At 74.1% G+C, this 54,522-nt stretch carries 56 protein-coding genes and 1 riboswitch; of the genes, 24 read left to right on the forward strand and 32 right to left on the reverse strand.

Annotated elements, in window-relative coordinates; all coding sequences use genetic code 11:
• Positions 1–153 precede the first annotated feature (153 nt).
• Positions 154–1,023: a DNA-formamidopyrimidine glycosylase family protein gene (locus tag AB0R04_RS09700; RefSeq protein WP_363369627.1), complete on the reverse strand. Its 870-nt coding sequence runs from the start codon at positions 1,021–1,023 to the stop codon at positions 154–156.
• A gap of 134 nt (positions 1,024–1,157) precedes the next feature.
• On the opposite strand from AB0R04_RS09700, the gene AB0R04_RS09705 reads away from it, so the two are divergent.
• The 4 genes from AB0R04_RS09705 (at position 1,158) to AB0R04_RS09720 (ending at position 3,924) form a co-directional block, all read left to right on the forward strand.
• Entirely contained in the window at positions 1,158–1,610 is a 453-nt protein-coding gene (locus AB0R04_RS09705; RefSeq protein WP_363369629.1) for an SRPBCC family protein, read from the forward strand.
• Positions 1,611–1,736: 126 nt separating this feature from the next.
• Positions 1,737–2,414 (forward strand): hypothetical protein, encoded by a 678-nt coding sequence (locus AB0R04_RS09710; RefSeq protein ID WP_063346431.1) that lies wholly within the window; start codon positions 1,737–1,739, stop codon positions 2,412–2,414.
• A 98-nt stretch (positions 2,415–2,512) separates the two neighbouring features.
• Entirely contained in the window at positions 2,513–3,310 is a 798-nt protein-coding gene (locus AB0R04_RS09715; RefSeq protein ID WP_363369631.1) for a thioredoxin domain-containing protein, read from the forward strand.
• Positions 3,307–3,924 (forward strand): vitamin K epoxide reductase family protein, encoded by a 618-nt coding sequence (locus tag AB0R04_RS09720; protein ID WP_363369633.1) that lies wholly within the window; start codon positions 3,307–3,309, stop codon positions 3,922–3,924. The genes AB0R04_RS09715 and AB0R04_RS09720 overlap by 4 nt, the downstream gene beginning before the upstream one ends.
• Before the next feature lie 99 nt (positions 3,925–4,023).
• Here the strand turns inward: AB0R04_RS09720 and AB0R04_RS09725 are convergent, their stop codons facing one another.
• Positions 4,024–5,007: an adenosine deaminase gene (locus AB0R04_RS09725; protein WP_363369635.1), complete on the reverse strand. Its 984-nt coding sequence runs from the start codon at positions 5,005–5,007 to the stop codon at positions 4,024–4,026.
• Between the two features lie 173 nt (positions 5,008–5,180).
• Here AB0R04_RS09725 and AB0R04_RS09730 point away from each other — a divergent pair, with 173 nt between their 5' ends.
• Together AB0R04_RS09730 and AB0R04_RS09735 are read left to right on the forward strand one after the other, a co-directional pair.
• Positions 5,181–5,462, forward strand: coding sequence for a DUF6158 family protein (locus AB0R04_RS09730; protein ID WP_350883625.1), 282 nt, complete (start codon positions 5,181–5,183; stop codon positions 5,460–5,462).
• A 123-nt stretch (positions 5,463–5,585) separates the two neighbouring features.
• Complete coding sequence (locus tag AB0R04_RS09735; protein WP_363369637.1) at positions 5,586–6,974, forward strand: NADP-dependent succinic semialdehyde dehydrogenase; 1,389 nt, start codon at positions 5,586–5,588, stop codon at positions 6,972–6,974.
• 51 nt (positions 6,975–7,025) lie between these two features.
• Here AB0R04_RS09735 and AB0R04_RS09740 read toward each other — a convergent pair whose 3' ends face one another.
• Together AB0R04_RS09740 and AB0R04_RS09745 are read right to left on the reverse strand one after the other, a co-directional pair.
• The gene (locus AB0R04_RS09740; RefSeq protein ID WP_363369639.1) at positions 7,026–7,316 is read right to left on the reverse strand and encodes a hypothetical protein; all 291 of its coding nucleotides are present in this window, start codon (positions 7,314–7,316) and stop codon (positions 7,026–7,028) included.
• A 44-nt stretch (positions 7,317–7,360) separates the two neighbouring features.
• Positions 7,361–8,383 (reverse strand): Ku protein, encoded by a 1,023-nt coding sequence (locus tag AB0R04_RS09745; protein ID WP_363369641.1) that lies wholly within the window; start codon positions 8,381–8,383, stop codon positions 7,361–7,363.
• 101 nt (positions 8,384–8,484) lie between these two features.
• Here AB0R04_RS09745 and AB0R04_RS09750 point away from each other — a divergent pair, with 101 nt between their 5' ends.
• The 3 genes from AB0R04_RS09750 (at position 8,485) to AB0R04_RS09760 (ending at position 11,761) form a co-directional block, all read left to right on the forward strand.
• Positions 8,485–8,709, forward strand: a complete 225-nt coding sequence (locus AB0R04_RS09750; RefSeq protein ID WP_363369643.1) for a hypothetical protein — start codon at positions 8,485–8,487, stop codon at positions 8,707–8,709.
• A 256-nt stretch (positions 8,710–8,965) separates the two neighbouring features.
• The gene (locus tag AB0R04_RS09755; RefSeq protein ID WP_363369645.1) at positions 8,966–10,405 is read left to right on the forward strand and encodes an amino acid permease; all 1,440 of its coding nucleotides are present in this window, start codon (positions 8,966–8,968) and stop codon (positions 10,403–10,405) included.
• 165 nt (positions 10,406–10,570) lie between these two features.
• Positions 10,571–11,761 (forward strand): helix-turn-helix transcriptional regulator, encoded by a 1,191-nt coding sequence (locus AB0R04_RS09760; protein ID WP_363369647.1) that lies wholly within the window; start codon positions 10,571–10,573, stop codon positions 11,759–11,761.
• A gap of 203 nt (positions 11,762–11,964) precedes the next feature.
• On the opposite strand, the gene AB0R04_RS09765 is transcribed toward AB0R04_RS09760, so the two are convergent.
• Positions 11,965–12,762: a serine protease gene (locus AB0R04_RS09765; protein WP_363369649.1), complete on the reverse strand. Its 798-nt coding sequence runs from the start codon at positions 12,760–12,762 to the stop codon at positions 11,965–11,967.
• Positions 12,763–12,962: 200 nt separating this feature from the next.
• Here AB0R04_RS09765 and AB0R04_RS09770 point away from each other — a divergent pair, with 200 nt between their 5' ends.
• From AB0R04_RS09770 to AB0R04_RS09785, 4 genes are all read left to right on the forward strand, one after another.
• Complete coding sequence (locus AB0R04_RS09770; protein WP_363369650.1) at positions 12,963–13,802, forward strand: EI24 domain-containing protein; 840 nt, start codon at positions 12,963–12,965, stop codon at positions 13,800–13,802.
• 539 nt (positions 13,803–14,341) lie between these two features.
• Entirely contained in the window at positions 14,342–15,016 is a 675-nt protein-coding gene (locus AB0R04_RS09775; RefSeq protein WP_363369651.1) for a lytic transglycosylase domain-containing protein, read from the forward strand.
• Positions 15,017–15,218: 202 nt separating this feature from the next.
• Complete coding sequence (locus AB0R04_RS09780) at positions 15,219–16,223, forward strand: glycosyltransferase family 2 protein (protein WP_363369653.1); 1,005 nt, start codon at positions 15,219–15,221, stop codon at positions 16,221–16,223.
• Between the two features lie 174 nt (positions 16,224–16,397).
• Positions 16,398–19,319, forward strand: a complete 2,922-nt coding sequence (locus AB0R04_RS09785) for an FAD-binding and (Fe-S)-binding domain-containing protein (protein ID WP_363369655.1) — start codon at positions 16,398–16,400, stop codon at positions 19,317–19,319.
• Here the strand turns inward: AB0R04_RS09785 and AB0R04_RS09790 are convergent.
• The 4 genes from AB0R04_RS09790 to AB0R04_RS09805 all read right to left on the reverse strand — a co-directional run bounded on the left by AB0R04_RS09790 (position 19,316) and on the right by AB0R04_RS09805 (position 22,695).
• Positions 19,316–19,822 carry a hypothetical protein gene (locus AB0R04_RS09790; protein ID WP_363369657.1) on the reverse strand — a complete coding sequence of 169 codons (507 nt, stop codon included), beginning with the start codon at positions 19,820–19,822 and terminating at the stop codon, positions 19,316–19,318. The genes AB0R04_RS09785 and AB0R04_RS09790 overlap by 4 nt on opposite strands.
• Positions 19,823–19,889: 67 nt before the next feature.
• On the reverse strand, positions 19,890–20,348 hold the full coding sequence (locus AB0R04_RS09795) for a CBS domain-containing protein (RefSeq protein ID WP_363369659.1): 459 nt from the start codon (positions 20,346–20,348) through the stop codon (positions 19,890–19,892).
• 78 nt (positions 20,349–20,426) lie between these two features.
• Positions 20,427–21,398 (reverse strand): slipin family protein, encoded by a 972-nt coding sequence (locus AB0R04_RS09800; protein ID WP_363369661.1) that lies wholly within the window; start codon positions 21,396–21,398, stop codon positions 20,427–20,429.
• 379 nt (positions 21,399–21,777) lie between these two features.
• Positions 21,778–22,695, reverse strand: a complete 918-nt coding sequence (locus tag AB0R04_RS09805; protein WP_363369663.1) for a PIG-L family deacetylase — start codon at positions 22,693–22,695, stop codon at positions 21,778–21,780.
• 150 nt (positions 22,696–22,845) lie between these two features.
• Here AB0R04_RS09805 and AB0R04_RS09810 point away from each other — a divergent pair, with 150 nt between their 5' ends.
• A complete protein-coding gene (locus AB0R04_RS09810; protein ID WP_363369665.1) occupies positions 22,846–23,625 on the forward strand; it encodes a uracil-DNA glycosylase in 780 nt (259 codons plus the stop codon).
• 78 nt (positions 23,626–23,703) lie between these two features.
• Here the strand turns inward: AB0R04_RS09810 and AB0R04_RS09815 are convergent, their stop codons facing one another.
• Positions 23,704–24,477 carry an SDR family oxidoreductase gene (locus AB0R04_RS09815; RefSeq protein WP_363369667.1) on the reverse strand — a complete coding sequence of 258 codons (774 nt, stop codon included), beginning with the start codon at positions 24,475–24,477 and terminating at the stop codon, positions 23,704–23,706.
• Between the two features lie 147 nt (positions 24,478–24,624).
• Here AB0R04_RS09815 and AB0R04_RS09820 point away from each other — a divergent pair, with 147 nt between their 5' ends.
• The gene (locus tag AB0R04_RS09820) at positions 24,625–25,476 is read left to right on the forward strand and encodes a helix-turn-helix transcriptional regulator (RefSeq protein ID WP_363369669.1); all 852 of its coding nucleotides are present in this window, start codon (positions 24,625–24,627) and stop codon (positions 25,474–25,476) included.
• A gap of 7 nt (positions 25,477–25,483) precedes the next feature.
• Here AB0R04_RS09820 and AB0R04_RS09825 read toward each other — a convergent pair whose 3' ends face one another.
• Positions 25,484–26,371 carry a CHAD domain-containing protein gene (locus AB0R04_RS09825; protein WP_363369671.1) on the reverse strand — a complete coding sequence of 296 codons (888 nt, stop codon included), beginning with the start codon at positions 26,369–26,371 and terminating at the stop codon, positions 25,484–25,486.
• A 286-nt stretch (positions 26,372–26,657) separates the two neighbouring features.
• Between AB0R04_RS09825 and AB0R04_RS09830 the strand changes: the two genes are divergently transcribed.
• From AB0R04_RS09830 to AB0R04_RS09840, 3 genes are all read left to right on the forward strand, one after another.
• Positions 26,658–27,332 carry a hypothetical protein gene (locus tag AB0R04_RS09830; RefSeq protein WP_363369673.1) on the forward strand — a complete coding sequence of 225 codons (675 nt, stop codon included), beginning with the start codon at positions 26,658–26,660 and terminating at the stop codon, positions 27,330–27,332.
• A gap of 137 nt (positions 27,333–27,469) precedes the next feature.
• On the forward strand, positions 27,470–28,291 hold the full coding sequence (locus AB0R04_RS09835) for a thioredoxin domain-containing protein (protein WP_063346454.1): 822 nt from the start codon (positions 27,470–27,472) through the stop codon (positions 28,289–28,291).
• Between the two features lie 68 nt (positions 28,292–28,359).
• Positions 28,360–29,010 carry a vitamin K epoxide reductase family protein gene (locus AB0R04_RS09840; RefSeq protein WP_363369676.1) on the forward strand — a complete coding sequence of 217 codons (651 nt, stop codon included), beginning with the start codon at positions 28,360–28,362 and terminating at the stop codon, positions 29,008–29,010.
• Between the two features lie 33 nt (positions 29,011–29,043).
• Here AB0R04_RS09840 and AB0R04_RS09845 read toward each other — a convergent pair whose 3' ends face one another.
• From AB0R04_RS09845 to AB0R04_RS09860, 4 genes are all read right to left on the reverse strand, one after another.
• Positions 29,044–29,541, reverse strand: a complete 498-nt coding sequence (locus AB0R04_RS09845) for an NUDIX hydrolase (protein WP_363369678.1) — start codon at positions 29,539–29,541, stop codon at positions 29,044–29,046.
• 113 nt (positions 29,542–29,654) lie between these two features.
• Positions 29,655–30,728 (reverse strand): serine hydrolase domain-containing protein, encoded by a 1,074-nt coding sequence (locus tag AB0R04_RS09850; RefSeq protein ID WP_363369679.1) that lies wholly within the window; start codon positions 30,726–30,728, stop codon positions 29,655–29,657.
• A gap of 46 nt (positions 30,729–30,774) precedes the next feature.
• The gene (locus tag AB0R04_RS09855) at positions 30,775–31,287 is read right to left on the reverse strand and encodes a GNAT family N-acetyltransferase (protein ID WP_363369681.1); all 513 of its coding nucleotides are present in this window, start codon (positions 31,285–31,287) and stop codon (positions 30,775–30,777) included.
• A gap of 23 nt (positions 31,288–31,310) precedes the next feature.
• Positions 31,311–31,736 (reverse strand): ankyrin repeat domain-containing protein, encoded by a 426-nt coding sequence (locus AB0R04_RS09860; RefSeq protein ID WP_363369683.1) that lies wholly within the window; start codon positions 31,734–31,736, stop codon positions 31,311–31,313.
• Positions 31,737–32,153: 417 nt separating this feature from the next.
• Here AB0R04_RS09860 and AB0R04_RS09865 point away from each other — a divergent pair, with 417 nt between their 5' ends.
• The 3 genes from AB0R04_RS09865 to AB0R04_RS09875 all read left to right on the forward strand — a co-directional run bounded on the left by AB0R04_RS09865 (position 32,154) and on the right by AB0R04_RS09875 (position 34,742).
• On the forward strand, positions 32,154–32,348 hold the full coding sequence (locus tag AB0R04_RS09865; RefSeq protein WP_063346460.1) for a hypothetical protein: 195 nt from the start codon (positions 32,154–32,156) through the stop codon (positions 32,346–32,348).
• Between the two features lie 127 nt (positions 32,349–32,475).
• Positions 32,476–34,092: a hypothetical protein gene (locus tag AB0R04_RS09870; protein WP_363369685.1), complete on the forward strand. Its 1,617-nt coding sequence runs from the start codon at positions 32,476–32,478 to the stop codon at positions 34,090–34,092.
• 275 nt (positions 34,093–34,367) lie between these two features.
• The gene (locus tag AB0R04_RS09875) at positions 34,368–34,742 is read left to right on the forward strand and encodes an RNA polymerase-binding protein RbpA (RefSeq protein ID WP_030306127.1); all 375 of its coding nucleotides are present in this window, start codon (positions 34,368–34,370) and stop codon (positions 34,740–34,742) included.
• A gap of 111 nt (positions 34,743–34,853) precedes the next feature.
• Here AB0R04_RS09875 and fxsA read toward each other — a convergent pair whose 3' ends face one another.
• The 5 genes from fxsA to AB0R04_RS09900 form a co-directional block, all read right to left on the reverse strand.
• Complete coding sequence (fxsA, locus tag AB0R04_RS09880; protein WP_063346461.1) at positions 34,854–35,432, reverse strand: FxsA family membrane protein; 579 nt, start codon at positions 35,430–35,432, stop codon at positions 34,854–34,856.
• 55 nt (positions 35,433–35,487) lie between these two features.
• Positions 35,488–37,128: an apolipoprotein N-acyltransferase gene (lnt, locus tag AB0R04_RS09885; RefSeq protein WP_363369687.1), complete on the reverse strand. Its 1,641-nt coding sequence runs from the start codon at positions 37,126–37,128 to the stop codon at positions 35,488–35,490.
• A gap of 101 nt (positions 37,129–37,229) precedes the next feature.
• Positions 37,230–37,379 carry a hypothetical protein gene (locus AB0R04_RS09890; RefSeq protein ID WP_159398347.1) on the reverse strand — a complete coding sequence of 50 codons (150 nt, stop codon included), beginning with the start codon at positions 37,377–37,379 and terminating at the stop codon, positions 37,230–37,232.
• 48 nt (positions 37,380–37,427) lie between these two features.
• On the reverse strand, positions 37,428–39,041 hold the full coding sequence (locus tag AB0R04_RS09895) for an amidohydrolase (protein WP_363369689.1): 1,614 nt from the start codon (positions 39,039–39,041) through the stop codon (positions 37,428–37,430).
• Positions 39,042–39,072: 31 nt separating this feature from the next.
• The gene (locus tag AB0R04_RS09900; protein WP_045694655.1) at positions 39,073–39,513 is read right to left on the reverse strand and encodes an Lrp/AsnC family transcriptional regulator; all 441 of its coding nucleotides are present in this window, start codon (positions 39,511–39,513) and stop codon (positions 39,073–39,075) included.
• A 229-nt stretch (positions 39,514–39,742) separates the two neighbouring features.
• Here AB0R04_RS09900 and AB0R04_RS09905 point away from each other — a divergent pair, with 229 nt between their 5' ends.
• Positions 39,743–40,198, forward strand: coding sequence for a hypothetical protein (locus AB0R04_RS09905; RefSeq protein ID WP_363369691.1), 456 nt, complete (start codon positions 39,743–39,745; stop codon positions 40,196–40,198).
• 119 nt (positions 40,199–40,317) lie between these two features.
• On the opposite strand, the gene AB0R04_RS09910 is transcribed toward AB0R04_RS09905, so the two are convergent.
• Positions 40,318–41,481, reverse strand: a complete 1,164-nt coding sequence (locus AB0R04_RS09910) for an acyl-CoA dehydrogenase family protein (protein WP_363369693.1) — start codon at positions 41,479–41,481, stop codon at positions 40,318–40,320.
• A gap of 263 nt (positions 41,482–41,744) precedes the next feature.
• Between AB0R04_RS09910 and AB0R04_RS09915 the strand changes: the two genes are divergently transcribed.
• Both AB0R04_RS09915 and AB0R04_RS09920 read left to right on the forward strand, forming a co-directional pair.
• Positions 41,745–42,323 (forward strand): hypothetical protein, encoded by a 579-nt coding sequence (locus AB0R04_RS09915; RefSeq protein WP_363369767.1) that lies wholly within the window; start codon positions 41,745–41,747, stop codon positions 42,321–42,323.
• 407 nt (positions 42,324–42,730) lie between these two features.
• Positions 42,731–44,689, forward strand: a complete 1,959-nt coding sequence (locus tag AB0R04_RS09920) for an AAA family ATPase (protein WP_363369769.1) — start codon at positions 42,731–42,733, stop codon at positions 44,687–44,689.
• Between the two features lie 38 nt (positions 44,690–44,727).
• Here the strand turns inward: AB0R04_RS09920 and AB0R04_RS09925 are convergent, their stop codons facing one another.
• From AB0R04_RS09925 to AB0R04_RS09975, 11 genes are all read right to left on the reverse strand, one after another.
• The gene (locus AB0R04_RS09925) at positions 44,728–45,714 is read right to left on the reverse strand and encodes an NAD-dependent epimerase/dehydratase family protein (RefSeq protein ID WP_363369695.1); all 987 of its coding nucleotides are present in this window, start codon (positions 45,712–45,714) and stop codon (positions 44,728–44,730) included.
• Positions 45,715–45,812: 98 nt separating this feature from the next.
• Positions 45,813–46,859, reverse strand: a complete 1,047-nt coding sequence (locus tag AB0R04_RS09930) for a hemolysin family protein (protein WP_063346468.1) — start codon at positions 46,857–46,859, stop codon at positions 45,813–45,815.
• Complete coding sequence (locus AB0R04_RS09935) at positions 46,856–48,199, reverse strand: hemolysin family protein (RefSeq protein WP_363369697.1); 1,344 nt, start codon at positions 48,197–48,199, stop codon at positions 46,856–46,858. Before AB0R04_RS09935 ends, AB0R04_RS09930 begins: the two co-directional genes overlap by 4 nt.
• A 303-nt stretch (positions 48,200–48,502) precedes the next feature.
• On the reverse strand, positions 48,503–48,943 hold the full coding sequence (locus tag AB0R04_RS09940; protein WP_063346470.1) for a PH domain-containing protein: 441 nt from the start codon (positions 48,941–48,943) through the stop codon (positions 48,503–48,505).
• Between the two features lie 194 nt (positions 48,944–49,137).
• A complete protein-coding gene (hisG, locus tag AB0R04_RS09945) occupies positions 49,138–49,986 on the reverse strand; it encodes an ATP phosphoribosyltransferase (protein ID WP_363369700.1) in 849 nt (282 codons plus the stop codon).
• 45 nt (positions 49,987–50,031) lie between these two features.
• Positions 50,032–50,304, reverse strand: a complete 273-nt coding sequence (locus AB0R04_RS09950) for a phosphoribosyl-ATP diphosphatase (RefSeq protein WP_063346472.1) — start codon at positions 50,302–50,304, stop codon at positions 50,032–50,034.
• 100 nt (positions 50,305–50,404) lie between these two features.
• Positions 50,405–50,878 (reverse strand): 6,7-dimethyl-8-ribityllumazine synthase, encoded by a 474-nt coding sequence (gene ribH / locus AB0R04_RS09955; protein WP_363369703.1) that lies wholly within the window; start codon positions 50,876–50,878, stop codon positions 50,405–50,407.
• Positions 50,879–50,954: 76 nt separating this feature from the next.
• Positions 50,955–52,232, reverse strand: a complete 1,278-nt coding sequence (locus AB0R04_RS09960; RefSeq protein WP_363369705.1) for a bifunctional 3,4-dihydroxy-2-butanone-4-phosphate synthase/GTP cyclohydrolase II — start codon at positions 52,230–52,232, stop codon at positions 50,955–50,957.
• Positions 52,229–52,816 (reverse strand): nicotinamide mononucleotide transporter family protein, encoded by a 588-nt coding sequence (locus AB0R04_RS09965; RefSeq protein WP_079136192.1) that lies wholly within the window; start codon positions 52,814–52,816, stop codon positions 52,229–52,231. Before AB0R04_RS09965 ends, AB0R04_RS09960 begins: the two co-directional genes overlap by 4 nt.
• Positions 52,817–52,872: 56 nt before the next feature.
• Positions 52,873–53,535 (reverse strand): riboflavin synthase, encoded by a 663-nt coding sequence (locus tag AB0R04_RS09970; protein ID WP_363369707.1) that lies wholly within the window; start codon positions 53,533–53,535, stop codon positions 52,873–52,875.
• A 207-nt stretch (positions 53,536–53,742) separates the two neighbouring features.
• Positions 53,743–53,870: riboswitch (FMN riboswitch) on the reverse strand.
• A 197-nt stretch (positions 53,871–54,067) separates the two neighbouring features.
• Positions 54,068–54,382, reverse strand: a complete 315-nt coding sequence (locus AB0R04_RS09975; protein WP_363369709.1) for an antibiotic biosynthesis monooxygenase — start codon at positions 54,380–54,382, stop codon at positions 54,068–54,070.
• Positions 54,383–54,522: the final 140 nt, after the last annotated feature.

Genomic DNA, 54,522 nt, shown 5'->3' on the forward strand with positions numbered 1-54,522 from the left:
ACCCCAGCAGCCCCGCCCCACCCGCGCCCTCACCCCAGCAGCCCCGCCCCACCCGCGCCCTCACCCCAGCAGCCCCGCCCCACCCGCGCCCTCACTTCAGCAGCCCCGCCCCACCCGCGCCCTCACTTCAGCAGCCCTGCCCCACCCGCGCCCTCACTTCAGCAGCCGCGACAGCCGCCGGTCCGCCAGCGACTTCCCCCCGGTCTGGCAGGTCGGGCAGTACTGCAGCGAGGAGTCCGCGAAGGACACCTCGCGCACGGTGTCCCCGCAGACCGGGCAGGGCAGGCCGGTCCGGCCGTGCACCCGCAGCCCCAGCTTCTTCTCCGCCTTGAGCTCCCCCGCCGCCAGCCCCCGCGAGCGCTCCACCGCGCCGCGCAGCGTGGTGCCGAGCGCTTCGTAGAGCCGCGCCGTCTCCTCCTCGGTCAGGCTGGACGCCGGCTTGTACGGGGACATCCGGGCCGCGTGCAGCACCTCGTCCGAGTAGGCGTTGCCCACCCCGGCCAGCACGCCCTGGTCCCGCAGCACGCCCTTGAGTCGACGCCGGTCGCCGCTCAGCAGGGCGGCGAAGTCCGCCAGGGTGAACGCCGGGTCCAGCGGGTCGGGGCCGAGCCGGGCCACCCCGGGCACCTCGGCCGGGTCCTTCACCACGTAGACCGCGAGGCCCTTCTTCGTCCCCGCCTCGGTCAGGTCGAAGCCGTCGCCGGCCTCCCCGGCCAGGCGCAGCCGCAGCGCCAGTGGGTTCCTCGGGCTCGGGCGCGGCGGTTCGGCGGGCAGGCCGTCCTTCCAGCGCAGCCAGCCGGCCCGGGCCAGGTGGATCACCAGGTGCAGGCCGCCGGCCTCGATGTCGAGGAACTTGCCGCGCCGGGTCACCGGGCCGACGGTCCGCCCCTCCAGCGCGGTGACCGGCGGGTCGTACGTCTTCAGCGCGCTGATCGCGACCGGCTGCACCCGGGCGATGACGCGCCCGGTCAGCCGCTCGGACAGGAAGTCGCTCAGCGCCTCGACCTCGGGCAGCTCCGGCATGCGCCCAGTCTCCCGCAGCCTCGCGGCGGCCGCCCGCCCGGGGGCGCGCCTTTGCCCGGCCCCCGCGCGGGGCGCAGGCTGGAACTGCGCGCCGTACCCAGCGCCCCCCTGCGCCCCCGCCACGGAGCACCGTGATGAGCATCCTTGAGGAACAGATCGACCTCGCCGTCCCCGTCCTCGTCGCCTGGGAGCAGCTGCACCGGGTGCACGAGTACCCGCAGTTCGTCGACGGCGTCCGCAGCGCCCACCCGCACGGGCGGAACCTGGCGCACCTCGGGGTGGAGGTCGACGGCGCCGAGCGGGCGGTGGACACCGAGATCACCGACCGCGGCCGGGGCCGGGTGATGTCCTGGCGGACGCTCGACGAACCGCGCCTGCACGGCGCGTTCGCGCTGCTGCCGCTGGACGCCCGACACACCCGGTTGCAGATCCGGGTGGAGTACGACCCGGAGGCGATGCACGAGGCGTTCGGCGGGCCGCGCGGCTTCGCCCTGGCCGGGGCGATCGAGCGGACCGTACGGGACGATCTGGAGCACTTCCGGGAACTGGTCGAGGAACGGGTCGGCGCGGCGGTCAGACGCGGGTGAGCACGGCCGGCAGGCCCAGGTGAGCCCGGCGGGCAGGCCCCCATAAGGGCCGCATAAGCCCAGCTCAGCGCCGGTGGTGAGGCTCTTCACAGCGGACCACCGGCCCGACCGTTTCACTTTCAACCTGTGGCAGACTCGGATGCCATGGACATCGGCCCGGTCACCAGGACGCTCCGCGCGGCGGTTTTCGCCGCGCTGGTCGTGCTGCTCGCCGGGCTCGGCCAGGTGCTGGTCACCGGCCGCGCGCTGCCGGCCGGCCCGATGGCCCTGGCCTGCGTCGCCGTGTTCGCGGTGGCGTACGCGCTGGCCGGCCGCGAGCGCGGCTACCCGGCGGTCGCGGCGGTGTTCCTGCCGCTGGAGCTGGGCGTCAGCGCACTGTTCGACTTCGCGCAGACCGCCTGCCCGTCCCTGCCGCCCGGCTCCGCGCGCGGCTTCCAGCCGCTGCTGTGCGGCGGCGGTTCGCTGGGCGGGTTCCTGCTCGGCCACGGCGTCTCCCAGCAGATCGGTGTCCTGCTGCTCCTGCTGCTGCACGCCGCGATCGCGCTGGCCGGCGCGTTCTGGCTGCGCCGCGCGGACGCCGCGCTGGCCGGCCTCGCCCGCACCGTCCGGATGCTGGGCGACTTCCTGCACCGGCACCTGCCGGCCGCCGCCCGCTGGCTGCGGCTGCTCGCCGCGCCCGTCCCGGCCCGTCCGGTGGCGCGGGTGCCGTTCCCCCGGGCCAGCCGGGCCCTGGTCCCGGCCGAGGACGTCGTCGTCCGCCCGACCGTCCGGCGCGGTCCGCCGGCGCTCGCCCTGGCCTGCTGACAGGCGCGCGCCGCTCGGCGCCGCTCCCGGCCGGTCCTCTCGCCGCGCGCCCCGCGCGCCCGCACCCCCGCACGCCCGAGAGCACAGGACGACACCTCATGAGCAACACCCGCAAGGCCGCCGCCAAGACCAACGCCACCGACCGCATGCACGCCGCCCGCGCCCAGGCCGAGCGTTCCGACCGGATCCGCCGCCGGGTCGTGGTCGGCGGCGCCTCCGCCGCCGTGCTCGCCCTCGTGGCGGGCGTGGCCTTCGCCGTCGGCGGCTCCTCCGGCTCCGGTTCCGCCGACGCGGCCGCGAGCGGCCCGCTGACCGTCCCCGCCAACACGGGCGGCCAGGACGGCACCGTGATCACCTACGGCAAGGCCGACGCCCCGCACACCCTGGAGATCTACGAGGACTTCCGCTGCCCGTTCTGCGAGCAGTTGGAGACCACCACCGGCAAGGCCATCCAGCAGCTCGCCGACGACGGCACGTACAAGATCGAGTACCACCTGGCGACGTTCCTGGACAAGAACCTCGGCGGCAAGGGCTCGCGCACCGCACTCGCCGCCGCCGGCGCCGCGCTCAACGAGGGCGTGGACAAGTTCAAGCAGTTCCACGACGTGCTCTACGCCAACCAGCCCGACGAGCGCACCGACGGCTTCGGCGACGTCAACCACCTCCTCGACCTGGCCGGCCAGGTGCCCGGGCTGAAGACCGACGGCTTCGTCAAGGCCGTCCAGGACGGCACCTACGCGCCGTGGGCGGCCAAGGTCAACGAGGAGTTCAACAAGAGCGACGTCACCGGCACCCCGACCGTCAAGCTGGACGGCAAGAAGCTGGACGTCCTCACCGGCGGCAAGGCCGCCACGCCCGAGCAGTTCACGGCGATGGTCAAGCAGGTGACCGGATGACGGCCGCCGCCCCCACCGCGCGGACGTACGGCGCGAGCCGTCCGTTCGCCTGGCTGCTGCTGATCGGCGGCGCGGTCGGCCTGTTCGCCTCCTCGGTCCTCACCCTGGACAAGATCCGGCTGCTGAAGGACCCGTCGTACGTCCCCTCCTGCAACATCAACCCGATCATCAGCTGCGGCTCGATCATGCGCAGCGACCAGGCCGAGGCCTTCGGCTTCCCCAACTCGCTGCTCGGCCTGGTCGGCTTCGGGGTCGTCATCGCGATCGGCGCCGGGCTGCTCGCCGGGGCGGCGTACCGGCGCTGGTTCTGGCTCGGCCTCCAGGCCGGGACGGTCTTCGGCATCGGCTTCGTGACCTGGCTGATGTACCAGGCGCTCTACCGGATCGGCGCGCTCTGCCCGTACTGCATGGTGGTCTGGGCCGCGATGATCCCGCTGTTCTGGTACACCACCCTGCACAACCTGCGCTCCGGGATCATCCCCACCGGCCGCGCCCTGCGCCCGGTCGTCCGCGAGGCGGCGCGCTACCACTGGGTCGTCCCGGCGCTCTGGTACGCGGTGATCGCCCTGCTGGTCCTCAACCGGTTCTGGTACTACTGGAGCACCCTGCTCTGACCCCGTTCGGCCGACCGTTCGGCAGACCCGTCCGCCCGGCCCCGGGCCCTACGCTCCGGGGCCGGGCGGCTGGCCGTCAGACGCCGCCCAGGACAGTGCCTAGAAGCGGAACTCCTCGACCTCGGCCAGCAGTTCGGCCCGGCGCTCGTCGTCGATGAAGGAGGCCCGGAAGGAGTTGGCGGCCAGCCGGCGCAGGGTCTCCTCGTCGAGCGCGAGGGCCTGCTGCACGGCACGGAAGTTGTCGTCGACGTAGCCGCCGAAGTACGCCGGGTCGTCCGAGTTGACGGTGACCAGCAGGCCGGCCTCCAGCATCTCGCGCAGCGGGTGGTCGGCGAGGGTGTCGATGCACCGCAGGCGGACGTTGGAGAGCGGGCAGAGCGTCAACGGGACCTGCTCGCGGACCAGCCGCGCGACCAGCTCGCCGTCCTCCAGGCAGCGCAGACCGTGGTCGATCCGCTCGACGCCGAGCACGTCCAGCGCCTCGGTGATGTAGGACGCCGGGCCCTCCTCGCCCGCGTGCGCGACGCGGCGCAGCCCGGCCTCGGCGGCCCGCCGGTAGACCTCGCGGAACTTGGCCGGCGGGTGGCCGACCTCGGCCGAGTCGAGGCCGATGCCCGCGATCCGGTCGAAGTACGGGCGGGCGGCCTCGAAGGTCTCCAGCGCGGATTCGGCGGACTCGTCCCGCAGGAAGCACATGATCAGCCGGGTGCTGATCCCGTGCCGCTCCTCGCTGCGCGCCAGCGCCCGGGTCAGGCCGTCGACCACCACGCCGAGCGGCACGCCGCGCGCGGTGTGCGCCTGCGGGTCGAAGAAGATCTCCGCGTGCCGCACCCCCGCCTCGGCCGCCCGGGTGAGGTAGGCGTCGGCGAGGTCGGCGAAGTCCTCCTCGGTGCGCAGCACGGCCATCAGCGCGTAGTACAGGTCCAGGAAGGACTGCAGGTCGCTGAAGGAGTACGCCTTCCGCAGCGCCTCGGTGTCGGCGTAGGGCAGCGTGACCGCGTTGCGGGCGGCGAGGGCGAAGGCGAGTTCGGGCTCCAGGGTGCCTTCGATGTGGAGGTGGAGTTCGGCCTTGGGGAGCGGCATGGGGGATCTGTCCGAGCTGTAGGGGGCGGGAGCGAAGAGTCCAGAAGCATTCATCCTACGATCCGTTCGATCACGACCGGCCTGACGGGCGCGCCCCCCGCCACTCGAACTGGTGCACCGGCCGGGGGCAGCGGGCACCCTGGAGGAGGGGGCTTCCGCCGAGGAGGTACCAGATGCGGCACGTCGAGGATCCGCACATCCGGCCTGCGGGCGTCTCCCCGCACGCCCTGGGCAACGACACGCTCCTGCACGAGCTGGAACAGCTGCACCGCACGCGCCACGAGACCTTTCTGTACGGCTCGGAGGAAGCCCTCAAGCGGCACACCCTGCGCACCGGGCAACTGGAGGCCGAGTACCTGCACCGCTTTCCCAGCCGGCTGGTGACGGCCGGACGGACCAGGGCCGGCGCCCGGGCCCGCGAGGCGGCGGCCCGGGTGGAGTCGCTGCCCGAGTAGACGTGCCCGCGCCACCACCGCCCGGCGGGACACGCCGGGCGGTGGTGGCGTGCCCCCGGGCGGGCCGTCGGGGAGGGTGAGAGGCGCAGACGCACCGGACCCCGACCCCCCTGGGAGCCCCGCATGCCCATCGCCAGCGTCAACCCCGCGACCGGCGAGATCCTGGAGACCTTCGAACCGCTCGACGCGGCCGGCATCGAGCAGCGGCTGGCCCGCGCCGAGGCCGCGTTCCACGGCTACCGCACCACCCCCTTCGCCGCCCGCGCCGACCTGCTGCGCCGGGCCGCCGACCTGCTGGACCAGGACCGGGAGGCGATCGCCCGCACGATGACCGAGGAGATGGGCAAGCCGCTCACCGCCTCCCGAGCCGAGGCCGCCAAGTGCGCCACGGCGATGCGCTGGTACGCCGACCGCGCCGAGGAACTGCTCGCCGACGAGCACCCGGCCCCGGCCGACGTCGCCGACTCCGGCGCCACCCGCGCCTACGTCCGCTACCGCCCGCTCGGGGCGGTGCTGGCCGTGATGCCGTGGAACTTCCCGTTCTGGCAGGTGGTCCGGTTCGCCGCGCCGGCCCTGATGGCGGGCAACGTCGGCCTGCTCAAGCACGCCTCCAACGTGCCCCGGACGGCACTGGCGCTGGAGGAGCTGTTCCGCCGGGCCGGCTTCCCGGAGGGCTGCTTCCAGACCCTGCTGATCGGCTCGGGCGCGGTCGAGGGCGTGATCCGGGACCGCCGGGTGGCCGCGGTCACGCTCACCGGCAGCGAGCCCGCCGGGCGGGCGGTCGCCGCCGCCGCCGCCGACGAGGTGAAGAAGGCCGTCCTGGAACTGGGCGGCAGCGACCCCTTCGTGGTGCTGCCCAGCGCCGACCTGGACGCGGCGGTGCGCACCGCCGTCCGGGCCCGGGCGCAGAACAACGGGCAGTCCTGCATCGCCGCCAAGCGCTTCATCGTGCACACCGACGTGTACGACCGCTTCACCGCCGCCTTCACCGAGGCGATGCGGGCACTGCGCGTCGGCGACCCGATGGAGGAGGCGACCGACGTCGGCCCGCTGGCCAGCCGCCAGGGCCGGGACGACCTGGAGGAGCTGGTCGAGGACGCCCGCACCCACGGCGCCCGGGTCGAGTGCGGCGGCGGGCGCCCGGAGGGCTGGGACACCGGCTACTTCTACGAGCCGACGGTGCTGACCGGCATCACCCCGGCCATGCGGATCCACCAGGAGGAGACCTTCGGCCCGGTCGCCACGGTCTACCGGGTCGCCGACCTGGACGAGGCGGTGGCGCTCGCCAACAACACGCCGTTCGGGCTCAGTTCCAACGTCTGGACCCGGGACGAGGGCGAGCAGGAGCGCTTCGTCCGCGACATCCAGGCCGGCGGGGTGTTCTTCAACGGGATGACCGCCTCCCACCCGGCGCTGCCGTTCGGCGGCGTCAAGCGCTCCGGGTTCGGCCGGGAGCTGTCCGGGCACGGGATCCGGGAGTTCTGCAACATCACCACGGTGTGGATCGGCTGAGCACCCCCGGATCCGCAGGCACGAACCGAGCCCGGCTCGGACCCGGCCGGGTCAGGACGCCACCCGGTGCCTGCCCCGGCCGGGCGTCATCCAGCGGGCGACCACGCCGACCAGGGCGAGGACGGTCGCTCCCCAGACGATGGCCATCAGCACCAGCATCGGCAGCCAGCTCACCTGGGCAGCGACCATGCCCAGGCCGAGCGAGAGCGCGACCATGACCACCACGGCGGTCGGGTTGAGGCTCAGCAGCCAGTGCCAGGCCCGCTGCGCCGGGCTCCGGCGCTGCGGCGGGGCCTCGGGGTCGGTTTCGGTGTCGAGTTCCTTGTAGGTCAGCAGGTCCATCGGGATCGCCTCCGGTTCTCGGGGGGCTGCCGGATCCGCGGGTCTCAGGAGGCCTTGCGCGGAGCCGTGGACTTTCCGGTCGCGGTCCTTCCCGCCGCGGCCTCTCCGGTCGCGGACTTTGCGGTCGCGGTCTTCTTCCCCGGGGCAGCCTTCTTGGCCGGGGCGGCCTTCCCGGCAGCGGCCGCCGACCCGGCGGGCTTCTTCGCCGGGGCGCGCTTGCGGGGCGCGGGCTTCTCCTCCGCCGGTTCGTCCGCGTCGGGCCCGGCGTCGGGCCCGGCGGCGTGCCCCCGCCCGCCCTTGGCCCGCTTGAGGCTGCTGCGCAGCGCCTCCATCAGGTCGATCACGTTGTCGGGCGCCTCGCCCGGCTCCTCCTCGTGCGGGAGCTCGACGCCCTCCAACCGGGCCGTGATCACCTGCTGGAGCGCCTGCTGGTAGTCGTCGTGCAACTGGGCGAGGTCGAAGTCCTCGGAGAGGGTGTCCATCAGCGACCGCGCCATCTTCAGCTCCTGCGGCCGGACGGTGACGTCCCCCTCGGGCGCGATGCCGGCCGCGGGGCGGACCTCGTCGGGCCAGATGCAGGTCTGGAGCACCAGCGTGCCGTCGTGCACCCGCAGCACCGCCGGGGATTCCCGGGTGCGCAGCGCGATCTTGGTGACGGCGATCTGCCCGGACGCGGTGAGCGCGTCGCGCAGCAGGGCGTACGGCTTGGCGGCGGCCTGGTCGGCGACGCCCACGTAGTAGGCCTTGGAGAACATCAGCGGGTCGATCTCGCCGGCGTCCACGAAGGCCAGCACGTCGATGATCTTCTTGCTGGGCAGCGGCAGGTCGGCGAGGTCCTCGTCGGTGAGCGTGACGGTCCGGCCGTCGGGGGACTCGTAGCCCTTGGCGATCTCCGCGTACGGGACCTCCTTCTCCTCCCGCTCGCAGTACCGCTTCATCCGCACCCGTCCGCCGTCCTTGGCGTGCACCTGGTGCAGCGGGACGTCGTGCTCCTGGGTGGCCGAGTAGAGGTGGACGGGGATGCTGACCAGCCCGAAGCTGATCGTCCCCTTCCAGGTGGTCTGCATGGGGGTCGCTCCTTCCCGGAGCGTGCCGAGAATCCCACTGTGCCTGGGTTTGCCCCGATCGGCCACACCGGGCCGACAATGAGCCGAGGAGGTCGATGCCGATGACCGTCCGGAGCCGTGGGCAGGGCGCACCGCCGCCGCCGGAGCGGACCGTGTACCGGGTGGTGTACGCGGTGCGGGGCGAGGCCGGCGTGCGGCGGGCCGAGGTCGAGGTGGTTCCCGGGTACTCGCAGGAGGGCGACATCCCCCGGATCCTGGCGGCGCGGCTGACCGGCCGGCCCGCGGACGCGGCGCGGATCACCGTGCTGGACCTGCGCGGGCCGTGAGCCGCGACAGGGCTCCGACCGGGCCCCGAGCGCCGCCGACGCATTGGCGGTGCGTCAGATTTGAGCTTTTCGCACCCCTTTTCCACCCGCTCTGACCTGGCTTTTTGTGTCCGGTTACCGAACATTTACGGATGCTCTGTTCCGATACTCGGCCGTAGAAGTTAGGTTGCACCGCAATGCGCGGGTCCGTCCCCCACCCTCCGGCGCAACGAGCCGAGGGTCGCGCCGCGCGCTGGAAAGGCACAGGGCTCATCTGATGAGTGCGGACACCACCAGGCCTGCGGCAGCCGCCCAGGTCCCCCAGCAGGCCGGGCCGCCCGGGCACGGCGGCGAGGGCCACCTGAAGGCGGGGCTCAAGAACCGCCACCTGTCGATGATCGCCATCGGCGGGGTGATCGGCGCCGGCCTGTTCGTCGGCTCCGGCGCGGGCATCGCCTCCACCGGGCCGGGTATCCTGCTCTCCTACACGCTGGCCGGTGTGCTGGTCGTGCTGGTGATGCGGATGCTCGGCGAGATGGCGGCGGCCGACCCGCAGAGCGGCTCGTTCTCGGCGTACGCGGACCGCGCGCTCGGCCGCTGGGCCGGGTTCACCATCGGCTGGCTCTACTGGTTCTTCTGGGTCGTGGTGCTCGCGGTGGAGGCCACCGCCGGCGCGAAGATCCTCAACGCCTGGATGCCCGGCGTGCCGCAGTGGGCGTTCGCGCTGCTCGTGATGGCGGTGCTGACCGCCACCAACCTGTTCTCGGTCGCCTCCTACGGCGAGTTCGAGTTCTGGTTCGCCGGGATCAAGGTGGTGGCGATCGCCGCATTCCTGGTGATCGCCACGCTCGCCGTCTTCGGCGTGCTGCCCGGCACCCACGCGGTCGGCACCAGCAATCTGACCGGCCACGGCGGCTTCCTGCCGCACGGCGTGGGCGCGGTGTTCACCGGCATGCTCACGGTGGTCTTCGCCTTCATGGGCAGCGAGATCGTCACCCTGGCCGCGGGCGAGTCGGAGGACCCGGAGCGCGCGATCAACAAGGCCACCAACAGCGTGATCTGGCGCATCGGGATCTTCTACCTGGGCTCGATCCTGCTCGTGGTCACCCTGCTGCCGTGGGACTCGGACGCCGTCAAGGGCAGCCCGTACGTGGCGGTGCTGGAGCACGTGGGCATCCCGGGCGCCGGCCAGGTGATGAACGTGATCGTGCTGACGGCCGTGCTGTCCTGCCTCAACTCCGGGATGTACACGGCCTCCCGGATGGCCTTCTCGCTCGGCCAGCGCGGGGACGCGCCCAAGGCCTTCGCGACCGTGACCAAGCGGGGCGTGCCGCGGGTGGCCATCCTGTCCTCGGTGGTCTTCGGCTTCGTCGCGGTGTTCTTCAACTACACCTCGCCGGACACGGTGTTCGCGTTCCTGCTCAACTCCTCCGGCGCGGTTGCGCTGTTCGTCTGGCTGGTGATCTGCTTCTCCCAGCTGCGGATGCGCCGGATCATCGAGCGGGAGGCTCCCGAGCGGCTGACCGTCCGCATGTGGCTGTACCCCTACCTGACCTGGACGGCCATCGGCATGATCGGGTTCGTGGTGGCGTACATGTTCACCGACGCCGACGGGCGCAAGCAGATGTACCTGTCGCTGGTCGCCGCGGCGATCGTGCTCGCGGCCTCGGCCGTGGTGGGCCGACGGCGGCGGGCCGCGGTGGCGGCGGGGTCCTGACCCGTCCGCGCCGCGCGACAGTGCCGGGCCCGGGAGCCGTTGCGGAGGCTCCCGGGCCCGGTGCCGTGCGCTGGACACGAACCACAGTTTGACAATGGCACGTCAAGGGGGATACCTGGGCATGGCGCTCCCCCACGAGCGCTCCCCCACCCCCCGGGAGACCCCTTGCCACCCCTCCCCGCCCCCGCGTCCGCGCGCCTGCGCTTCGGCCACCGGCTGCGCCACTGGCGCGAGGCCCGCGGACTCAGCCAGGCCGAACTCGGCCGCCTGCTCGGCTACCACAACTCACTGATCAGCCGAGTGGAGAACGCCCGCCGCTGGCCACCGCCGGGGCTCCCCGCCCGGGCCGACGAACTCCTGCTCACCGGAGGCGAGTTGGCCGCCCTGTGGCAGCCCGTCCGGCAGGAGCGGGAGCACCTCGGCGAACTCGCCGCCCCCGCCCTGCCGCCCCTCGGCGAGAGCGGCACCGGGCCCCCGACGAGCCGACCGGACGCCGCCACCTTCGCCGTGCTCGGCCACCTGCTCGACGTCTACCGCGCGGCCGCCGCCCACACCGGCGGCGAACAGCTGGCCACCGTCCTCGAACACCACGCCCGCACCCTGGCCGCCTGGCAGCACGCCGCCCCGCGCGAAACCGCCCCCGCCGTCCGCTCGCTCGCCGCCCGCTACGCCGAACTCGCGGGCTGGGCCCACTTCGAGGGGGACCGCCGCACCCGCGCGCTCGGCTGGTACGCGGCCGGACTGGAATGGGCCCGCGCCGCCGACGACCAGCCGACCGCGGCCGCCCTGCTCGCCCGGCAGAGCACCCTGCACTGGTGGAGCGGCGACCCGGCCACCGCGCTCGCCCTGGCCGAGGCCGCCCACGCCACCGCCCGCACCCTGCCCGGCCTGCGGGCCTGGGCCGCCCTCGCCCAGGCGCACGCCCACGCGCTGGCCGGCGCGGCGCCCGAGACGTGGCGGGCGATGGCGGACGCCGAACGGCTGACCGAGGCCGCCCTGCGGGCCGGCGAGCCGGTGCCCGGGGCCGCCCGAGCGGCCCTGGTGCTGGGCGTCGCCCACGGCACCTGCCACCGGGACCTCGCCGTCCGCACCGGCCGCACCGCCCACGCGCACGCGGCGGTGGCCCACCTGGGCGCCGCCCTGGGGCGCCTGGACCAGGCCGCCCACCCGCACGACCACGCCCTGGTCGCCGGCCGCCTCGCCGGGGCGTACGCCCGGGCCGGGCGCCACGAGGCCGCGGCCGCCGTCCTCTCCCGGCTGCCGCCGGACGCCACCGGCCGGATCGCCTACGAGCGGCGCCGGGCCCGGGCCTGGCTGGGCGGCTCGACGGCGCACCGGCCCCCGGCGGACGGCTGACGGCTGACGGCTGACGGCTGACGGCTGACGGCTGACGGCAGACGCGCCGGAGCGCCCGGTGGGGATTCTCCGGGCGCTCCGGCTCTTCGACTCTTCGGCGCTTCGGCTCTCCGGCTCTCCGGCTCTTCGACTCTTCGGCGCTTCGGCTCTCCGGCTCTCCGGCTCTTCGGCGCTTCGGCTCTCCGGCTCTCCGGCGGTCGGCGTCAGAGCCCGGCCGCCGCCGAGGCGATGTCGGCCGCGTAGGTGCTGACCTTGGTGTAGACGCCCGGGTAGCCGGGCCGGGCGCAGCCGTTGCCCCAGCTGACGATGCCGACCTGGACCCAGCGGCCGGCCGCGTCCCGGTGGACCATCGGCCCGCCGGAGTCGCCCTGGCAGGTGTCGACGCCGCCCTGGTCGACGTAGCCCGCGCAGAGTGAGGCCGCGCTGTTCAGGCCCGGGTAGGCGTTGGCGCAGGCGGCGTCGTCGACGAACGGCACGGTGGCCTTGAGCAGGTAGCGCTGCTGCGCGCCGCCCTCGGTCGCGGCGCCCCAGCCCATGATGGTGAAGGTGCCGCTGTCGTAGGCGGTGGAGTCGGTGGTCGGCAGCGTGCTCACCTGGCTGCCGCCGACCGGCGCGGCCAGCTTGATCAGCGCCCAGTCGTCGCCGCTCTCCGCACCGGAGAAGCCGGGCGCCTGGTACACGTACGTCGAGCGGACCTTGACCGCGCTGCCGCTGCGCAGGTCGACCGCGCCGGCGGTCGCGGTGATGCTGGTGTCGGCGCCGGTGCCGTTGACGCAGTGGGCGGCGGTGAGCACGATCTGCGGGGTGTAGAGCGCGCCGCCGCAGCCCATCGAGAGCCGCACCACGAACGGGAACTCGCCCTGCGCCGCCCGCGTGCCGCCGACCACGCCCGGCGACGGCGCCGAGGGTGCGGGCGAGGCGGCGGCGGGCAGCACGAGCGCGCCGGCGCCGAGCACCAGGGCGGCCAACAACACGATGAATCTTCCGAATTGACGCTTCATCAGACTCCTCCACTGACAGGTCGGGGAGCACCGAGGGTGGCCCCACAGGCGTCGCGACAGGAGGGGCCCGACCCTGCCGGTCGAAACTGGCAGGAACACGGCAATGCGGGGTTCCGGACGGGGAAGCCAGGGCATGTCTGACAATTCGCGTCGGATCACGCCCGGCGGGAATTGTCAGACATGCCCTAAGGTGATCGCCCATGCGAGATCTTGTGGCGGGGATGAAGTACCTGGTCGGGGGCCAGAAGTGGGTGGGCCGGCACGGCCGCTGGTGGGGCTTCGGCATGCTGCCCGCGTTGCTCACCCTGGCCGGGTACGCCGTCGCGCTCGTCTTCCTCGGCGGCTGGTCGAAGGACCTCGCCGACTGGGCCACCCCGTTCGCCGACCACTGGAGCTCGCCCTGGCAGGGCCTGCTGCGCGACGCGCTCGCCGCGATCGCCTTCGGCGGCGGCCTGTTGCTCTCGCTGCTCACCTTCACCGCCGTCACGCTGCTGGTCGGGCAGCCCTTCTACGAGGCGTTGTCCGCGAAGGTCGACGAGACCGAGGGTGGTGCGCCCACCCCGCCGGAGTCGCCGCTGTGGCGCGAACTGGTGATCGCGGTACGGGACAGCGCCTCTGTCCTGGTGCGGGTGGCCGCGTTCGGCGTGGTGCTGTTCGCCTGCGGCTTCATCCCGGTGATCGGGCAGACGGTGGTGCCGGCGCTTGGCTTCCTGGTGTCCGGCTTCTTCCTGACCGTCGAGCTCGTCGCCGTCGCCCTCCAGCGGCGCGGGGTGCCGCAGCGTGAGCGGATCCGGCTGCTGCGCGCCCGGCTCGGGCTGGCGCTGGGCTTCGGCACGCCGCTGATCCTGGCCTTCCTGGTTCCGCTGGTGACGGTGCTCGCCATGCCGGGGGCCGTCGCGGGCGCCACCCTGCTGGCCCGGGACCTGGCCCTCGACCCGGTCCGCGACGCGGCCCCGGCGGACGAGCAGGAGCAGGAGCAGGAATCGGCGACGGAGCCGGGCTCCCGGCCCGCCGCCGGAAACTCGCACACGACCCCCTGAAGCGGTGACCGGCCGGTCACCCTGCGCCGATCCCGGTCGGCCGGAGGTGTGAGGCCGCCCACACGGGGTTCGCCGTCTACTGCCCCCGATAGTGGACGGCTACGGCCCGGGCGCCGGCCGACCCCCCGGCACGGGCTCCCGTCCCGCGTCGGGCTGCCCGGAATGCCTCGAAGAACGCAGGCCACCGCACCTCACACCCACGCATTCCGCTCGCGCCACCGACCTTCGACCTACAAATACGCAAGTCGGACAAATTCTCCCAAACCCATCACCGTGTCTCGCCGCAGCCACCCTGCGGCTACTACCCGCCGTAGTGGCACCTGCCTTTGCCACCCGTCCCCGGCCCTGCGAAGAATGGCCCGTCGCCAGGCAGCGCAGCCGGCCCCGTCCGCCGCGCAGCCGACCCGCCCCGCCGCTTCCGCCGGGGCGCCACGGCCGTCCCGGACGGCCGCGCGGGCTCCGCTCACCCGGGCGCCCGTGCGATGCCCCGCACCCGGTGCCACCGGCACGGCCCCCGACGGAAAAGGATTGTCCGCTTCATGCAGCTCAGCCATGCCCGCCGCAACTCCCTGATCACCGGCATCGCCACCCTCGTCGTCGCGAGCGCCGCCACCGCCGCCCTCGCCCTCCCGCAGGCCGGGAACACCACCGAGGCCGCCGCCCCCGCGGCCGCCGTCACGGTGGACGACAAGGCGGCCGCCGACCAGGCCCAGGCTGACACCGCTGCCGCTGCCGCCGCCGACCAGGCCGCTCAGGACGCCCAGGCCCAGGCCCAGGCGCAGGCCCAGGCCGAGGCGGAGTCCGCCGCCCAGGCGCAGGCCGAGGCCGACGCGAAGGCCCAGGCGGACGCCAAGGCCAAGGCCGACGCGGACGCCGCCGCCTCCCGCTCCCAGGCGCGCCAGGACCTCACCAGCGCCCCGGCCCTCACCGGCAGCCCGCAGCAGATCGCCGCGCAGCTCGTCCCGGCCGGCCAGCTCCAGTGCTTCAGCAACATCGTGTCCCGCGAGAGCAGCTGGAACCACCTCGCCGTCAACGCCTCCTCCGGCGCGTACGGCCTGGTCCAGGCGCTGCCCGGCAGCAAGATGGCCTCGGCCGGCTCCGACTGGCGCACCAACCCGGCCACCCAGATCAAGTGGGGCCTGGACTACATGAACTCCCGCTACGGCAGCCCCTGCGCCGCCTGGTCGTTCTGGCAGAACCACCACTGGTACTAAACCGAAGCTGCCAAGCCTCGGCGCACCCCGGGCCCGCGACGCACCACGCGTCGCGGGCCCCGCGCGTTCCGGCTGTCGTGGACGCGTCCGGCAGGCCGCGTGAAGATATGGCGTACGGTCGTACGATTTGGCGGGGATTGCTCGGTATTACGCACCGTCAGGGCTTTGCCACGGTCAGCGCGTCCTCTTACGCTCCGGCGTCATGCCCTCACCCCTCATCAGCGTCGTGCTCCCCGCCTACGACCAGCACAAACAGCTCGCGGACTGCCTGGACTCGCTGTTCGCACAGTCCCTCCAGGACGTCGAGGTGATCATGGTCGCCGACCGCTCCCCCGACGCCGCGGGCGAGCTCGCCGACGCGTACGCGGCCCGGCACCCGCGGCTGTCGGTCCTGCACCTCAACGCGGCGGTCGGGGTCGGGGTGAGCCGGAACGCGGGGGCGGCGCGGGCCGCCGGCGAGTACCTGCTGTTCCTGGACGCCGACCACCAGCTGCCCCAGGACGCGCTGCAGACCCTCGCCGACCGGCTCGGGCAGACCGGCCCGGTGGACCTGCTGCTGTTCGGCCACTCCCGCCGGCACAACGACCGGGACTGGCCGGGCGGGGCGGAGGCACTGCTCGCCGAGGCCGGCCCCGAGGTGTTCGAGCCCTTCGACCAGCCCGCCCTGTTCGGCGCGCCGCCGCTGGTCTGGGACCGGCTGATCCGCCGCGGCCACTGGGAGGAGCTGCGGCTGGCCTTCCCCGACGGCCGGTACGAGGAGATCCCGGTGGTGCACGCGGCGCTGCTCGGCGCCCGCCGGGTCGCCGTGCTGGCGCGCGAGTGCGTGCAGCTGCGCCGCCGGGAGACCGTCCACCCCACCGCCTCCCCGGGCAGCGGCGTGTTCGACCTCTTCGACCAGTACGAGCGCAGCTTCGCGCTGCTGGAGGACCAGCCGCACCTGTACGCGGTGCGGGACGCGCTGTTCGTCCGGATGATCCGGCACTACCTGTTCGTCTTCGACCTGGCCGGGTGCGTCACCCGCGCCGAGCGGCCGCAATTCTTCCACCGGGCCGCCGAGCACCACCGGCGCTTCCAGCCGCCCGGCCACCGCCGGCCCGGCGGCCGCGAGGGGATCAAGTTCTCGCTGCTGGCCGGCGGCGCCTACCCGGCGTTCGAGATGGCCAAGCTCTCCCACATCGCCCGCGGCACGCTCACCGGGCGGCGGTGACCGGACTCCGCACGTGCGCGGCCCCGCCTCCGCAGGCGGCGGGGCCGAGGTCCTGTCCGGTCGGCCGCCGGCCGACACCCCATCGGCGGTACCCCGGTCGTGGCCGGTACCCCTGCGGGCGCGCGGCTGCCATGATCGGCCGGAGCCGTCGCCGCACCCGCCCGGAGGTCCCTGGTGAGCCGTCCGTCCGCAGCCCCCGGGGCCGAGCTGGCCCGCGAACTGGCCGCCGTACTGCGCGGGGAGGTCCGCTTCGGCACCGCCGAGCGGACCGTCTACAGCCACGACGCGTCCAACTACCGGCAGCTGCCGCTCGGCGTGGTCAAACCCGCCGACCTCGACGACGTCCGCACCGCCGTCGCGCTCTGCCGTCAGTACGGCGTGCCGGTGGTGCCGCGCGGGGCGGGCACCAGCATCGGCGGGCAGGCGATCGGCCCGGGCGCGGTGGTGCTGGACTTCCGCCGCCACCTCGGCGCCGTCCTGGACGTCGACCCGCAGGCCCGCACCGCCCGGGTCCAGCCGGGCACCGTGCTGGACGACCTCCAGCGCGCCGCCCGGCCGTACGGGCTGCGCTTCGGCCCCGACCCGTCCACGCACAGCCGCTGCACCCTCGGCGGCATGATCGGCAACGACTCCTGCGGCTCGCACTCGCTCGCCTGGGGACGCACCTCGGACAACGTCGAGCGGCTGGACCTGCTGCTCGCGGACGGCACCGAGCTGACCGTGGGCGGCCGGCTCACCCCGCAGGATCGCGCCGCGCTCCGCGCCCTGCCCGGGCGGCCCGGCGAACTCCACCGGCAGCTCCAGGAGTTCACCGACCGCAACCTCGCCACCATCCGCCAGGGCCTGCCCGCGCTGCCCCGCCGCACCTCCGGCTACCCGCTGGACGCCCTGCTGCCCGAGCACGGCCACGACCTGGCCCGCGCGCTCACCGGCACCGAGGGCACCTGCGCGCTACTGCTCGGCGCGACCGTCCGGCTGGTCGAGGAGCCGCCCGCGCGCGCCCTGGTGGTGGCCGGCTACCCCGACGAGGGCGCCGCCGCCGACGCCGTCCCCGCGCTGCTGCCGCTGGGGCCGCTCACCGCCGAGGGCATGTCCGCCGACCTGATCGCCGCACTGCTCGCCGCCGGCCCCCGCCCGCCCGCGCTGGACCGGCTGCCCGCGGGCGAGTGCTGGCTCTTCCTGGAGACCGGCGGCGCCACCCCGGTCGAGGCCTACCAGGCGGCCCGCCGGCTCGCCGACGCGGTGCGCCGCGAGCGCTCCGCCTCCGTCGCCCTCGTCACCGACCCGGCCGAGCAGCGCCAGCTCTGGGCCGTCCGGGAGTCGGGCGCCGGCATCGTCACCCGGCTGCCCGGCGGCGGCGAGGCCTGGCCCGGCTGGGAGGACTCCGCCGTCCCGCCCGAGCGCCTCGGCGACTACCTGCGGGACCTGCGCGCCCTGCTGCGCCGGCACAGCCTGCGCGGCGTGCCGTACGGGCACTTCGGCGACGGCTGCGTGCACCTGCGGATCGACTTCCCGCTGGACGAGCCCGCCGGGGTGCTGGTCTTCCGGGAGTTCCTGGAGCAGGCCGCCGACCTGGTGGTCTCCTACGGCGGGTCGCTCTCCGGCGAGCACGGCGACGGGCAGGCCCGCGGCGAGCTGCTGCCCCGGATGTACTCGCCCGAAGTGATCGCCCTGTTCGGCGAGTTCAAACGGATCTGGGATCCCGAGCACCTGCTCAACCCGGGGGCGCTGGTCGACCCGCGCCCGCTCGACGCCGACCTGCGCTTCGTCACCGCCCCGCGCCGCCCGCTGCCGCTCGCCCTCCCGTACGAGCAGGACGGCGGCAGCCTGGCCAAGGCCGTGCACCGCTGCGTCGGCGTCGCCAAGTGCGTGGACCCGAACACCGGGGTGATGTGCCCCAGCTACATGGCCACCGGCGAGGAGCGGCACTCCACCCGGGGCCGGGCCCGGCTGCTGGCCGAGATGCTGCGCGGCATGGCGGCACCTCCCGGCCGCCAGGGCGGCGCGGCGATCGCCGACGGCTGGCGCTCGACGGAGGTCCGGGAGGCCCTGGACCTCTGCCTGAGCTGCAAGGGCTGCGCGAGCGACTGCCCGGTCCATGTCGACATGGCGACCTACAAGGCCGAGTTCCTCCACCAGCACTACCGGCACCGCCCGCGACCGCTCGCCCACTACTCGATGGGCTGGCTGCCGCTCTGGCTGCGGGCCGCCGCCCTCGCCCCCGGCGCCGCCAACACCCTCGCCCGCTCCCCGGCCGCCGGGCTGCTCAAGCTGCTCGGCGGGATCGACCGGCGCCGGGTGCTGCCGGTCCTCCCGCCGGAGACCTTCACCCGCTGGTACCGCCGCCACCGCGCCGCGCACCCGGCCCCGGCGGGGGCACGGCCGGTGCTGCTGTGGCCGGACACCTTCTCCGACCACCTCCAGCCGAACGTGCTGCGCTCCGCCGTCGAGGTGCTGGAGCACCTGGGCTTCGACGTGCGGCTGCCCGCCGGCCCGGTCTGCTGCGGCCTGACCTGGTACTCCACCGGCCAACTCGGCACCGCCCGCCGGGTGTTGCGGCGCAGCCTGCGGACACTGGACGACACCGGGCTGCCCGCCGACACCCCGGTGGTCGGGATGGACCCGAGCTGCACCGCCGCCCTGCGCGAGGACCTGCCCCGGCTGCTCGGCCCGGACGGCCGCCCGCTCGCCGAACGCACCCGCACCTTCGCCGAGTTCCTCGACCAGTACGCCCCCGACGCCCCGCTCCCCCAGGTCCCACTGGACGCCGTCACCCAGACCCACTGCCACCAGCACGCCGTCCTCGGCAGCGCCGCCGACCGCCGGGTCGAGGCCCGGCTCGGCCTGCACAACCGGGTGCTGGACTCCGGCTGCTGTGGCCTGGCCGGCAACTTCGGCTTCGAACGGGGCCACTTCGAGGTGTCCGAGGCGATCGCCGAGCGCGTCCTGCTCCCCGAGGTCCGGGCCGCCGACCCCGGCACGGTGGTCCTGGCCGACGGCTTCAGCTGCCGCACCCAGATCGCCCAACTCGCCCAGGGCCGCCAGGCCCTGCACCTGGCGGAACTGATCGCCCGGGCGCTTCGGGAGCGTTCCTAGGACGCGGCGTGCTCGCCGAGGAAGGCCCCGGCGCGGGCCGCGGCCTCCTCCTTCGTCGGGTAGCCGCGGTCGGCCGCGCCGCGCGCGCCGTCGGCGCCGACGCCCGCCCAGCGCCAGTCGCCGGATTCCGCCTCCTGCTCCAACTCGGCTGTTCCGCCGAACAGTTCGAGCATGCCGTGCGGCGCCGCCGGGCGGGCCTCCGGCCACTTCTTCCGGGCACCCTGCCGGGTGATGCCCCAGGCCGCGCCCAGTTGCTCGTAGCTCGCGCCGTAGGAGCCCGCGGTCGCCGCCGCGATCGCGGTCAGCCGCTTGACCTCCATGTCCACCACCTTCCAGGTGGCGAGGACGGAGAGCGCGACCTCGGCCGGGTCCGCGTTCCACATCCGGTCCTCGGGCAGCCCGGTCTCTCGCGAGCGAACAGCCCTGGCAAGGGGGTTCAGGGCGTCACCGAGCGCCCTGGCCAGCTCGGACCGCTCCTCGGGGGTGATCTCGATCGATGTCATGCGACAACCATAGTTAACGATTCGTCCCATGACAACCAAAGTTACCGCCCGGATCGATCCGCCGCCGTCAGGCCCCGGCCTTGGCCGCCTCCTCCGTGGGCGCCTCCTCCGCGCAGACCGCCGACACGAACTCCGCGACCCGGGCCTGCGGCAGCCCGCGCGCGATGTCCGCCTCGCTGATCATCCCGACCAGCTTGTGCTCCGGGTGGTTGATCACCGGCAGCCGGCGCACCCGGTACTGCTCCATCACCCGTAGCACCTGCTCCGCGTCCTCGTCCGCCTCCACCGTCATCGGCCGGCCCAGGGCCAGCTCGCCCGCCGTCACCCCGGCCGGGTCCCGGCCCTCGGCGACGCAGCGCAGCACGATGTCGCGGTCGGTCACGATGCCCAGCAGTTTGTCGTCCTCCCCGCAGATGGGCAGCGCGCCGACGTGCCGTTCCCGCATGATCCGGGCGGCGGCGGCGAGCGTCTCGTGCTCGCGGATGCACTCCGCGCCCGGGTGCATGATGTCGCTGGCTCTGGTCATGATCCCGCCTCCTGGCCTGGCTTCCCGCCCCCCTGTCCATCCTGGTCCGGGCCCGCGGAGGCCGCCACCGGGCGCCGGTCAGGCCGCCTGGTCCGGCTCCGCGCGCCCGCCCGGCGCGTCCGCGTCCGGCACCGGCGACTGGTCCAACAATTCCTCCAGCGGCGGGAGTTCGTGCTTCGAGCTGTCCTGCTCGACCTCCGCCTTCGCCGCCTCCTCCCGCTCCACGGCGGCCCGTTCGGTGGCCTTCGCCGCTGCCGCCGCGGCATTCACCGCGGCCCGCTGCTGGTTGTCCGTCGCGCTGTCCAGGAAGCGCAGCAGCTCCACCGGGAAGGGCAGCACCAGCGTAGAGTTCTTCTCCGCCGCCACCTCCACCACCGTCTGCAGCAGCCGCAGTTGGAGCGCCGCCGGGGTCGCGCTCATCACCGCCGCCGCCTCCGACAACCGGGCCGAGGCCTGGAACTCACCGTCCGCCGTGATGATCCGCGCCCGCCGCTCCCGCTCGGCCTCCGCCTGCCGCGCGATCGAGCGCTTCATCGACTCCGGCAGCGCGACGTCCTTGATCTCCACCCGGTCGATCTCGATGCCCCAGCCCAGCGCCGGGCTGTCGATCATCAACTCCAGCCCCTGGTTGATCGGTTCGCGGTTGGCCAGCAGGTCGTCCAGCTCGCTCTTGCCGATGATCGAGCGCAGCGAGGTCTGCGCCACCTGGGAGATCGCGAAGTTGTAGTCCTGCACGTTGACGATCGCCTTCACCGGGTCCTCGACCCGGAAGTACACCACCGCGTCCACCCGGACGGTCACGTTGTCCCGGGTGATGCCCTCCTGTGCCGGGATCGGCATCGTCACGATCTGCACGTTCACCTTGCGCAGCTTGTCCGCGATCGGCAGCAGCCCCACCAGCCCGGGCTCGCGCACCTCCCGGCGCACCCGGCCGAAGCGGAACACCACTCCCTTCTGGAACTGCTGGACGACCCGGACGCTCAGGCCCGCCCAGATCGCCCCCAGCCCGACCAGCCCCCCGATGGCACCCAGCACCGCATCGACGATCATCGCGGCCTCCTTGCGGCCTCGGCGAGGCCTCCTCGCGCACCAGCCAGCCCCGGCCGTCGCCGACCCGGCCCAGCCGGGGGCCGCCGGAGCAGCTGATTCCACGCTACGCCTGCCCGGCCAGGCCGGCGCAGGGCCGATACGGGCCCGGCACGAGCTCGGTGCACGGCCGATGCGGGCCCGGTGCGAGCCCAGCGCGAGCCCTAGGAGGGCTTTGTCAGGTCCTGTGGTGGGGGTCGGGGGTTGTCCGGCCTCGAACGTCGCTACGAGACGATCACCCGCTCGGGGATCGGTGGGGCGGTGGTGACCGGTTCGTCCCGCGGGGTTGAGCGGGAGTCCGGGTCGGGCCGTCCGCCGACAGCCCGACCCCGGCCCTGTTCTGTTACGACCACTCCGGGTGCGGGGCCGTGATGCTCCCGAACTGGTACGAGTTGTTGGGGAGGGTGAAGACGTACTCGTGCGGGTCGTTGTGCGCGGACTCCAGCTTGTTCGGGACGCTGTGGTAGCCGAGCGCGTAGAGGTTCCGGGACGGGGCCCAGGTGTTGTAGCAGTAGATGGCGTTGCGCTTGGTCGCCATGTGCGCGGCAGGGATGTCCAGCACGTAGGCGGCACCGTTCGCACGGGAGCCGAGCGGCTGGTCGTAGGCGTAGACGAAATTGAAGCGCACGTCGGTGAGCTTGCCCTCGCGGGCCAGTTGCACGGCCGCGTCGGCGATCGCCTTGTGGGTGTCGGTGATCTCCAGCCAGCCCGCGGTGAACTTGTGCGAGGCGCCCGGGTACTGCCGCGCGATGGACGCGATCTTCGACTTGACCGTGGCGACGAACCGGGCGAAGGCATCGGGCCCCCCGTAGGGGGAGTCGACGATCTTCAGGTTGATCACCTTGTCGACCCCGAGGGTGGCGGCAGAGGCCATGAACTCGGCCGTCCGGCAAGGGACGATCTTGCTGCTGCCGTCGGTCGGCCAGTTCACCCCGTGGTGGCCGCCGGCCGCGCAGGGGTGCCGGTCCGAGCCTGTGGTCAGCGGGCAGGGATCGGTGTTCATCAGCTTCGCCAGCCCGTCGTTCTCTCCCCGTGTCACCAGCACGAGGTACACCGGCCGGCTGGCCGCCTTGTGCTCCAGGATCGCCCCGGCCAGGCCCAACGCCTCGTCGTCCTGGTGCGGCGAGTAGAAGATCGCCGGCGGTGCCGCCGCCGACGCCTCGGTCGCCCACATGCCGGAACTCAGCACCGTCGCGCCGGCCAGCGCGCCGGCCGTCAGGACCTGCCGTCGAGACGGACCCGCGTACCCGTTCTCCACCATTGCTGCCTCCCGGTCCCACCGGACCTTCTCGCCACCGCCCCGATCACCGGGCCCAACCCGGTCGACGGGCCACCGTCACCCGGCGGTTCAACCAGGCCGCCGTCCAGACCGCCCAGCGGGTGCGGCCGGACAGGACCTAGGATCGTGGCCATGCCGCAGTCCGCCGCCGACGACCCCGGCCACCCCCGCCACCCCGCCGAGGCCGCCGCCCGCACCACCTCGCTCACCGCGCTGGACCGCGTCGTCACCGGCTGCCGGGCCTGCCCACGCCTGGTCCAGTGGCGCGAGGAGACCGCCCGCACCAAGCGCCGCGCCTACCTGGACTGGGACTACTGGGCCCGCCCGATCCCCGGCTTCGGCCCGCCCGACGCCCCGCTCGTCCTGGTCGGCCTCGCCCCCGCCGCCCACGGCGCCAACCGCACCGGCCGGATCTTCACCGGCGACCCGTCCGGCGACCTGCTCTACGCGGCGCTCTACGACCTCGGGCTCGCCAACCGCCCCGAGTCCGTCCGGTACGGCGACGGCCTGCACCTGCACGGCGTCCGCATCACCGACCCGGTCCGCTGCGCCCCGCCCGACAACAAGCCCAGCACCGCCGAACGCGACACCTGCCGCCCCTGGATCACCCGCGAACTCCAGTTGCTGCGCCCCACCGTACGGACCGTCGTCGCCCTCGGCGGCTTCGCCTGGCAGGCCCTCCTGCCCGCCCTCGCGCAGGCCGGCTGGCAGGTCCCCCGGCCCCGCCCCGCCTTCGGCCACGGCGCCCTGGCCGTCCTCCCCGCCACCGACGGCGGCCCTGCCCTCCAGTTGTACGGCTGCTACCACGTGAGCCCGCGCAACACCAACACCGGCCGCCTCACCACCCCCATGCTCCGCGCCCTGCTCCGCACCGCCGCCCGGTCGGCCGGGCTGGAACCGGCGCCGGAGTAGGCCCGACGGCACCGACCCCCGTACGGTGCCGCCGGACCCGCCCCAACCAGCCAGGCTCCTGGTCGACCGGGCCCGCACTCAGTCGAACCGCCGGGTCGCGGTGATCCCGCCGTCCACCGGCAGGGTCACCCCGGCCACGTACGACGCCCGGTCGCTCAGCAGCCAGGCCGCCGCCTCCGCGATCTCGGTGTCCGAGCCCGCCCGGCCCAGCGGGGTGGAGCGGACCACCAGGGCGTCGAACTCCGGGCCGGACGCGAAGAACTGCTCCGTCGAGGGCGTCCGCACCACGCCGGGCGCGACGGCGTTGACCCGGATGCCGTGCCGGGCGTAGTCGGCGGTGGCCGCCTTCACCAGACCGGTCAGGCCGTGCTTGGCGGCCTGCTGGACGCCGTCCCCGAAGCCGCCGACCAGCGCGCCCACCCCGGAGTTGAGCACCACCGCGCCGCCCCGACCGCCCGCCGCCATCGCCCGCAGCTGGGCCCGCAGGCAGAGCCAGCTGCCGCGCAGGTTGAGCGCATGGGTGTCGTCCCACTCGGCCTCGGAGCGCTCGGCGAGCGGGGCCGGCGACAGGCCGGAGCCCGCGTTGTCGAAGGCCGCGTCCAGCCGGCCGTACGTCGTGAGCGCCGCCTCGACCGTCCGCTCGGCGCCCTCCGCGGTGGTCAGGTCGGCGGAGACGGCCACCGCCCGAGCCCCGCCGGCCCGCAGCTCGGCGGCCAGCGCCTCCACCTCGGCGGCGGAGCGGGCGGCCAGCACCAGCAGCGCGCCCTCCCGGGCGAACAGCCGGGCGGCGGCTGCACCGATGCCGCGCCCGGCCCCGGTGACGATCGTGACCTTGTCGTCGAGAAGTCCCATGCGGCGAGCCTCCCGGCGCCCCGCCCGGGCCACCAGCGGCCAGCCCTTCCCGGGGACGGGCCGACCAGGGACCAGCCGACCGGGGACGGGCCAGCCAGGGACGGCCAGGTCCTGGCTAACCCCGCCCGGCTGTGGCAGCGTGACCGCATGCCCGAGACCCCGCTGGGCGCGTTCCTGCGCGCCCGCCGCGCCCGCCTCGCGCCCGCCGAGGCGGGCCTGCCCCCGGCCGGGCGCCGCCGGACGCCCGGGCTGCGCCGCGAGGAGGTGGCGGCCCGCGCGGGCATCTCCGCCGACTACTACGCCCGGCTGGAACAGGGCCGCCAGCGGGTGCCCACCGGCCCGGTCCTCGACGGCATCGCCGAGGCCCTGCAACTGGCCGGGGCGGAGCGCGCCTACCTGCACCGGCTGGCCGCCCGGCACCGCGTACCGGCCGGGGCGCCGCCCGAGCCGCCAGCCGTCTCCGCCACCACCCTGGCGCTGCTGGACACTCTGGACGCCGCGCCCGCCTTCGTCACCGGCCCGACCTTCGAACTCCTCGCCTGGAACCGCCCGGCCGCCCTGCTGATGGCCTGGCCGGAACGGCGCCCGCCCCACGAGCGCAACCTGCTCTGGCAGGTGTTCTGCTGCCCGTACGGGGACCGCTCGCAGGGCAACCTCGCGGCCACCGGCTCGATCGGCGCGGACCTCGTCGCCTCGCTGCGCGCCCACCACGCGGACCGCCCCGGCGATCGCGGGCTCACCCGCCTGGTCCGCCGGATGTCCTCGGACAGCCCGGCCTTCGCCGCATTGTGGGACCGCCACCGGGCCGGCCCGCCCGGCCCCGGCCGGCTCCACATCCGCCACCCGGCACTGGACACCGACGTCCTGGACTACACCGTGCTCGCCCTGCCCGAGGAGGGCCGGTACGTCTTCGCCTGCCTCGCCCCACCCGGCAGCCGCGCCCGCCACGCCTTCGCCGCCGCCCACGACGCGGCCCCGGCCCACGCGGCGCCGTTCTAGGTTGGGCCTAGCCGAACCGCGGCAGCTTGCGCCCCGCCGCCCGGGCCCACACCTGGGGCAGCCGGGCCCGGGCCGTCTCGGCGGCGGTGAGCTGGCGGGCGTAGAGCGCCCCGAGGCCGAAGGGCTCGCCGCTGTCGGCGGCCTGCCCGGCGAGGGTGTCGGCGGCGACCACCGCGTCCTGGTGCTCGCCGAGCAGTTCCTGGACGGCCTTCATCCGGTCCGTGTACCGCTCGGCGGCCGCGCCGACCGCCGGGGCGGCGGTCTCGCCGGCGTAGCGGGCGCGTTTGGCGGCCTTGCGGGCCTCGTGCAGGGCTCGGTCGCGCTGCTCGGCGGGCCCGGCCCCGGCGTCGAGGGCCGCCCGGACGCGCTCGCCGGTGCGGTGCTGCTCGCGCTCGGCGATCCGGGCCAGCTCGGGGACGGCGTCACGGCCGGCCCGGCGGCGCAGCGGGGGGTCGGCGAGGAGGGTGGCGAGGGCGTCGGCGAGGGCGCGGCGGCGCGGGCTGTCGAGGGCCGCGAGCACCTCGGGCCAGGCCTGCCGGTACTCGACCCGCCCCCACCGCTCCAGCTCCGCCGCGACCCGCTCCGGCCGGCAGGCGGCGGGCAGTGCCCGGGCCTGGGCGGCCAGCCGCTCGGCGAGCACCTCGCCGTCCCGGGCGCGGCCGAGGGCGGCCGCGAGCCAGCGCAGTTCGGCGACCAGGTGGTCGGTGGCCCCGGGGGCGAACAGCCGCCGGAAGGTCCGCAGGGCGCTGCGCAGCCGCCGGCAGGCGACCCGCATCCGGTGCACCGCGTCCGGTTCGTCCGCCCGGACGGCGTCGTCGAGGCCGGCCAGTACCGCCGCCTGGGCGCCGAGGCGGTCCAGCAGCACCTGCCCCACCGTGGTGGTCGGTCGCGCCATGAGCGCTCACCCCCTCATCGGGGTCGCCGGGAACGCCTTCCAGGCTACGGGTCCGGGCGCACGACGACGACCAGGACCGCGACAGGAACGAGCAGGCCCGGGACGGGGACGAGCCAGGCCCGGGACGGCTGCGCGGCGCACACGGCCCCGACCCGCACGACCGGCGAAGCGGTCCCGGCTGAGCGGGCGTCAGGCGGGTGAACGAACGGCCTCCGGCGGGCAACGCTTCCACTCCCCGGGTACGCGCCCTCGTGCCGGATGTAAGCGTCGTGGCATACTCCGGGACGTGACGACCTCCACCCATGCGATCAGGGCCCTGCGGGCCGCGGTGTTCACCGCGCTCGCCGTGCCGCTGTCCGCGCTGGGCCAGGTGGTCATCACGGGTCGCCCGCTGCCGCTCTCGCTGGTGGCGGCCGCGACCGCCGTCGTCTTCCTGGTCGCGGCCGCGCTGGCCGGCGGGGAGCGGCGGCTGCTGCACATCTCCAGCGTGCTGGTGCCGGTCGAGCTGCTGCTCAACACGACGTTCAACCTGGGGCAGGCCGGCTGTGGGCCGATCCTGTCCGAGCACGTGCCCGCGCGCGGTGTGAACCTGCTGGTGTGTGGCGGCGGTTCGGTGGACGGGTCGCTGCTGGCCGGTCCGCTGGGCCATGTGGGGCCGCTGGCCCCGGCGGCGACCCAGGTGCTGCTCCTGCTGGTGCACCTGGTGATCGCGATGGCCGCCGCGGCCTGGCTGCGGCTGGGCGACGCGGCCCTGTCGGGCCTGGCCCGGTCGCTGCGCGCACTGCGCCAGTCGCTGGCCCGCCCGTTGCGCGCCCTGGTCCTGCTGCTGCTCCCGGCTCCGGTTCGGCCGGTGCTGCGGGTGCCGCTGCCGGTGTCGGACCGCGAGCGGCCGCGCCGCGAGGACGTGGTGCTGAGCCCGGCTCCCCGGCGTGGTCCGCCGGTTCTCGCGCCTGCCTGCTGACCCGCCCTAGGCCTTTCGGGGCCGCCGCGCACGTTCGTCCGCAGGCAGCGCGCACAACTCCCGCGTTCACTCGATCCCGCCGCACCCGGTGCGGTTTCCCGCGCGCATCCGCGCGCCGCGTACAGGAGTTGCCTTCCATGGCTCAGACCCCCAGCAAGCAGCAGGCCAAGCGCATCAGTGCCCGTGAGCGGATCCAGGAGGCGCAGCGCATCGAGCAGGCGGCCTCGAAGCGCCGCCAGCGGATCGTCGTGGCGGTGTCCGCCGTCGCGGTGCTCGCCCTCGCGGGCGGAGCGGCGGTCGCGATCAACTCGGCGTCCGGCAAGAAGGACTCGACGGCGGCGGCCGATGCGGCCGCGCCGACGGAGCTGGTCGTCCCGGCGAACGCCTCCGGCCCGGACGGCACGGTGATCACCTACGGCAAGGCCGACGCCCCGCACACCATGGAGGTGTACGAGGACTTCCGCTGCCCGGTCTGCAAGCACTTCGAGGCGGCGAACGGCGAGGCGGTCAAGAAGCTGACCGAGGACGGCTCGGTCAAGGTGGAGTTCCACCTGGCGGCGTTCCTGGACAACGCCCTCGGCGGCAAGGGCTCGCGCACCGCGCTGGCCGCCGCGGGCGCCGCGCTGAACGAGGGCGTGGACAAGTTCAAGCAGTTCCACGACGTGCTGTACGCCAACCAGCCCGACGAGCGGAAGGACGACTTCGGCAACGTCAACCACATCCTCGACCTGGCCGGCCAGGTGCCCGGGCTGAAGACGGACGCCTTCGTGAAGGCCGTCACCGACAAGACGTACGCGCCGTGGGCGGCGAAGGTCGCGGAGGCGTTCAACGGCAGCGGGGTGACGGGCACCCCGACGGTCAAGGTGGACGGCAAGCCGATCACGCTGTTCAGCGGCCAGTCCACGGTGACGCCGGAGCAGTTCACCGCCCAGGTGAAGCAGGCCGCCGGCCTGAAGTAAACAGGGCACCACCGGCCCGGCCGAACCCCGGCCGGGCCGGCTCCTCCCAGCCACCGGAGTGTGCTGCCATGACCGCCGCTACCTCTGTGCACCTCTCCCCTCCCGCCCCCGGCGACGCCGGCCGTGCGCCGGTCGGCGCGGGCCGGGCGTTCTCCCTGCTGCTGTTCCTCGGCGGGCTGATCGGGCTGGCCGCCTCGGCCGTCCTGACCTTCGACAAGCTCCGCATCCTGGAGAACCCGTCCTACGTCCCCAGTTGCAACCTCAATCCGGTGATCAGCTGCGGTTCGGTGATGCGCACCGAGCAGGCGGAGGTCTTCGGTTTCCCGAACCCGCTGCTCGGGCTGGCCGCCTTCGGCGCGCTGGCGGCGGTCGGGGCGGGGCTGCTGGCCGGTGCCGCCTACCGGCGCTGGTTCTGGCTGGGCCTGCACACGGGCACCCTGCTGGGTGTGGTGTTCGTGCACTGGCTGATCGACGAGGCGCTGTACCGGATCGGCGCGCTGTGCCCGTACTGCATGGTGGTGTGGGCGACGGTGGTGGTGCTGTTCTGGTACACGACGCTGCACAACCTCCGGACGGGGGTGATCCCGGTGGGTCCGCGGCTGCGACCGGTCGTGCGGGAGGCGGCGCGCTACCACTGGGCGGTGCCGGTGCTGTGGGCGGCGGTGATCGCGCTGCTGATCCTCAACCGGTTCTGGTACTACTGGAGCACGCTGGCCTGACGGACTCGACAGACGTGAGCATTTGACGGATCGTCAGCCGACGTACCCCGTGGAGTGCAGCAGCGCGGTGGCGCCGGTGCGCCGGGCCGCCAGGGCCCGGGTGAGCCGGCGCGCCGCGCAGGGGTGCAGCAGTGCGGCCGCCCGGGCGGGGGTGAAGTACCCGTACTCGGCGATCTCCTCGGCCTGCACCCGGATGGTCGCGTCGGCCGCGACCGTTCCGCCGTCGAACATGAACTGCACGGCGGGGTGGGCGTGTTCGCCCTGGCCCGGGATCGGATCACGCCACTCGACGACGAGCAGCCGCAGCTCGCCGGCCACCAGCCCGGTCTCCTCGCGCAGTTCGCGGGCGGCGCATTCGGCGGGGCCCTCGCCCGGGTCCATCCCGCCGCCGGGGAACTGCCACTGGGCGCGGTAACTGGCCTTCAGCAGCAGGACGTCGCCGCCTTCGCCGGTGAGCAGCACGCTGCAGCCGACGTAGGCGCGCAGCAGCCCGGCCAGCCAGTCCTGTTCCGAGAGCCAGGTGTCCGTCATCGCGCCTCCTCCGCCGGTGCCCCGTCGCGGTGGCCACTCTGCCGCAACCCCCGTGCCGGATCCGGCGGTTCGTACCTAATCCACCCGATCGGGTACTCGACGCACGAGAGCTCCTACCCGAAGACCGCCCGCCGGTAGGCGTTGCGCAGGTCGGTGAGCGGCTGGATGCCGCGGTCGTAGTGGACCTTGTTGGTGAGCAGCAGCGCCCAGCGGCCGAGCCGCCGGGAGATCCAGATGCCGGTGCCGGTGAAGCCGTAGTGGACGAAGGTGCCCTCGGCGGGGTCGGTGCCGGGGGCGTGCAGCCAGGACAGGCCGCGGGCGGGGGCGAGACCGCCGGTCTGTTCGCGCAGCGACTCGGCGATCCAGGCCTCGCCCCAGGGCAGTTGGGGCGGCGGGGCGAGCAGCGCGGCGAGGAAGCGGGCGAGGTCGCGGGCGGTGGAGAAGGCCCCGGCGTTGCCGCAGACGCCGCCGAGCAGCCGGGCCGAGGGGTCGTGGACGACGCCGCACAGGTGGCTCCCGGCCTGCGGGTCGTACTCGGTGGGCGCGGTGCGGGCGGTGTCGGCGGGGCCGAGCGGCCCGTACCGGGTGTCGGCCATGGCGAGCGGCCGCCAGATCCAGCGGCTGGCGAGCTCGTCCAGCGGCGCGCCGCCAAGGTCCTCGACGAGGTAGCCGAGCAGGACGGCGGCGCGGTCGGTGTACTCGACGGCCGTGCCGGGCGCGCGGTGCAGCGGGGCGGCGACCACCCCGGCCCGGATCGCCGCGAGGTCGCGCCCGTAGAGCTGCTCGAATCCGGTGCGCGGGAGCATTCCGGCGGTGTGCGCGAGGAGTTGACGGACCGTCACCACGCCGACGGGGTGCCCGGAGGCGGGCGGCCACCAGCGGCCGAGCGGTTCGTCGAGCGGGAGCCGCCCGGCCTGCCGGAGCACTCCGGCGCAGGGCCAGAGGGCGACGATCTTGGTGAGGCTGGCGAGGTCGTACCGGGTGTCCGGCCCGGGGGCGAGCCGAGCGTACGGGCCCTGCCCGAGCACGCCGTGCGCGCCGCCGCCGAGCGCCCCTCCGGCATCGCCGACGGCCCAGACGGCGCCGGCCCCGACGGTGCGCACGCCGCCCCGGACCAGCCGGTCCAGCTCCCCGCCGGGCGCGGCCAGGGCGGGGAGCCGGTCGGCTCCTGGCGGTTGCTGGCTCATCGTCCCCCCTCAGAGGTGTCGTGAGCCTACCCGCCGGGCGGGCCGGTCAGGCCGCCGCGGGCAGTTCCTTGCCGAGGCAGATGCTCTGCGGGTGATCGCGGTAGATGCCGAACTTCCGGATCGCCGCGTACCCCTCGGACCCGTACAGCGCCACGGCCTCGGGCTGCTCGGTGCCGGTCTCCAGGATGACGCGGGTGCGTCCGGCCTCGGTGGCGGTCTGCTCCAGGCGGCGCAGCACCGCCCGAGCCAGGCCACGGCCGCGGGCGGCGGGGACCACGAACATCCGCTTCAGCTCGACATCGCCGTCGCGCAGCCCGTCCGGCCCGGCCTGCTTGGCCCGCCAACCCCCGCAGGCGACCGGCCGGCCGTCGAGGTAGGCGATCAGGAACAGGCCGGCCGGCGAGTCGAAGTCGTCGAGGTGCAGCACGGTCTCGTCGGGGTCGCCGTAGCGGCGGACGTACTCCTGTTGTACCTCCGCCGACAGGGCCTGGGCGTCGGGGTGGGCGTAGCCGGTGACGCGGAACTCGACGGTTCCGGCCTCCATGGTGGTGCTCTTCATGAGGGAAGAGCCTACGACCTGGATCAGCGGGTCTCGAAACGGGCGACCAGCTCGTTCTTGCCGAACATCCGTGCGGTGTCGACGGCGTTCGGGGTGCCGGCGGTGGGGTCGGCGCCGCCGTCCAGCAGGACGGTCAGCACGTCCTCGGCGCCCTTGAAGACGGCGCCGGCGAGCGGGGTCTGGCCGCGGTCGTTGGCGCGGTTCGGGTCGGCGCCGCGCGCCAGCAGGGCTTCGACGGTGGCGGCGTGGCCGTGGTAGGCGGCGAGCATGAGCAGGGTGTCGCCGCGGTCGTTGGTGAGGTTGGCGGGCGCACCGGCATCCACGTAGGCGGCCAGGGTGTCGGTCTCGCCGGCACGGGCGGCGTCGAAGAGCTTTCCGGCCAGGGCGACCACCTCGGCGTCGGGGGCGCCGGGGGCGTCGGCGGGCTGCTGGCTGGCGGCGTCGGTCATGGCGGGCGGCCTTTCCGGTCTGTGGGTCCTGCGGGCTTTGCGGGTTCTGCGGGTGGCGGAGCCGCGGTGGCGGAGTGCGGCTGGAGGAGCTGCGCGTACCGCACCGTAGCGGCCGGGTGCCGGGCCGGGCCAGCGCGCATCCGGATGGCGGATGGCGGCCCTCGAACGGCGGCCATCCGGGCGAACTTCCCCGACCCCCCGGAAACCTCCCGCCCACCCGGCGGGAATGCCTCGCCGCACTGGAACTGCGCGGGACACGGCCCCACCCCGGCCGGTCCGCCCGCCTTCGCCCGAACTCCAGGGCGACGTTGAACGGGAAACCACCCATTTGCACCGTTCCATCATCTATTACTTTTTGTCACGATTAGCGCACTTTCCGTAACACCGTCCCCGTCCCCCCTCCCCGAGGAGCAGAACGTGATCCTCTCGATTTCCGGCATCGTCCTGTTCGGCACCATCGCCTTTCTGTTCTTCCGCAGGGACGGGCTAAAGGTCTCCCACGCCGTCGTCTGCGCCCTCTTCGGCTTCTACGTCGCCGGTTCCTCGATCGCCCCGAGCATCACCGCCGGCGGCGCCAGCCTGGCGAGCCTGCTCGGCGGCCTCAAGTTCTAGCGGTCCACGTTCCAGGCGCTGCCACTCCCCCGCACGGGCCCGGGCGCGGATCCCACCGCCCCGGGTCCCGTCGTACCGGCTCCGCCCCCGCCACCCGACCCGTCCCACTCGCCCGGGGAGTCAAGGAATGCCGCTCCAACGCCACCTCAGCAAGGGCCGCGAGATCGCCCGAACCGCCGGGGACCACGCCTCCGACATGTTCGCCCCGCTCTCCGTGATCGGCCGCGGACTGCGCCACCACGCGGGCTGGGCCAAGGACCGCTGGAACGCCACCCCGAAGGAGCGCCGCGGCCCGACGCTGTTCCTCGCCGCCGCGATGCTGGTCGGCGTCTACCTGCTGCCGCACGGCCTGCTGTTCGCCCTGATCGCCCTGATGGCCAGCTCCGCCTGGACCGGCCGGGCCCCCAAGCCGGCACCCGCCCCACCCGCCCCGGACGTCGCCGACATCAAGCTCGGAGCGCTCTACGCGGCGCTCACGCCGTACCTGTGCGGCCCCGAGGACGCCAACCCGCTGTACCACTACGAGGGCCACTACAAGCGCGCCTTCGGCTCCTGGGAGTTCGACGACGAGGGCCGGCTCTCCCGGCTGGAACTCGGCTACCCGGCGTACTTCACCGACACCGAGCCGACCGCGCGGGCCCGGATCGAGCAGGTCGTCCAGGGCAAGGCCGGCCGGGCCCGGGAGTACCGCTTCGACTGGGACGAGGAGTCCAACCGGCTGCGGATCGCCGCGCTCACCCCGCTGCCCGCCGACATCGTCGCCCAGCGCTTCGTGGCCGCCCCCGGCGAGATCGTGCTCGGCTTCACCGACGAGGACGGCACCGCCCGGACCATCCCGGTCTTCCAGGGCGGCGCGATCGCCCAGCAGCCGCCGGTCGTCTGGCGCACCGGCCCGCGCTCGGCCGAGCCGCACCTGCTGGCGCTCGGCGTCACCGGCTACGGCACCTCCAGCCTGATCCGCTCGATCGCGCTCCAGGCGCTCCCGTACGGGGACCTGGTGGTGGTAGACGGCGCGGGCACCGGGGAGCACGCCTGCCTGGTCAACCGGCCCGGCGTGCACACCGTGGAGACCAGCCTGCACGGCGCGCTGGCCGCGCTGGAGTGGGCCTCCCAGGAGACCGAGCGCCGGCTCGCCGCGCTGAACGCCGCCCGGCACGCCGGCACCGCGCCGCCCGAGGACGCCACCCGCCCGCTCTGGCTGCTCCTGGACCACCCGACCGAGCTGAGCGAGCTCGCCCACGCCGAGGGCCGCCCGGACCCGCAGGACCTGCTGGAGCTGCCGCTGCGGCACGGCCGCGCCGCCCGCGTCACCGTGGTGATCGCCGACGACGTCGAGGCCAGGGGCCGGATCACCGCGACCGTGCGCTCCACCACCCGGGCCCGGGTGCTGCTCGGCCCCGCCGGCCCCGAGGAGGGCCACGCCGTGCTCGGCGCGCCGCTGGACATCGTGCCCGCCGCGCACGCCCCCGCCGGCCGCGGCTACGCCCGGATCGGCAACAGCACCCCCGTCCGGCTCCAGGTGCCCGCCACCGTCGACCCGCTGGACGAGGAGGCCCCGGCCCAGCTGCGGGACGCGGTGATCGCCCTGCTGCCGCACCGCGACACCCGCACCGAGGCCGCCGCCGACCTGCCGCCCCGGCCGGAGCGCCCGCCGGTGGTCCTGCCGACCGATCCGGCCCCCCGGGCCCACCCGGTCGACCTCGCCAAGGGCGAGCCGATGATCCGTTCCCGCCCGATCTCCTGACCGCGGCGGACGGGGGCGGCGGCGCTCGTCGAATCCCGTCCCGGTAGGCTCGTCCAGGAAAGGCCGACCGATCACCAGATGTGAAATAGGTGACACCTAGGGTGATATCCGCGGCCAGATGTGACAAATCGGGCGCCGATGGGTACAAACAGGGGCGGCACGACAGACGACGCATGTCCCGGGACGGGAATCTTCGTCGGAAGCCGAGCGTTGACCGAACGACGAAGAACAGCGACCACTAGTCCTGTGGGCTATAAGCCCGGGAGGCACGATTCATGAGCGAGCGAGCTCTCCGCGGCACGCGACTCGGGGCCACTAGCTACGAGACCGACCGCGGTATCGATCTGGCTCCCCGCCAGACCGTCGAGTATGCATGTCAGAACGGACACCGATTCGAGGTTCCTTTCTCGGTCGAGGCGGAGATCCCCCAGGCCTGGGAATGCCGCTTCTGTGGCCAGGAGGCGGTACTTCTCGACGGCGACGAGCCGGAAGAGAAGAAGGTCAAGCCGACGCGTACCCATTGGGACATGCTGATGGAGCGCCGGACCCGTGAGGAACTGGAGGAGGTACTGGCCGAGCGACTGGCCGTGCTCCGCTCCGGCGGAATGAACCTCGCGGTGCACCCGCGGGACACCCGCAAGAGCGCCTGACCTCGCTCCCGCCACGGCGGGAGGACGCGAAAAGGGACCCTGGTCACCAGGGTCCCTTTCGCGTTCCCGCCTCGCGTTCCCCGGGACGGGAACGCGGGACGGGAGGGGCGGTCAGCCCGAGATCGGCGGGCGGTACGTGGTGTCCGGGCCCTGCGGACCGCGCGGGCCGTCGCCGGGCTCCACCACCTCGCCCTGGATCACCTTGCCGTCCGGGCGGTGGATGCGCAGCTGCTCCTGCAGCCGCATCGCGTCCGCGAACGGGTCCGCCCCGGCGGCGACGGTGCTGCGCAGCGCCTTGTCGGCCACCCGGCGGCCACCGGCCCGCCAGAGCGCCCGGGTGGGCGGGAACAGCAGGGTGAGCGCCACCAGGTCCGACAGGAAGCCCGGGACGATCAGCAGCAGGCCCGCCAGCACCGTCAGGCTGGTGCCGGTCTGGGGCTGCTCGGACTTCGGGTCCTTGCTCTGCTCGATCGCCGCGGACAGCGCCTTCAGCCCGGCCCGCTTGATCAGCGAACCGCCGATCAGCGCGCCCGCGATGAGCAGCAGCACGACGACGAATCCACCCAGCCACGAGCCCACTTGGACCAGCAGCCAGATCTCCAGCACCAGCCAGGCGGTGATCAGCAGCGGCAGCACCCGGCGGAGCTTGCCGCGCGGGGCCGGACGGGCGGGGGTAGCTTGCTGGGTCACGGTACGAATCCACTCCAAGCAGTGCTCTGCGCGCCGCACGGGAGGTCCGGGCCGGCTACGGCACCACCTGGTCCAACGATTCCCCGGCGGCCGGTGTTCCGGCGCCGGCCTTCCGTCGGCGGCCGACCAGCACGCCCGCGCCGCAGGCCAGCAGGCCTGCGAGGGCCAGCGTCCACTCCGGCGCGGCGCCGACCCGGTCGGCGACCGTGGTGCCGTCGCGCAGCGGGACGACCGCCGACAGCTCGGCCGCGGTCAGCTCCTCGGTGCGCTGCTGGACCGTGCCGTCCGGGGCGATCACCGCGCTGATGCCGCTGGTGGCGGCGATCAGCACGGCCCGGCCGTGCTCGACCGCGCGCAGCCGGCTCATCGCGAGCTGCTGCTCGGGCTGGCCCGTCTTGGCATAGGTCGCGTTGTTGGTCTGGACCACCAGGACGCGGGCGCCGCTGTCCACGGTGTCGCGGACGATCTCGTCGTAGGCGACCTCGAAGCAGATCACGTCGCCGATCCGGGCCGGGCCGAGCTGCATGACGCCGTTGTGGTCGCCGGGGTAGAAGTCCCGGGCGACCCGCTGGAGGCGGGTGATCACCTTCATCAGCTGGGCGCGGAACGGCACGTACTCGCCGAACGGGACGGGGTGCTGCTTGGTGTAGGAGGCGCCGGGGCCGGTCTTCGGGTCCCAGACGATGCCCTCGTTCTGGACGTGCTGCGCGTCCGGGCCGTCCACCAGGGTGCCGACCAGGGTGGGCACGCCGACCGTCTTCACGGCCTGGTCGATGCGCTGGTAGGCGAGCGGGTCGCTGAACGGGTCCAGGTCGGAGGAGTTCTCCGGCCAGATCACGATGTCGGGGCGCTCGACCTTGCCGGCGGCGATGTCCGCGGCCAGCCGCTCGGTCGCCACCGCGTGGTTGTTGAGGACCATCATCGGGCGGCCCAGGAAGTCCATGCCCGGGTTGGGCACGTTGCCCTGGACTATGGCGACCTTGACGGTGTCGGCCGGCGCGGTCGGCACCGGCACCAGGTACCCGGCCAGCAGCGCGGCCACCGCACCCAGCCCCGCCAGCGCGGCGGCCCGGGGCGTCCTGCGCGGCCCGCGCAGGCGCAGCGCGGCGCCGGCGAGCAGGGCGCCCGAGAGGGCGACCGCGAAGGTCACCAGCGGTGCGCCGCCGAGCGCGGCCAGCGGCGTGAACGGGGTCGCGGTGTTGGCGAAGGCCAGCCGCCCCCACGGGAAGCCGCCGAACGGCAGCCGGTCGCGCGCCCACTCCTGGGTGATCCACAGGCAGGCCGCCCAGAGCGGCCAGGCCGGCAGCCGGGAGGTGAGGGCCAGGCCGCCGCCGAGGACGGCCAGGAACAGCGCCTCCACGACCGACAGGCCGACCGTCGCGTCCCAGCCGACCACCCGCAGCCAGCTGAGCAGCATCAGGAAGAACGGCAGGCCGAAGGCGAAGCCCGTCCAGGCCGCCTGGCGGACGGTGCGGCCCCGGGTGAGCAGGGACAGCGCGGCGACGCCGAGCAGCGACAGCGGCCACAGGTCGAAGGGCGGGAAGGCGAGTGCGAGCAGCAGGCCCGCCAGGGCCGCGAGGCCGGTGCGGGGAAGGCCCGCCCGGACCTTGGCGACGGCACGGGCGGCCCGGCCGGGCCTGGGCGCCGACTCCGCCGGTTCGGGTGCGGCCCCGGGCCGCTCCTGGGTGACGGGCATGGCCACCGGCGCACCATCTTCCTGGATCTTGCTGTTCGGACGCTGTCCGAAGAAGGTACCCCGGACGGTCAGGGAAGCGTGAGGTCAGGGTGGTAGCAGGGTCAGCGGCTCACGGCCCGGCGGGCCTTGCCACACACGCCCCCGTCGGAGGCGTCGTGCTGCTCGCCCAGGGGTTCCGGGCGGAAGTCCGGGGCGAGCAGCTCGCGGGGGTCGGTGAAGCCGGCGGGGCGGTCGTCCTGGGGTCGACCCACGGACGCCGGGCCGCCGCTTCAGCTGGGTTGATGCGGGCCTGCTCGGCGCTACTCGGCGGCCCGGTGGACGGTGCGGCCGCGGACGACGGTGCGCAGGCAGGCCGGCAGCGGGTGGCCGGGGGTGAGGTCGGGCAGGCCCGGAGTGCCGGAGCGCGGGTCGGTGGACCAGCCCGCCACCCGGGAGTCGGGGGCCTGGACGACCAGTTCGTCGGCGGCCCAGATCGCGTAGCTGGCGACGGCGCCGGGCACGAGCACGCCGTCCTGGTCGCGGCCGATCGCGCGCCAGCCGCCGCGGGTGTGTGCGGTGAAGGCCGCGCGGACGGAGATCCGGTGGTCCAGGGTCTGGTGGAAGGCGGCCGCGCGGACGGTGCCCCAGGGGTCGAGCGGGGTGACCGGGGCGTCCGAGCCGAAGGCCAGCGGCACGCCGGCCCGCAGCAGGGCGGCGAAGGGGTTGAGCCTGGCGGCCCGCTCGGCGCCGAGGCGCTGGACGTACATGCCGTCCGGGCCGCCCCAGGCGGCGTCGAAGGCGGGCTGGACGGAGGCGGTGAGGCCGAGCTCGGCGAAGGCGGCGACGGACTTGTCGTCCAGCGCCTCGGCGTGCTCGACGCGGTGGCGCAGCGCCCTGACCCGCCCGGCGCCGACCCGCTCCCCGGCCGCCCGGACGCCGTCCAGGACGGCGGCCACGGCCGCGTCGCCGATGGCGTGGAAGCCGGCCTGGAGCCCGGCCTCGGTGCAGGCGGCGACGTGGTCGGCGACCTGCTCGGCGGTCAGGTAGGCGGTGCCGGTGTGCTCGGCGTCGGCGTAGGGGGTGTGCAGGCAGGCGGTGTGCGAGCCCAGCGCGCCGTCCGCGAAGAGGTCGCCGCCGGCGCCCACCGCGCCGAGCCGGCGGGCCGTCTCGACGCCGCCCAACTCGCCCCAGTAGCCGAAGACTTCGGGGCCTTCGCCCTCGGCGGCGAGGGCCAGCAGGGCGGCCAGGTCGGCCTCGGAGGAGATCTCCGGGCCGGCGCACTCGTGCAGCGCGCCGATGCCGAGTTCGGCGGCGCGGGCGAGGGTGGCGCGCTGGGCTCGGCCGCGCTGCTCGGGGGTGAGGTGGGCGAGCGCGGTCTGCCGGACGGCGTGGTGGGCGTCCTTGGTGAGCGGGCCGTCGGCGGTGTGGCCGGGGCGCTCGGCCAGGCCGGGGGCGAGGCTGCGCAGCGCGGTGGTGGCGAGCGCGGAGTGCACGTCGGTGCGGGAGAGGTAGAGCGCGGCGCCGCGGGCGGCGGCGTCGAGTTCGGCGAGCGTGGGCGGGCGGCCCTCGGGCCAGCCGGTCTCGTCCCAGCCGTGGCCGATGAGCACCCCGCCGGGCTCGGGGCGGGCGTCGACGAAGGCGGTGACGGCGGCGAGGGCGGCGGCCAGCGAGGGGCTGCCGGTGAGGTCGAGGCCGGTGAGCGCCAGGCCGGTGGCGGTGGCGTGCACGTGGGCGTCGACGAAGGCGGGGGTGACCAGGGCGCCGTCCAGCTCGACGATCTCGTCGGCTGCGGCGGCGTACGCCTCGGCGGCGCCGTCGCTGCCGACCCAGGCGATGTGCTCGCCCTCGACGAGCATCGCGGTGGCGAAGGGGTCGGCGGGGCTGTAGACGGCGCCGCCGCGCAGCAGGACGGTCCGGGAAGTGCGTTCGGTCATGCCGCTAAGTCTGCACCTGCGGGGTTCGTCCTCAGAGCTTCGGGGGTCGCGCTTCGTAGGGGGTGGAGAGGACGACGGTGGTGCGGGTGGAGACGCCGGCGGCGCTGCGGATGCGGGCGAGCAGGTCCTCCAGGTCGCCGGGGGCGCCGACGCGCACCTTGAGGATGTAGTTCTCGTCGCCGGCGACGCTGTGGCAGGCCTCGATCTCGGGCAGGCCGGCCAGCCGTTCGGGGGTGTCGTCCGGGGCGCTGGGGTCGAAGGGCTTGACCGAGATGAACGCGGTCAGCGCCAGGTCGACGGCGTCGGGGTCGATGATCGCGGTGTAGCCGCGGATCACCCCGCGCTGTTCGAGGCGGCGCACCCGCTGGTGCACCGCCGAGGTGGACAGGCCGGTGGCCTTGCCCAGGTCCGTGTAGCTCATCCGGCCGTCCTCTAGGAGCAGCTGGACGATGCGTTGGTCGAGATCCTCCACAGTGCGCAAACCTACCCGGTCGGGGGCACGGGGGGCGCACGCGGTGTCACATCGGGTGCCCGCAGGTGTCACGCGGGCAAATGCCAGGCGAATGTGGCAGTGGATGTGGCCAAGGACACACCCGGTGCATCACGGTGCACCGGACCGCAGGGTTATGAGCCCGAATCGGAGGGAAGTGCTGGTTGTGGCCCCGGGCGACCACGCCGGGCCCGATCCGAGGGGGATCCTCATGCCGACTGACCAGCGTGCCCTGGGCGCCGACGACACCGACGATACGACCGGCCGCGACGACCTCGCGGTCGATCACGGCCACGTCCCGGGCATCGACCCGGGCGAGGCCGAGACCTGGGACATCTTCCGGGTGCACTGCCCCGAGTGCCGCCGCCCGATCGCCCTGGTGGCCGACGAGGAGCGGCTGCCGCAGCACGCGCTGCTGCCGACCGCCTGGAACCCCTTCGCCCCCGCGCTGTGCCCGGGTTCGGGCACGCCGACCGACGACCTCGCCGAGGTGGAGACCCCGGAGGACGACCAGCCGGCCGGGCTCGACGCGCTGTTCAGGCTCCCCACCGAACTCGACTGGCGCACCCAGCCGTTCTCGCACGCGGTGGCGCACCGGCCGACGCGGACCGCCGTCGTCGCCCCGGCCGTCCTCCCCGAGCAGCGCCGCCGCCTGGTCCGGCGCTGATCCACTGGCCCGCGCAGGCGGGTTGACGCAGAGACGAAGACGCCTCCGGCCGTCACTCCGCACCCTGGAGTGACGGCCGGAGGCCGTTTGTGGGGGGCTCAGCCCTTGGTGTGGGGGGCTCAGCCCTTGGTGAGGTGGCGGCCGATCACCAGGCGCTGGATCTGGTTGGTGCCCTCGACGATCTGCAGCACCTTCGCCTCGCGCATGTAGCGCTCGGCCGGGAAGTCCTGCGTGTAGCCGTAGCCGCCGAGGACCTGGACCGCGTCGGTGGTCACCCGCATCACGGCGTCGGTGCAGAACAGCTTGGCCATCGCCGCCTCCTTGGAGAACGGCAGGCCCGCGTCCCGCAGCCGGGCGGCGGACAGGTAGAGCGCCCGCCCGGCCTCGATCTGGGTGGCCATGTCGGCGAGCATGAAGGACAGGCCCTGGAACTCGGCGATCGGGCGGCCGAACTGGCGGCGGGTGCGCGCGTAGTCGACCGCGAGGTCGAGCGCGGCCTGGGCGACGCCGACCGCGCAGGCGGCGATGCCGAGGCGGCCGGAGTCCAGTGCGGCGAGCGCGATCTGGAAGCCCTGGCCCTCCTCGCCGATCAGCCGGTCACGGGCGACCCGGGCGCCGTCGAAGTGCAGCTGCGCGGTCGGCGAGGAGCGCATGCCCATCTTGTGCTCCGGCGGGGCGGCCGACAGGCCCTGCACGTCGCCCGGGACGAGCAGGCAGCTGATGCCCTTGGAGCCCTCGTCGCCGGTGCGCACCAGGGCGCTGTAGAAGTCCGCCCGGCCGCCGTGGGTGATCCACGCCTTGGTGCCGTTGACCACGTACGCGTCGCCGTCGAGGTCGGCGCGGGTGCGCAGCGCGGCCGCGTCCGAGCCGGACTGCGGTTCGGAGAGGCAGTAGGCGCCGAGCTGCTCGCCGGAGAGCATTCCGGGCAGCCACCGGCCGCGCTGCTCCTCGGTGCCGAAGCCGGCCAGCGCGTGGCAGGAGAGGGTGTGCACGCTCACCCCGAGGCCGACGGCCAGCCAGCCGGCCGCCAGCTCCTCCAGCACCTGCAGGTACACCTCGTAGGGCTGCCCGCCGCCGCCGTACTTCTCGTCGTAGGGGAGGGAGAGCAGGCCGGCCTCGCCGAGGGTGCGGAAGACCTCCCGCGGGAAGCGGTCGGCGGCCTCGTCCTCGGCCGCGCGGGGCTGCAGCTCGCGCTGGACCAGGTCCCGGGTGAGGCTCAGCAGCTCGTGGGCCTCCTCGCTGGGCAGCTGGCGCTCCACGGCTTTCACTGGGGACGGGGTCATGGCGGCGGTCGCCTCCTCGATCGGGCACCGGAGCGTGGTGTGGCTGGTCCGGCGCGGGTGTGGCAGGTCGGCCCGACCGGCACCGGATTACGGTGAACGGCCGTTCACAGGCATGGCGATGCGAGTATGCCGGAAACCCGCGCCGCCGTCACGATCACTCAGGAGTAACTGGACGGACTGGCGGGCTACGGCACCGTAGGGTTGCCGTTGTGGCTGCTTCCCGACCCCTTTCCCCCGCCCTTTCGCCCGTTCCCGGCTGCGCGGTGGCCTCGCTCGCGGCGGAGCTGCGCGCGCTGCCGCCCTCCTGCGGGCCGGTGCGGCTGGTCGCGGTGGACGGGCACGCGGGCTCGGGCAAGACGACCTTCGCCGGGCGGCTGGCGGCGGCGCTCGGCGGGGCGCCGGTGGTCCACCTCGACGACCTGGCCACCCACGCCGAGCCCTTCGGCTGGACCGGGCGGCTGCGCGAACAGGTGCTGGAGCCACTGGCGGCCGGCCGGGACGGCGCGTACCGGGTGTACGACTGGACGCTGCGCCGTTTCGCGGGCACGGCCGCGGTGCCGGTCGCCCCGGTGGTACTGGTGGAGGGCGTCGGCGCCGGGCGGCGGGCGGTGCGGCCGTGGCTGGCCCGGGTGATCTGGCTGGAGTTGGACGCCGCCTCGGCCCGGCGGCGCGGCGAGCAGCGGGACGGGCCGGATCTGGCCGAGTTCTGGGCCGGCTGGGCGCGGGCCGAATCGGCGCATTTCGCCGCGGATCCGAGCCGTCCGTTCGCCGGGACGCGGGTCGACGGGGTGACCGGACGAATCACGCCGGGCACCGTGGGTGAACCTTCAACAAGCCCTTGACCTGCACTGTCACCAGGATTTAGGTTCTCCTCAGCCGCCGGAACGGGATGTTTCGGCCGCCTCGGACCCGGCGTCCCCGACTTGTTCCCCCGTGAGCCGGGGGCGCCGTCCGGTCCTTTCCGAATCGCGCTCCCCCGCCGCCGGTCCAGGCCCCCACCCGCTCAACGACCGCTCGCACGATCGCATTTGACTCCGTGGGCGCCCTTCCGGATCAGCGCCACGCCGGTACGATTCCTCGCAGGCGCAGATGCGCCCGGGGGCTATCGACCACCGGCCCGGCTGCACGCAGGCGACCTGCCACCGAGCCCCGGGCCAAGCCGCGGGGGGCGTGAGTGACGACGGTGGACAGTTCGGACAGCAACGCGGGCGGCCCGGACCGGCTCGCCGAACGCGCGTGGCTGCGTGCCATGGACGCGTACACGGCGGGCGCGTACGCCCGTGCCGAGGAGGAGTTCCGCGCGGCCGTCCGGCTGGATCCGGGCATGGCCGACGCCTGGCTCGGCCTGCACGCGCTGCGCAGCGACACCTCGGCGGCGCTGCTGGCCATGTACCGCAACCAGAAGCGGTTCGGCGAGCAACGGCGGCGCCACCGCCGCCCGCTCAGTTCCTGGTACTGGCTGGGCTGGTGGGTGCAGCCCGTCCTGGAGGACGCCCGCGACCTGGCGCTGGCGCACGCCTCGCACTGGCTGGACGGCCGCCACCTGGCCGAGCTGGACCGGGCGCTGGAGCAGTGCCCGGCGCCCAGCGAGGACCCGTCCGCCCAGTTCCTGTACGCCTGCCGGTCCTATCTGCTCAAGGACTGGGAGCAGCTGATCCGGGACACCGACCGGCTGCTGGACGACCCGCTGCTCGGCATCGAGGCCGGGCTGTTCGCCGGCATGGCGCGGGTCCGGCTGGACATGTGCGCCCAGGCACAGGCACCGCTGGCCGCCTCGCTGGCCCGCTGCCGCTCCGAGCAGCCCCAGCGCAAGGAACTGCGGTACTGGCTGGCCCGGGCGTACGAGGGGGCCGGGCGCAGTGCGGCCGCGCTGCCGCTCTACCGGGCGGTGCACCGGGCCGATCCGGTGTTCATGGACACCGCCGCGCGGCTGGCCGCGATCGCGGCGGAGGACGGGTTGGCGGACGACCTTCCGGACGCCTTGCTGGACGGCGGCCTGCCGGCGGGCGGGCGGGCGGCCGGGTACGAGGACACCGGGCCGGACGAGATGGACGGGACGGACGAGGCGGACTTCCAGGACGGGGCCGGGTACGCCACGGCGGGGGGCTTCGGCGACGCGGCCCCCGGGTTCACCGAGGGCGCCGGGTACACCGGCGGGGTCGGATTCGTCGAGGGGGTCGGGTTCCTCACGGGGCCCGGCCCGGGCGACGGCTCCACGGCCGGCCCGGCGCCGCAGGCGGCCGGCGAGCGGTCGGGTTCGCCGGGCGGCTCCGCCGCCCCGCTGCCGGCGCCGGTCCGCGCCGAGGCCCAGCCCCGCACCGCTCCGCTTCCCGCCGCCCAACCGGTCGACGACGAGCGCGAGTTGGACGCGGCGCTGGCGGAACTCTCGCTGATGGTGGGCCTGGAGCCGGTCAAGCGCCAGGTGCGGGCGCTGTCGGCGCAGCTGCGGATGTCCAGACTCCGGGCCGCGCAGGGCCTGCCGGTCCAGCCCCCCAAGCGCCACTTCGTCTTCTCCGGCCCCTCCGGCACCGGCAAGACCACCGTGGCCCGGATCCTCGGCCGGGTCTTCCACGCCCTCGGACTGCTCTCCGGCGACCACCTCGTGGAGGCCCAACGGGCCGACCTGGTCGGCGAGTTCCTCGGCCAGACCGCGGTCAAGGCGAACGAGCTGATCGACTCGGCACTGGACGGCGTGCTGTTCATCGACGAGGCGTACAGCCTCTCCAACTCCGGCTACACCAAGGGCGACGCCTACGGCGACGAGGCCCTCCAGGTGCTGCTGAAACGCGCGGAGGACAACCGCGACCGCCTGGTGGTGATCCTGGCCGGCTACCCCGAGGGCATGAACCGGCTGCTCGCCACCAACCCCGGCCTCAACTCCCGCTTCACCACCCGGGTCGACTTCCCCAGCTACCGCCCGAACGAGCTGACCGCGATCGGCGCCGCGCTGGCCGGCCGGGACGGCGACGGCTGGGACGAGGACGCGGCCGAGGAACTGGCCAGCATCTGCACCCACGTGGTCCGCGAGGGCTGGATCGACGAACTCGGGAACGGCCGGTTCATCCGCACCCTGTACGAGAAGTCCTGCGCCTACCGGGACCTGCGGCTCTCACTGCTGCGCGAGCCGCCGGGCCGGGAGGACCTGGCGACGCTGCGCCTGCCCGACCTCGTCCAGGCCTACGGGGAGCTGATCGACGGCCGCGGCTGAGACCAGCTCCCCGGGATCACGCCGGGATCGCGCCGGGCTCAGCCCCGGAGCAGCTCGGCCTCGCGCTCGGGGTCGAGGCCGACCTGCGGCCGGTCGGCGCGCTGCGGGGCGACGCCGCCGACCGACCGCAGCCAGGCCCAGGTGTCCTCGACCGTCTCGCCCACCGGCCGGCAGCGCAGCCCGGCGGCGACCGCCCGGTCCACGGACGCGCCGTGCAGGAAGTCGTTCAGCTCGCCGGTCGGCAGCCAGATCGGCAGCTCCGTCCAGGGCTCGACGCCGGCCGCCAGAATGCGCTCGGGGTCGGTCCAGCGCAGGTCCGCGTCCGAGCCGGTGACCCGCACGCAGGCCTCCAGCAGCTCGCCCATCGTGGTGTGGCCCGCCGGGCTGACCACGTTGCACGCGCCGCCGAGCCGGGCCGCCGCCGCGTCCAGCAGCCAGCCCGCGAGGTCGCGGACGTCGATGTACTGCAGCGGCAGGTCGTACGGGCCGGGGGCGAGCACCGGGCCACCCCGGGCGATCCGGTTCAGCCACCAGGGCAGCCGGCCGATGTTCTCGTGCGGGCCGAGGATCAGCCCGGCCCGGGCGAGCAGGGCGCGCCCGCCGAACTCCGCCTCCAGGGCCAGTTCGGCCCCGCGCTTGGCCTCGGCGTAGGGCACCTCGCCCTCGGCGTCCGGGGACGACCCGACCACCTTCGCCGACTCGTCCGCCCCGCGCGCCAGCGGGTAGTCGTACACCGACCGGCTGGAGACGTACCCGTAGTGGCCGACCCGGCCGGCCAGCAGCCGGGCGCTGTCGCGCACCGCCGTCGGGGCTCCGGACCAGGTGTCCACCACCGCGTCCCACTCCCCCGTGGCCAGCGCCGCCAGCCCGCCCTCGGCGGTGCGGTCGCCCAGCAGTGCGGTCACGCCCGCGGGCGCGGGCTGCGTACCGCGGTTGAGGGCCGTCACCTCCCATCCCCTGGCCAGCGCCTCCTCGGCGACGACCCGTCCGACGAAATTCGTTCCACCCAGCAGGAGAAGCCTCATGCCGACCACCCTGCGCCCAGGGTGGTCGGCATGGGAACGGCTGAACGCTGAGAGCAGAATCGCCCGCAGCGGACACGCCGTCAGCGAAAGGGGGAACCTCAGGCGGCGGAGCGGTGGTCCGGGTCGTGCATCTCGCCGACCAGCTCCTCCAGCACGTCCTCCAGCATGACCACACCGAGCGTGCGGCCGTCCTGGTCCAGCACGGCGGCCAGGTGGCAGGTCGCCCGGCGCATCGCGCCGAGCGCGTCGTCCAGCGGGAGGCTGCCGCGCAGCACCGTGATCGGACGCCACAGCCGGGCCGGGACGGGCGCGGACGGGTCCTCCACGTCGAGGATGTCCTTGAGGTGCAGGTAGCCCAGGTAGCCGTGGCCGGCCGGGTCGCCGTCGGTGACCGGGAAGCGCGAGAAGCCGGTGCGCAGGGCGAGCTCCTCGACCTCCGCGGCGGTCACCTTGGTGTCCACGGTGACGAGCTGCTCGGGCTTGAGCAGCACCTCGGTGACCGGGCGGTGGCCCAGCTCCAGGGCGTCCTCCAGACGCTCCTGGCGGCCCTCGTCGAGCAGGCCGGCGTCCCGGGAGTCGACCAGCAGGTACATCAGCTGCTCGGTGGTGAACACCGACTCGACCTCGTCCTTGGACTCGACCCGGAACAGCCGCAGCACACCGTTGGCGATGGCGTTCAGCAGGCTGATCACCGGGGCCAGCCAGCGGGCCAGCCGGTCCAGCGGCGGGCCGAGCCAGAGCGCGGCCTTCTCCGGGCCCGCCATGGCCATGTTCTTGGGCACCATCTCGCCGATCACCATGTGCAGGAAGACCACGACGGCCAGCGAGATGCCGTACGAGAGCGGGTGCATCAGACCGGACGGGACGCCGATCGCGTGGAACGGGCCCTCCAGCAGACTGGCGATGGTCGGCTCGGCCAGGGCGCCGAGGCCCAGCGAGCAGACGGTGATGCCGAGCTGGGCGGCGGCCAGCATCGCGGACACGTTGGACAGCGCGTGCAGCACGGTGCGGGCACGCTTGTGGCCGGCCTCGGCGAGCGGTTCGATCTGGCTGCGGCGCACCGAGACGACGGCGAACTCGGCGCCGACGAAGAAGGCGTTCCCGAGCAGGAGCAGGACGGCGACGGCCAGTTGGAGCGCGGTCATCGGGCATTCTCCTGGTCGTCTCCGAAGGAGGCCGGCGCGCTGGTGCGCTCGACCCGGACCTGGCTGGTGCGGTGCCGGTCGACACCCGTCACGGTGAAGCGCCAGCCCGGCAGCTCCGCCTGCTCGCCGACCTCGGGCAGCTTGCCGAGCAGGTCGGCGACCAGGCCGGCCAGCGTCTCGTACGGGCCGTCCGGGGCGATCAGGCCGATCGCCTCCAGCTGGTCGATCCGGGCGCGGCCCTCGGCCTCCCAGGCCGGCAGGCCGTTCACCGGGGGCAGCGGGAGCAGCTCGGGGCGGTCGGCGGGGTCGTGCTCGTCCTGCACCTCGCCGACGATCTCCTCGACGATGTCCTCGACGGTGACGACGCCGGCGGTGCCGCCGTACTCGTCGACCACGATGGCCATCGGCTGGAGGCGGCGCAGCTGGTCGAGCAGCCGCTCGGCGGGCAGGGTCTCGGGCACCAGCAGCGGCGGCGAGGTGAGCTCGCCCACCCGGACCAGGCCGCGCCGGGCGGCCGGGACGGCGAGGGCGTCCTTGAGGGTCACGATGCCGGTGACCTCGTCCAGGCTGTGGGTGTAGACCGGGAAGCGGGACAGGCCGGTGGCCCGGGTCAGGTTGATCACGTCGGAGGCGGTGGCGTCGCTCTGGAGGGAGGCGACGTCGATCCGCGGGGTCATCACGGACTCGGCGGTCAGCTCGCCCAGGCCCAGGGTGCGGACGAACAGGGTCGCCGACTCCTCGTCTATCGCGCCGGCCTTGGCCGAGTGGCGGGCCAGCGAGACCAGTTCGGCCGGGGTCCGGGCGTGGTCCAGCTCCTCCTGCGGCTCGACGCCGAAGGCGCGGACCGTCCGGTCGGCCGCCCCGTTGAGGAAGCTGATCAGCGGGCGGCAGGCGAAGGAGAAGGCCATGTGCGGGGCGGCGACCGCGCGGGCCACCTGGAGCGGGCGGGAGATCGCCCAGTTCTTCGGGACCAGCTCGCCGATCACCATCTGCACCACGGTGGCGAGCACCATGCCGACGACCACGGCGACGCCGCGGGCGGCCGACTCGGGCACGCCGATCCCGGTCATGACGGGGCTGAGCAGGGTGGACAGCGCCGGCTCGGCGAGCATGCCGACCACCAGCGAGGTGACGGTGATGCCGAGCTGGGCACCGGAGAGTTCGAACGAGAGGTGCCGCAGGGCCCGTGAGACGCGGGCGGACTTGGCGTCGCCGGCCCCGGCGGAGCGTTCGACCGCCCCGCGCTCGACGGTCACGAAGGCGAACTCGGCGGCCACGAACAGGCCGTTGGCGAGGATCAGCAGGAGGGCTGCGAGCAACAGCAGCCAGGCGGTGATCACAGTGCCGCCTGCCTTCCGCTGACAGGAAGGTGGGCGGCGCAGGTACTACCGGACGGATCGTCCATCGAGGGGGGAAGTCACTCCTCAAGTCGTCTTTCGGGCAGGACGGAAGTTTTGCCCTGCTTTTACCAGCGTAGACCATAGCCGGACGATGGTAGGAAGAGTGTTCGGACCCGCCGGGCCGAGGATTCGCAGGCCCGGCGGGGACCGGAGGGGTGTCGGGAGGGGTGTCGGCGGGGTGTCGGCGGGCGGGCGGTGCCGGTGTGAACGGGCGGGCGCCGACCGGCGGCGGCGGTGCGGGGCTCAGGCCCTGGCGTGGTGCTCGACCAGGTCGCGCAGGGCACGGGCCTGCGCGATCGCCTGGTCCTTGCCGACGCCGGACTGGATGCCGACCGCGGCGAGCGAGGTGCCGTCGGCCAGGTCGAGGGTGGCCCACGGGTCGCCCTGGCGGAAGTTGACCCGGACGATCTCGGCCCAGGTGAGCCGGCGGCTGCGGACGAAGTTGACCACCGTCACGCCCTGCGCGTCGGCGCTCACCCGGGGGCGGGCCAGCATCAGGCCCACGCACGCGAACAGCACGCCGCTGCCCGCCATCATGATCCGGTCGTTGAGCTGCCAGTTCTCCGGGAGCACCACGGCCATCACGGCGAACAGCACCACCAGCAGCGCGCAGACCGGCAGCAGCACGGCGCGGGTGCGGCGCGGCGCCCAGGTGACGGGGAACTCGACGGGCGGCGTGGACACGTGGGGTCTCCGGTGGGGTGGTTCGGGGGAACGGTCGTTCCCGGGAACGACGGTTCCGGGCAACGGACGGATCCGGACGAAGGGCTGTTCCGGACGACGGTTCCAGACGAAGGGCGGGGACGCCGGTCAGCGTCCCCGCCCCATTCAACCGTTCCTTACCCGCACCACTGCGGGCGAGGTCGCCGCCGCGCCGGTCAGAGGCGGCAGGCGTGGATGTTGGTGACCAGGATGGCCCGGGCGCCGATGGCCCACAGGTCGTCCATGATCTGCTGGGCCTCCTTGCGGAGCACCATCGAGCGCACCGCCACCCAGCCCTCGGTGTGCAGCGGGGAGACGGTCGGCGACTCCAGGCCGGGGGTGAGCGCCACGGCGGCGCCGACCTTCTCGGCGCGGATGTCGTAGTCCATCAGCACGTAGCGGCGGGCCACCAGCACGCCCTGGAGGCGGCGCAGGAACTGGTCCACCCGGGTGTCCTCGCCCGCGCCCTTGGGGCGGATCACCACGGCGTCCGAGATCAGGATCGGCTCGCCGAACACCTCCAGGCCGGCGTTGCGCAGGCTGGTGCCGGTCTCCACCACGTCGGCGATCACGTCGGCGACGCCCAGCTGCACCGCGGTCTCCACCGCGCCGTCCAGCTTGGTGACGGTCGCCTTCACGCCGTGGTCGGCGAGGTGCTGCTCGACCAGGCCGGTGTAGGAGGTCGCGATCCGCAGGCCCTCCAGGCCCTTGACGTCCTCGACGGCGACGCCTTCGGGGCGGGCGAAGCGGAAGGTCGACGCGGCGAAGCCGAGCGCGAGCACCTCCTCGGCGTTGGAGTGCGAGTCCAGCAGCAGGTCACGGCCGGTGATGCCGACGTCCAGGCGGCCGGAGCCGACGTAGACGGCGATGTCGCGCGGGCGCAGGAAGAAGAACTCGACCTCGTTGTTCGGGTCGACGAGGACGAGCTCCTTGGGGTCCTTCCGCTGGCGGTAGCCGGCCTCATGGAGCATCTCCGCCGCGGGACCCGAGAGCGAACCCTTGTTGGGGACGGCGATGCGCAGCATGGGAGGTTGGTTCCTTACCTGTGGGGAGGGGCGTGCGGTTCGGGTTTAGAGGTACTTGTAGACGTCGTCGAGCGTCAGCCCGCGGGCGATCATCATCACCTGAACGTGGTACAGGAGCTGTGAGATCTCCTCGGCGGTCTGCTCGTCCGTCTGGAACTCGGCGGCCATCCAGACTTCGGCGGCCTCCTCGACGACCTTCTTGCCGATCGCATGGACGCCCTGCTGGGCGAGCTGCGCGGTACGGGAGGACGAGGGGTCGCCGGTGGCGGCCTTCTGCTGGAGCTCGGCGAAGAGCTCCTCGAATGTCTTCGAAGCCATGATGGGACTCACCTTACGGCGTGCGGGCTGACCGGCGGTAAACGGTCCCGGACCGTGGACAGTCCGTTGGACGTCCACGGTCCGGGTCGGGGCGGTGCGCTCAGAGCGCGGCGCGCAGCACCGCGGCGGTCGCGACGGCGGCGGTGACGGCCTCGTGACCCTTGTCCTCCGCGGAGCCGGGCAGGCCGGCGCGGTCGAGCGCCTGCTCCTCGTTGTCGCAGGTCAGCACGCCGAAGCCGACCGGGACGCCGGTGTCGACGCTCACCTGGGTGAGGCCGGCGGTGGCCGCCTGGCAGACGTAGTCGAAGTGCGGGGTGCCGCCGCGGATCACCACGCCGAGGGCGACGACCGCGTCGTAGCCGTGGTCGGCGAGGCGCTTGGCGGCGACCGGCAGCTCGAAGGTGCCGGGGACGCGCAGCACGGTCGGCTCGGCGACGCCCAGTTCCTTGAGCGCCCGGTGGGCGCCGTCCAGCAGGCCGTTCATCACAACGTCGTGCCACTGGGCGGCGACGACGGCGACCTTGAGGTCGGCGGCGCCGTCGATGGTCAGCTCGGGGGCTCCGTGGCCGCTCATGTTCGTTCTTCCTGTCCGTCGTGGTGGTGCGTGGTGCGTGGGGTGCAGTGCGCGGGGCGTGGTGCGCGGGGCGCGTTCAGGAGTCGAGGCCGGGCAGGTCGTGGCCCATCCGGTCGCGCTTGGTGCGCAGGTAGCGCAGGTTGTGCTCACCCGGCGTGATCTCGACCGCTTCGCGCCCCTTGACCTTGAGGCCGTGCTCGGTGAGCGCGGTGAGCTTCTCCGGGTTGTTGGTGAGCAGGATGAGCGAGCGGACGCCGAGGTCCACCAGCATCTGCGCCGCGATGCTGTAGTCGCGGGCGTCGGCCGGCAGACCGAGGTCGAGGTTGGCGTCGACGGTGTCGCGCCCCTGCTCCTGGAGTTCGTAGGCGCGCAGCTTGTGGGCCAGGCCGATCCCCCGGCCCTCGTGGCCGCGCAGGTAGAGCACCACGCCGCGGCCGGACTCGGCGACCCTGTGCAGCGAGGCCTCCAACTGGGGGCCGCAGTCGCAGCGCAGCGAGCCGAAGACGTCGCCGGTCAGGCACTCGGAGTGGACCCGGACCACGACGTCCTCGCCCTCGGGCAGCCGACCGTCGGCGCCCAGGCCGCCGGCCACCAGCGCGATGTGCTCGACGCCGTCGATGGTGCCCTGGTAGCCGACGGCCGTGAACTCGCCGTGGACGGTGGGCAGGGCGGTCACGGCGGCCCGGTCGACGTGCAGCTCGGTGCGGCGACGGTAGGCGATCAGGTCCTCGATGGAGATGATCGCGAGGCCGTGCTCACGGGCGAAGGCAACCAGTTCGGGCAGCCGGGCCATGGTGCCGTCGTCGTTGACCACCTCGGCGATCGCACCGGCCGGCGGCAGCCCAGCGAGCCGGGCCAGGTCGACGGCGGCCTCGGTGTGGCCGGGGCGCACCAGCACGCCACCCTCGACCGCGCGCAGCGGGAACACGTGCCCGGGGCGGGTGAGGTCGCCGGGCTCGGTGCCGGGCGAGGACAGCAGCCGGACGGTGCGGGCGCGGTCGGCGGCGGAGATGCCGGTGTCGACCCCCTCCCGGGCGTCCACCGAGACGGTGTACGCGGTGCCCTTGCGGTCCTCGTTGACCTGGGTCATCGGCGGCAGCTTGAGCCGGTCCAGCTCCTCGCCGGTCAGCGGGGCGCAGATCACGCCGGAGCTGTAGCGGATGGTGAAGGCCATCAGCTCCGGGGTGGCGGCGGAGGCGGCGAAGACGATGTCGCCCTCGTTCTCGCGGTCCTCGTCGTCGACCACGATCACGGCGCGGCCGAGGGCGATGTCGGCGATCGCGCGCTCGACCGGGTCGAGGACGAGTTCGGGTGCCACCTCGCGGTCGCGGTCGGCGGTGTGGTTCTCGGTCATACCGTGGCTCCCTGCGGGACGTTGGCGGAGTTGACGCGCGGCTCACGGCTGCTCAGCCACCACGAGCGCAGGCCGAGCAGCACCAGGACGAAGTAGATCGAGTAGGTGAGGCCGGAGAAGGGGTAGCCGTTGTTGAAGGCGAGCGGGACGCCGACCACGTCGACGGCGATCCAGGCGAACCAGAACTCCAGCCAGCCACGGGCCTGGGCGACCATCGCGGCCAGCGTGCCGACGAAGATGTAGGCGTCCGACCAGGGGCTCCAGGACAGGCTGGGGTGGGCCGTGAACAGCCAGGCCAGCGCGACGGTGCCGGCCGCGGTGCCGACCACCAGGGCGGCCCGCTCCGGCCAGGTGGCGAAGCGGACGGCGATCGTGCCGGTGTCCCGGCGGCCCCGCCGCCACTGGGCCCAGCCCCAGGCGGCGGCGACGAGCACGATCAGCTGCTTGCCGATCAGGCCGGGGACGTGGCCCCCGAGGTAGGCGGCGATCAGCACGGCGCCGGACAGGAGTTGGAGCGGCCAGCTCCACACCGAGCGGCGCCAGCCGAAGGCCAGCCCGGCCAGGCCGAGCAGGTTGCCGAACATGTCGGCCCACTTCACGTGCTCGCCGAAGACGGTGAACGCTTCTCCACTGAGCCAGTTCACTTGGACTCTCCGGCGATCGTCGGGGGAAGGGCGCGGGAGTCGAGCAGTCGCTCGACGTACTTGGCGAGCACGTCCACTTCGAGGTTGACGCTCTCGCCGACGGCCTTGGCGCCGAGCGAGGTCAGCGCGAGGGTCGTGGGGATGAGGCTGACGGTGAAGCTGTCCCGGGCGGCCTCCACCACGGTGAGGCTGACGCCGTCGACCGTGATCGAGCCCTTCTCCACCAGGTAGCGGGAGATGGTGCCGGGCAGCGAGAAGCGCAGCACCTCCCAGCGCAGGTCACCGGCCGCGTCGCGCTCGCCGGGCTCGCGGCCCAACAGCGTGCCGGTGGCGTCGACATGGCCCTGGACGAGGTGGCCGCCGAGCCGGTCGCCGAGCGCCATGGCGCGCTCCAGGTTGACCCGGGAGCCGGGCTTCAACTCGCCGAGGCTGGAGCGGTGCAGCGTCTCGGCCATCACGTCGGCGCTGAACTCGGCGGTACCGGCCGCCAGTTGGTCGGGGCTGTCGACGACGGTCAGGCAGACGCCGTTGACCGCGATGGAGTCGCCGTGCCGCGCACCCGTACAGACCACCGGGCCGCGCAGGCGGATTCGCGAGGAGTCGCCGATCTCCTCGATCGACACGACCTCGCCGAGCTCTTCGATGATGCCGGTGAACACCCGGGTTCTCCTCGCGCTTGGGGCGCGGACTCCGGGGCGACATGGGAGATGACACGGACGGGCAACGGCGCGCGAGCCGACGGCACGACCCGTCGCCGGGATGCCGAGGCCGCCGGGAGATCGCTCGCCCGGCCCGGGAGACACCTCTCCCGCCGTTCACCTGGCCGTGGTCCACCGGGGGACCACGGATACTGCTCTTCGTCCGCCCGCGCACGCCTCCCATCCGGACTTTAACCGTCGGTCCAGGAATTTCACCTGGTCAACCGGCCGCTGGCTGCGGACGGGTCGCGGACTGTAACCGCCGGTTCGGATTTTCACCGACCCCGGAGTGCGCTGAACGTCACTGCTGTTGGGGTCATTCTGCCACGACGCGCGCAAGGCCAGGGAGAGCCTTCCGCTGTGGGCTGTTTCACGCGGATGCGGGGAATGTGCGGCCGGGTGGTAGGTGACGCCCGCAACGCGGCGGGCGTGCACGGAAAGTGGCGGGCACGTACGGAGGGTAGTGAGCGCGGCCGGAGCGCGGCGGGTGCGGTCAGAGCGTGGCGTGTGTGGCGATCGACGTGAAGTGGGTGACCACCGGCGGGTGCGCGAGGTAGCACAGCTCGCCCTCCGACCAGACCGGCCGGATCCGCCACATCGGCCCCGCGTACCCGCGCAGGGCCGCCTCGTCACGCCAGCGGCTCACCACGAGCACCCGGTGTCCGTCCTCGGTCACCGAGCGCAGCAGTTCGCCGCCCAGGCAACCGTCGGTCCGCCCGAGCTGCGGGATCACCTGGGTTGTCAGCAGCACACAGAATTCCTCGATACGACTGGCCAGGACCTGCCCGGCCCAGATCCTCACGATCACGACCACCACCTCCGAGCGGAGCGCCTGGCCCCATTATCAGCGTAAAACCGCTGGTGGGGAGGGGTGGCGGGGAAGCTTTACCGAGGAGTGCACCGCCCGGCGGCCGGGCGCTCCGGAAAGGGGTTCGGCTAGATTTCCGA

Origin of the sequence: Kitasatospora sp. NPDC056731, assembly GCF_040687675.1 — a bacterium.
GTDB lineage: Bacteria > Actinomycetota > Actinomycetes > Streptomycetales > Streptomycetaceae > Kitasatospora.

Coding starts and splice junctions, on each gene's coding strand:
- AB0R04_RS09700 (WP_363369627.1), bottom strand. CDS start 1,023: ATGCCGGAGCTGCCCGAGGTCGAGGCGCTGAGCGACTTCCTGTCCGAG.
- AB0R04_RS09705 (WP_363369629.1), top strand. CDS start 1,158: ATGAGCATCCTTGAGGAACAGATCGACCTCGCCGTCCCCGTCCTCGTC.
- AB0R04_RS09715 (WP_363369631.1), top strand. CDS start 2,513: ATGAGCAACACCCGCAAGGCCGCCGCCAAGACCAACGCCACCGACCGC.
- AB0R04_RS09720 (WP_363369633.1), top strand. CDS start 3,307: ATGACGGCCGCCGCCCCCACCGCGCGGACGTACGGCGCGAGCCGTCCG.
- AB0R04_RS09725 (WP_363369635.1), bottom strand. CDS start 5,007: ATGCCGCTCCCCAAGGCCGAACTCCACCTCCACATCGAAGGCACCCTG.
- AB0R04_RS09730 (WP_350883625.1), top strand. CDS start 5,181: ATGCGGCACGTCGAGGATCCGCACATCCGGCCTGCGGGCGTCTCCCCG.
- AB0R04_RS09735 (WP_363369637.1), top strand. CDS start 5,586: ATGCCCATCGCCAGCGTCAACCCCGCGACCGGCGAGATCCTGGAGACC.
- AB0R04_RS09740 (WP_363369639.1), bottom strand. CDS start 7,316: ATGGACCTGCTGACCTACAAGGAACTCGACACCGAAACCGACCCCGAG.
- AB0R04_RS09745 (WP_363369641.1), bottom strand. CDS start 8,383: ATGCAGACCACCTGGAAGGGGACGATCAGCTTCGGGCTGGTCAGCATC.
- AB0R04_RS09750 (WP_363369643.1), top strand. CDS start 8,485: ATGACCGTCCGGAGCCGTGGGCAGGGCGCACCGCCGCCGCCGGAGCGG.
- AB0R04_RS09755 (WP_363369645.1), top strand. CDS start 8,966: ATGAGTGCGGACACCACCAGGCCTGCGGCAGCCGCCCAGGTCCCCCAG.
- AB0R04_RS09765 (WP_363369649.1), bottom strand. CDS start 12,762: ATGAAGCGTCAATTCGGAAGATTCATCGTGTTGTTGGCCGCCCTGGTG.
- AB0R04_RS09770 (WP_363369650.1), top strand. CDS start 12,963: ATGCGAGATCTTGTGGCGGGGATGAAGTACCTGGTCGGGGGCCAGAAG.
- AB0R04_RS09775 (WP_363369651.1), top strand. CDS start 14,342: ATGCAGCTCAGCCATGCCCGCCGCAACTCCCTGATCACCGGCATCGCC.
- AB0R04_RS09780 (WP_363369653.1), top strand. CDS start 15,219: ATGCCCTCACCCCTCATCAGCGTCGTGCTCCCCGCCTACGACCAGCAC.
- AB0R04_RS09790 (WP_363369657.1), bottom strand. CDS start 19,822: ATGACATCGATCGAGATCACCCCCGAGGAGCGGTCCGAGCTGGCCAGG.
- AB0R04_RS09795 (WP_363369659.1), bottom strand. CDS start 20,348: ATGACCAGAGCCAGCGACATCATGCACCCGGGCGCGGAGTGCATCCGC.
- AB0R04_RS09800 (WP_363369661.1), bottom strand. CDS start 21,398: ATGATCGTCGATGCGGTGCTGGGTGCCATCGGGGGGCTGGTCGGGCTG.
- AB0R04_RS09805 (WP_363369663.1), bottom strand. CDS start 22,695: ATGGTGGAGAACGGGTACGCGGGTCCGTCTCGACGGCAGGTCCTGACG.
- AB0R04_RS09810 (WP_363369665.1), top strand. CDS start 22,846: ATGCCGCAGTCCGCCGCCGACGACCCCGGCCACCCCCGCCACCCCGCC.
- AB0R04_RS09815 (WP_363369667.1), bottom strand. CDS start 24,477: ATGGGACTTCTCGACGACAAGGTCACGATCGTCACCGGGGCCGGGCGC.
- AB0R04_RS09820 (WP_363369669.1), top strand. CDS start 24,625: ATGCCCGAGACCCCGCTGGGCGCGTTCCTGCGCGCCCGCCGCGCCCGC.
- AB0R04_RS09825 (WP_363369671.1), bottom strand. CDS start 26,371: ATGGCGCGACCGACCACCACGGTGGGGCAGGTGCTGCTGGACCGCCTC.
- AB0R04_RS09835 (WP_063346454.1), top strand. CDS start 27,470: ATGGCTCAGACCCCCAGCAAGCAGCAGGCCAAGCGCATCAGTGCCCGT.
- AB0R04_RS09840 (WP_363369676.1), top strand. CDS start 28,360: ATGACCGCCGCTACCTCTGTGCACCTCTCCCCTCCCGCCCCCGGCGAC.
- AB0R04_RS09845 (WP_363369678.1), bottom strand. CDS start 29,541: ATGACGGACACCTGGCTCTCGGAACAGGACTGGCTGGCCGGGCTGCTG.
- AB0R04_RS09850 (WP_363369679.1), bottom strand. CDS start 30,728: ATGAGCCAGCAACCGCCAGGAGCCGACCGGCTCCCCGCCCTGGCCGCG.
- AB0R04_RS09855 (WP_363369681.1), bottom strand. CDS start 31,287: ATGAAGAGCACCACCATGGAGGCCGGAACCGTCGAGTTCCGCGTCACC.
- AB0R04_RS09860 (WP_363369683.1), bottom strand. CDS start 31,736: ATGACCGACGCCGCCAGCCAGCAGCCCGCCGACGCCCCCGGCGCCCCC.
- AB0R04_RS09870 (WP_363369685.1), top strand. CDS start 32,476: ATGCCGCTCCAACGCCACCTCAGCAAGGGCCGCGAGATCGCCCGAACC.
- AB0R04_RS09875 (WP_030306127.1), top strand. CDS start 34,368: ATGAGCGAGCGAGCTCTCCGCGGCACGCGACTCGGGGCCACTAGCTAC.
- lnt (WP_363369687.1), bottom strand. CDS start 37,128: ATGCCCGTCACCCAGGAGCGGCCCGGGGCCGCACCCGAACCGGCGGAG.
- AB0R04_RS09895 (WP_363369689.1), bottom strand. CDS start 39,041: ATGACCGAACGCACTTCCCGGACCGTCCTGCTGCGCGGCGGCGCCGTC.
- AB0R04_RS09905 (WP_363369691.1), top strand. CDS start 39,743: ATGCCGACTGACCAGCGTGCCCTGGGCGCCGACGACACCGACGATACG.
- AB0R04_RS09910 (WP_363369693.1), bottom strand. CDS start 41,481: ATGACCCCGTCCCCAGTGAAAGCCGTGGAGCGCCAGCTGCCCAGCGAG.
- AB0R04_RS09920 (WP_363369769.1), top strand. CDS start 42,731: ATGGACGCGTACACGGCGGGCGCGTACGCCCGTGCCGAGGAGGAGTTC.
- AB0R04_RS09925 (WP_363369695.1), bottom strand. CDS start 45,714: ATGAGGCTTCTCCTGCTGGGTGGAACGAATTTCGTCGGACGGGTCGTC.
- AB0R04_RS09930 (WP_063346468.1), bottom strand. CDS start 46,859: ATGACCGCGCTCCAACTGGCCGTCGCCGTCCTGCTCCTGCTCGGGAAC.
- hisG (WP_363369700.1), bottom strand. CDS start 49,986: ATGCTGCGCATCGCCGTCCCCAACAAGGGTTCGCTCTCGGGTCCCGCG.
- AB0R04_RS09950 (WP_063346472.1), bottom strand. CDS start 50,304: ATGGCTTCGAAGACATTCGAGGAGCTCTTCGCCGAGCTCCAGCAGAAG.
- ribH (WP_363369703.1), bottom strand. CDS start 50,878: ATGAGCGGCCACGGAGCCCCCGAGCTGACCATCGACGGCGCCGCCGAC.
- AB0R04_RS09960 (WP_363369705.1), bottom strand. CDS start 52,232: ATGACCGAGAACCACACCGCCGACCGCGACCGCGAGGTGGCACCCGAA.
- AB0R04_RS09965 (WP_079136192.1), bottom strand. CDS start 52,816: ATGTTCGGCAACCTGCTCGGCCTGGCCGGGCTGGCCTTCGGCTGGCGC.